The organism is Streptomyces sp. LBL (assembly GCF_029893585.1).
GTDB lineage: Bacteria > Actinomycetota > Actinomycetes > Streptomycetales > Streptomycetaceae > Streptomyces.
On sequence record NZ_JARXYX010000052.1, the window covers coordinates 1 to 44350 of the forward strand.

Consider the following 44350-nt stretch of genomic DNA (forward strand, 5'->3'; position numbering starts at 1 on the left):
CCCTGTGGGCGGGCCGCCGCCCCCGGCGCGTCCCCCGCCGCGTCCCGCCCCCCCCCCCCCCCCCCCGCCGGCGGGCCCGCCCCCGCGCGGCGGCGCCCCCCCCCGCGCCTGTTGCCCGGCTGCCTGCAACCGTTGCCGCTGTCCGCGGCACAGCGGCGGACGGGGTCCGGAGGACCTCGGTGTGCTCTCCGGTCCCGTCCGCCGCTGCGGCCTGGAGGAAACCCCGAAGGCCAGGCCTCAAAGGCCGCCGGTTCAGCTCCTCTTGGCGGGAACGAAGTGCGAACCGCTCTGCGCGAAGGCGTCCTTGCGGCCGGTGACGAACTCCTCGACGGTCAGGGGGGTGCGGTTGCCGATGACCTCGATGAAGTTGTTCGTGCCCTGGAAGATCCCGTTGCGGTAGTCGATCGCGATGCTGCTCAGGTGCTGGATCAAGTGAGCCGGCTTGCCCAGGGAGGCCAGTCCCTCCGCGAACTCCTCCACCTCGGTGGGCTCGTAGGTGACCGGAATGCCCAGAGCGCGGGACATCGCCTCGGCGATCTCGTGGTGGTCCATCTCCACCGGCCCGTGCAGGGGATAGGCCTGACGATCGTGCGGCGCGGGGTTCTCGAGGACGGCGGCGATGACGTGCGCCTGGTCCACGCCGGCGACGGGGGCGTGCCGACCCGCGCCGAGCGGAAGCCGCAGCACGCCCCCGTTGTCCTGCCGCCCCCACCACCAGCTGATCCACTCGGCGAAGAGGGTCGGCCGCAGGTGTGTGGTGAGCAGCGGGGTGCGGTCGAGCAGGCGCTCTGCGAGCCAGTGCTGGCGTGCCGCGTTGCTGGCGGCTTCGCGGCGGGCGGAGATCTGGGACATGTTGACCACGGACGTGACGCCGGCCTCGGTGGCGGCCTGGGCGAAGACGACGGTGGCGTCCAGGAGGCCGGCGTGGATCGGGTAGCAGAAGTACGCACCGCTGACCCCACGCATCGCTGCGCTCACATCGTGGAAGTCGAGCAGGTCACCTACGACGATCTCGGCGCCCGCGGCTGCGAGCACGCGGGAGCGGTCGTCCTCCCGGTGTACGAGGGCACGCACCCGGTGCCCCCGCTCCAGCAGCAGCCGCACGGTCTCGGCTCCGGTCGTACCGGTGGCTCCGGTGATGAGGAAGAGTCGGTCGTCCTGGATGGTCATTGCGATGTCCCTTCTGAGCGCCATTGGCTCTCGCGATCGTGGGCGGGGATGCGGAAACGGGGGAGCCGGGAGCCTGATGCGAGAGCTCGGGCATCAGCGGGCGGACGCGAGGGGCACGGCCGCGGCTTCTGTGTGGGTGCGGTGCTGTCGCACGTGAAGAGTTCCCTGCGTTCCGGCACCCCTGGCTAACTTTTGTTTTCCGCAGTCAGCAATGTACATGCCTGGCCTGACTGTGCAAAACAAAAGTCAGATCGGTTAGGGTGTCGGAGTGTGACGGTGGCAGGCGTAGTGGCCCGGCCCATCCGCAGACGTCGCACCCCGTCGGTGCAGGCGGCTCCTCCGAAAGGGCAAAACGATCATGGTATCCGCAGATTCGCGCCCCGCTGACGCCGCGGGGATCCTCCGACTGGGAGGGGACCTCCCTGTCAACCGGCTCGGCTTCGGCGCCATGCAGCTGACCGGCCCCGGCGTGTGGGGGGAACCCTCAGACCCGCAGGAAGCCGTCCGTGTGCTGCGTCGAGCCGTTGACCTGGGTGTCAACTTCATCGACACCGCGGACTCCTACGGTCCGTTCGTCAGTGAGCAGTTGATCCGCAAGGCACTTCACCCCTACCCCGATGGGCTGGTCATCGCGACCAAGAGCGGCCTGAGCCGATCGGGCCCGGACGGCTGGAAGCCGCTGGGACGTCCCGAGTACCTGCGGCAGCAGGCCGAACTGAGCCTGCGTCACCTCGGCGTCGAACGCATCGACCTCTACCAACTGCACCGCGTCGACCCGCAGGTGCCGTTGGCCGATCAGGTCGGGGAGCTCGCACGGCTTCGGGAGGAGGGAAAGATCCGGCACATCGGCCTGTCGGAGGTGAGTGTCGAACAGCTCGAGCAGGCCCGGCGCATCGCGCCTGTCGTCTCCGTGCAGAACCACTACAACCTCGCCAACCGCTCGGCCGAGGGCGTGGTGCAGTACGCCGAGCGGGAGAACCTCGCGTTCATCCCGTGGTTTCCGATCGCCACCGGGAGGCTCGCGCGTCCGGGCGGACCGCTGGACGGGATGGCGAAGGAGCACGGGGTCAGCCCGTCCCAGCTGGCGCTGGCCTGGCTGCTGAGGGCATCGCCCGCCATGGTGCCGATCCCCGGCACCTCGAAGGTCGCTCACGTGGAGGAGAACACCGCCGCGGCTCTGGTGACGTTGACCGATGCCGAGTTCGAGGCCCTGAGCCGCGCCGTATGAGGCGTCACGGGCGAGCCCCCGGCCGACCGCTGCGTCTCGGCCGGCCGCGGACACCCACCGGCATGACCAACCCCCCATCGATGGAAGCGAGTGAGAAGCGATGCCCGCCAGCAGACACGAAGCCAACAAGGCGATGGTCCTGGAAGCGCTCGACGTACTGTTCAACCAACGTGACTTCGCGGCCGCCGAGGCGTTCTGGGCCCCGGACTACATCCAGCACAGTGCGATCATCGCGCCCGGCCGGGACGGACTGTTCAACCTGGTCAAGGCACTTCCGCGGCTGAGGCACGAAGCGGGATTCATCTGCGCCGACGGCGACCTGGTCATGCTGCACAGCCGCTACTCCGGGAATGAGCAGCCCACGGCCTCGGTGGCTGTCGACATCTTCCGCATCGGGAACGGACGCCTCCAGGAGCACTGGGACGTGCTGCAGGACGAAGCCACCCGTGGGACATCCCTGAGCGGGATGCCCATGTTCGGCGATGCCTTCCCCGGCGAACGCTGACGTCGGGTCCCGGCGGGCGGATCGGTGCACCCGGCGCAGGAGCGCCGCGCCATGGACCCGCACGCACGGTCGAGTGCAGCAGACCGCAAATCCGGCGAGAGGCGCTGTGTGCGTCTCAGGCGCGAGGAGATGGGAATTGGCCAGTCACAGTCAGCGCACGGTCATCGTGACCGCCGCGGTGGACCGGTTCCACGCCAAGGGCTACCACGGGACCAGCGTCAATGACATCACTGTCGCCGCCGGTGTCCCCAGAGGCTCTTTCTACAACCACTTCGCGAGCAAGGAGGAGCTGGCGGCCATCGTGCTGCAGCAGTACGGCCAGACGCGCCGGCTGGAGGAGCTGAGCGATCCGGCCGTGGCGCCCCTGGAGCGGCTGCATCGCTACTTCGAGTTCCTGCGTGACGAACAGACGGAGCATCACCTCACCCGTGGCTGTCTCTTCGGCAACTTCGGGAGCGAGATGGCAGACCACAGTGAGGTGCTGCGCGGCGGCGTTGAACACTGCCTGGGGCTATGGCGGGCGGCGCTGACCGAGGTCCTTGCCCAAGCGGTGCGCAGCGGAGCGGTGCGTGCGGGGCTCGATCCCGAGTCGGCCGCTCTCTTCATCCTGTGCGCCGGGGAGGGCGCTCTCGTCGCCGCGCGGTGCGGTCGCTCGGACGAGGCGTTCAGCACGTTCTTCCGCGTGGTCTTCGACAGTTTGCTCCAGCCCGGCCAGGACAACGCTCCGCTCTGAGCCGTCGCGAGCCGAGCAGCCGGTCCCGCTGCGCGGCGTCCTCGGCGGCCCGTGTGCAATCGACTTCTGCGACAGCGGCGGGGCTGCCTCAGTGCCGGAGGCCCGACTGCTCAGGGGTGCGCTGGCGGGCGCGGTAGGCGCGAAGGTTGGCGGGGTGACCGCACTTGCGTACGTCGTGCCAGACACCGCTGTTGTTCCGTGACCGGTCGAAGAACGTCACTCGGCACCGCTCGTTGCGGCAGACCTTCAGCCGCCGCCAGGTGTCGGCCCGCTGGGCATGGAGCATCTCGATCAGGATCAGTGAGACCACCGCCCGCCAGCCGCTGCCGGCCGGCTCCACCTGGACGGTGCCGTCCGGGTCGAGCCGCAGGGCTGCGTCGAACGGAACCTGCGGGAGCGGGCTGTGCTCGCCGGCCGGCTCTTCCCCGGCCCTGGTGAGCCAGTCGCGCAGCCCGTCACGGAAGGCGCGCAGGCGCTGCACATCGTCGCCGTCGAGCCGGATCGACTGGTCCTGCGCCGGGTTGCGGTCGCGCCAGACCGTGTTCAGCCAGGCCTGGGCGTCGTCGCGGTCCAGCAGGAGATCTGTCTCCCGGGGTTTGCCGGCCGACAAGGTGTTGAGCAGGTCCTGGACCAGGGCCAGCCCGTCGGGGGCGGACTCGATGTCGTATCGGTCGGTGGCGGGCCATGTCATGAGGAATACGACTCCAGCAGCGACTGAACGTGAGGCGGAAATAGGCGTAGCTGTATCGCATATTACCTCATTGTCCTGCCCTTCGGGGGCTGGGAGGGCTGCGCGGCGTCCGGGGCGGGGTGCGGCCGCCGGGGTGGTGGCCGGCCTTGCGTGAAGACGTGCGCACCAGTACAAAGTAATAGGCAAAAGCAGTTTGCGTATAACACTCTTGCTTGATCACCTGGCGCTCTTCGCTGCCCGGCCTCCTTCCCAGCCTCCGACCGAACAAGGGAGCTCTCATGCCGCACGGCCAACTGACGTACGAGGTCTTCGTCGCCCCGGGGATCCCCACGACGGTCACGGATCTGCCGCCCGACCTGGACCGTCGGATGTGGTCGCCGATCTCCTCGACCCTCATCCAGGGGGAACGGGACGCCGTGCTCGTCGACCCGCTCATGACGATCGCGCAGGCCGACGCGCTGAGCGAGTGGGTGGCGGCCCGGGGCAAGCGGCTCACGGCGGTGTACATCACTCACGCACACGGCGACCACTGGTTCGGACTCGCGAGGATTCTCCAGGAGTTCCCGCAGGCCCGTGCACTGGCCCTGCCGCATGTGGTCGAACGCATGCGGGCGCAAGCGGACCCGGACTTCGTGAAGTCCTTCTGGAACGCCCGCTTCCCCGGCCAGATCCCCGAGAACCTTGTGCCGGCCCAGCCCATGGACGAGCCGTTCATCGAGCTCGAGGGACACCGGCTCGAAGCCGTCCCGCTCGGGCACACGGACACCGACGACACCACGTGTCTGCACGTACCCTCCCTGCGGCTGGTGGTGGCGGGGGACGCTGTGTACAACAACGTCCACCTCTACCTCGCCGAGTCTGCCCGGGAGGGCAGGAAGGAATGGCTCGCGGCGCTCGACCGTATCGAAGCCCTTGACCCGCGGCTGGTCGTGGCCGGCCACAAGGACCCCCAGGCGCCGGACACGGCGGGCGCCATCGAGCAAACGCGGGCCTACATCCACGACTTCGCGCGCCTGGAGCAGGAGGCGGAGTCCGTCCTGGACCTCTACGAGGCGATGCTCAAGATCCACCCCGACCGGATCAACCGCGGGGCGTTGTGGGGGTCGGCGCGGTTCGCTCTCGGGTGACCGGCGGGTGCGTGAGGAGCACTGAGCGCCTAGCACTCCTCCGGCAGTGCTGAACGGGGCCCTGAAGGCCCGGCCCGCCGCGGGCCGGGCCTTCACCGTGTCCGCGACGTGCACACCGGTGGGTACAAGCGCCGCACCGCGGCGAGGCACGAGCGGCCGGGGCCGCGGCAGGCGATGCCGTGAGGGTCGCGTGCCACGGCGTGGCCGGAGCGAACCGCCGGGCGGTGTTCCGGCCGCGTCGTGGTCCTGGGACTGCCAGCCGGGATGGTGCCGGATGCCGGCCGGGGCAGAGAGCGCCGCCGGCCGGCGGTACCCGTCAGTCCAGGGCGGCGGCTCGGACCTCTTCATGGCTGACCGCGACGACCGCTTCCTGCGCCGTCGCGCGACGCGCGGACAGGGCCATGAATCCGAGAGCGAGGACGCAGGCGATCGTGCTCGCGACGGTTCCCAGCGTCGCGGAACTGCGGACACCGGCGGCGTTGACCGCGAAGCCGCTCAGCAGCGAGCCGCTCGCAACGGCCACCTGCACCACGGCCGTGAAGGTCGCGTTGACGGCCTCGGTGGAGAACCTGTCCTGTCCGTCGGTGTAGAGCCAGTGCTGCAGAGCCACCGGCGCGTTGCCCCACGCCAGCCCCCACAGGGCGAGCCCCACGCAGACGGATGCCGTCACCGTGCCGCCCGCGCTCAGCGCCAGGAGCCCGCCGGCACCGAAGACGAGGGTGGCGATCACGGTGCCGCGGATGCTGCGCCCCAGGAGCGCGCCGCCGCCGAAGTTGCCGACGATGGTCAGCGCGCCGTACCCCAGCAGCAGAGCGCTGGCCAGTCCGGCGCCGAGGCCGGTGACGTCGTGCAGGTAGGGCACGACGAAGGTGTAGGCGCTGAACTGGGCGAACACGACGAGGAAGACGACGGCGAGGACGATGTTCGCGGGCACCGAGCGCAGGAGCGGACGGAAGTGCGCCATCGTCACGCGGTCCGCGGCGGGTATCTTCGGGATCGCCAGCGCCTGGACGAGGGCGGCGATGACCGCGACCGCGGCGGCCGCGACGAATGTCGCCCGCCAGCTGGTGTGGGTGGCGATGAGGCTGCTGCTGGGCACACTGACCACGGATCCCACCGCGATGGCACCGAAGACGACCGACGACGCGGTGTGCACGATCCGTGCGGGGACGAGCCGGGCCGCGGCGGAGACGGAAGTGGCCCAGACACCGCCGATGCTGATGCCGAGGATCAGCCGGGAGACCAGCATCATCGCGAAACCGGTCGTCGCGGCGGACAGGATGCACGAGACGGCGATCAGTGCCGTGAGTCCGATGATGGCCAGGCGCCGGTCCAGGCGTCGCATGAGGACGGTCGCGGCGGGTGCGGCGACCGCGCCGGAGAGGGCGGGCAGGGTCACGAGCAGGCCGGCGGTGCCTTCGGTGACGCCCAGCCCGTCGCTGATCTGAGGCAGCGCGCCGACCGGCACGAACTCCGAGACGACCACGGCGAAGGAGCCCAGAGCGATGGCCATCACCGGTACCAGCGGATGCCTGGGGCGCGGACGGGCGTGTGAGACGGAAGGGGGTGAGGACATGACAGGTGCCTTTCTCGGGAAACGATCTTTTGAGACCGATCGGTGCGGAATGAGGGTGTACGAAAGACGCGGCGGACAGGAGCGGGGGAGAGGGCCGGTTGAAGGCGGTGGGTCAGCGCAGAGACGACAGCAGATCGTCCGCGGCCGCGTCGAGCTCCGGGTCCGTCGACCCCAGGCGCGCCTGCACGCGCAGACCGAGCCAGCCGTTGTGGACCGCCTGCGCGGCGCGGTCGAGTTGCTGCGGCCGGGCGGCAGCCCACCGCTCCTCCTGGCCCAGGAGCCAGGCGATCCGCTCGGTGGAACGAGCGAAGTATCCGCAGACGGCGCTGTGCACGGCCGGGTCGTCCGGGCGCTCCGTCGCCGCGTTCACGGCGAAGCACCCCGCCGGGCAGCCGGGCAGGCTCACGCGTGACCGAAGCAGCGCGCGTGCGCCGGCGAGTCCTTTGCCCGGTGCGGACTCGACCGCTTGTGTGTGGGACTCCTCCGCGTGCTCGATGTAGGTCGTGAGCGAGCGCAGGTAGAGGTCGTGCTTGCTGCCGAAAGTGTCGTACAGGCTGCGCTTGCCGATACCCATGGCGGCCGCGAGGGCATCGGTGGAGGTGCGCTCGTAACCGTTCTGCCAGAACTCGAACAGTGCCTTCCGCAGCGCGTAAGCCGGTTCGAAGCTCTTGGTTCGTGCCATGAGGGCCCTCCTGACGAGAACAGTAGGTAATGAGACCGATCGGTGCAATATGCGGGCGGGGAGACGGACGCCACACTTCGCCGCTGCTCCGGCCGGCATGGGGCCGCTCCCCGCCGCACCGGGGCTCACATCTCGATGGCGACCTTGCCCAGGTGTGCGCCGGAGGCGAAGTAGCGCAGCGCTTCGCTCAGCTCCGCCAAGGGGAAGGCCCGGTCGATCACGGGCCGCAGTCCGGAGTCCTCGACCGCGCGGACCAGGTCGCGCTGCTGCTCGTGGTTGCCGACGAGGACGCCGTTCAGCCGGATCTGCTTCATGTTGATGGCGCCGGTCGGGATGTCCCCGGACAGCCCGGTCAGGACGCCGATCACGGAGACGCGTCCACCGACGCGGACGGCCTGGATGGACTGCGGCAGGGTGGACGGACCGCCCACGTCCAGGACGAGATCCGCACCGTGGCCGTCCGTCAGTTCGCGGACCCGCTCCCCCCACTGGGGCTGGGAGCGGTAGTTGACGACGTGGTCGGCTCCGAGCGCCGTCGCGCGTTCGATTTTCTCGTCGGAGGAGGAGGTGACGATCGCGGTGGCGCCGGAGAGCTTCGCGAGCTGCAGGGCGAAGACCGAGACGCCGCCGGTGCCCTGGAGCACGACGGTGTCACCGGGCCTGAGGCCGCCGTTCTCGTGCAGGGCCACCCATGCCGTGAGCCCGGCCACGGTCAGGGTGGCGGCTTCGGCGTGGGAGTAGCCGCGCGGGGCCCGCTCGAACTGGGCGGCGGGCGCGACGACGACCTCGCGTGCGTAGCCCGGCACACCTATGCCGGGAGTGGTGCCGAAGTGGTCGATCACGGCCCTGCCGGCCCGCCATCCGGGGAAGAAGCGCGCGAAGACCGCGTCGCCGACGGCCAGTTCGGTGACTGACTCGCCCACGGCCTCGACCACTCCCGCACCGTCTGCCAGGGGTACGTGACCGACCGGGGTGTCCGTGCTGCCCATGACGATGGTGTCGTGATAGTTCAGGGCGCCCGCGTGGACGCGAACCCGCACCTCACCTGGTCCGGGCTGGCCCGGATCCGGGAGGTCGGTGACCTCCAGGACGTCCTTTTCACCGGGATGCCTGACGATGACGGCCTTCATGGTGTTTCTCCTTCACACGACGACGGGTGGGCCGCCGGGACGCGTGGCGCTGGCACGTTCCGGCGGGGAAAAATAGATTACATACAACATCTATTTTGCCGCGCCGGGGGTCGGGAGATCGATCTGCTGTGCGGCCGGCGGGAAGTGTCAGCGGTTCGACGCCGCGACCGCGGTGCGGGCCGTGTCCAAAAGCTGCTCCGACAGGGGGGATCCGGCCGTCGCGCGGGCCAGCACCAGCGCTCCGACCATGGTGCAGAGCATCGCGAGGGCCTCGTCGGGCACCGCCGAGCCGTCGGCCTCAGCCTCGCGTGGGGGCGCCGCCGTGTCCGCCGTGTCCGGCGCCCCCTCTGCCAGCCAGCCGGCCAGCTCGCGGACTCCGTGGACGTAGCGCTCCTTGGCCGGCGAACCCGGCGGCTGCCGGGCGACGTCCGCGCCGAGGGCGGAGGCGGGGCACCCGGTCGCCGCGCTGTCGCGGTGCTCGGGCGAGAGGTAGTAGTCGATCAGCGCCTCACGGGCCGCGGCGCGATCGCCGTCGCCCGCCGCCTCGAACCCGGCCAGAAGTGCCCGCAGCTCCTCGAAGGCGCGCTCCGTGGCCTCGCCCTGGAGGGCCTCCTTGGAGCGGAACTGCCGGTAGAAACCGCCGGTCGTCAGCCCTGCCGCGCCGGTCAGCTCCGCGAGGCCGACCTGGAATCCCTGTTCCCGGAACATCCTCGAAGCGGCGGCGACGATCTGCTCCCGGTGCTCGGCCGCCTGTGCGCGTGATGCCCGGCCCATGGTGCCGCCCCTTCCTGTCACGTCGGCCTCTGATCCTACGGCCGGCGCATCCGCGCCCAGCCTTGCGTGAAATAGTCATAGCCAATACAGTTATTTCACTCTGTGGGTGGCGGCGCAGTTCCCCGTCGGCCCCCTGTGGCAGCGGTCGGCAGACGGTACGGCCGCCGTACCGCGCAGGCTGAGCACGCGGACCACGTGCACCCCGGAGATTCCGCGCGGCAGTCAGGATCGTGCGGAAATCAGCGTGAAAGGTGCACAGATGTTCGTCGATGCCGCAGATCTGGACGCCAAGTCGGCCTACAAACTCCTCATCGGGGGGATCATTCCTCGCGCGATCGCCTGGGTGAGTACCGAGTCCGCCGACGGCGTGGGAAACCTCGCACCGGTGTCCTTCTTCACGGCCGTGGGCCGTAAGCCGCCCATGCTGTCGATCTCCCTGCAGCCCCGGGCGGACGGCGTCACGCTCAAGGACACGTTCATCAACATCCGCGACACGGGTGAGTTCGTGGTCAACACGGCGACGCTTCCCCTCGCCGGCCACCTGCACCGTTCGGCCTTCGAGTTCGAGAGCGACGTCGACGAGTTCAGCGCGTTGGAGCTGGAGACCGAGGCCTCGCAGGTGGTACGTCCGCGCCGGGTGAAGGACACGCCCATCGCCTTCGAATGCCGGCTGCGGCGCATCCTGCCCATCGAGGGCAGCCTCGACCACGTGGTGTGGGGCGAAGTGGTGCGCTTCTACGTCCGGGACGACCTCTACCTGCCGGGCGGGCGCATCGACACGGCCGCCATTCCGTCCGTCGGCCGCCTGGCGGCGGAGTACACGCTGGTCAACACCGTCTTCACCACACCACTGGACGACGACCTCGTCGCCAGGCATGCGCAGACACGCATGCACCGCCTCGACGAACACGCCTCCGACTGGTCGCCCATCGACACCGACGCGTGGTCTGCGTCCGGCTCCACCATCACCGAAGGGCCCAAGGCATGACCCAGACAGCGGGTTTGACGAGAACGCAGCGGGTGGCGGACACCGACATCCGCTTCAGGCGCCGGGGCACCGGCGACACAGCCCTCGTGTTCGTTCACGGCTTCCTGGATGACCAGTACGTCTGGGACGGGGTGATCGACGCGCTGGCCGCACCCGGCTTCGAGTACGTCCAACTCGATCTCGCCGGCAGCGGGGACCGCACCGCCTCCGGCGGGCCGTTCGACCTGACCCGCTTCTCGCACGACGTCGGAGCGGTCGTGGAGGCGCTGGACAAGCCGTTCGTCCTCGTGGGCCAGAGCATGGGGACCCTCGTCGCCGAACTGGTCGCAGCGGGCCACTCCTTCCCCGCGCTCGGCCTGGTACTGCTCTCGCCCGTGCCACTGGCCGGTGTCGGCCTCCCCGCAGAGGCGGCCGAGCAGTTCCGCTCGCTGGGCGGCGACGCCGACGGCCAGCGCACAGTACGCCGGCAGCTGTCCGTCGCTCTGCCGGAGGCGGAACTCGACCGGCTGGTCGTGACCGGCACCCGGATCCCGGACCTCGTCGTCCGTGATCTGGTCGACTGCTGGAACGACGGAGACCCGCGCGGGCAGACGCCGAGCGAGTACCAGGGGCCGGTCCTGGTGGGCCGCGGCGCCGCCGACGGCTTCGTCACCGACGAACTGGTGAAGGCCCACGTGCTGCCCCGCTTCCGGGCACCGGAGTCCTTCACCGTCCAGGGCGCGGGCCACTGGGCCCACGTGGAGGCGCCCGCGGAGGTCGCCGCCCGGATCGAGGCATTCGTCACCGGCCTTCCCGCGGCGGCCGGCGGCACGCCGCAGGCGCCCGGCCTGGGCTGGCGGGAGGCCTTCGCCAGCAAGACCGACGCCGCCTTCGCCGCCGCGTTCGCCGAGGACATCGTCCTGGAGGCGAGCGTGCTGGCCCTCCCCGTCCAAGGACGCGACCAGGTCAAGGCCACGATGAGCGCGGCGAGCCGGATCTACGAGTCCCTTCAGTTCGTACGGGAGACCGAGGCCGGCCCGCGCACCTACCTGGAGTGGGAGGCGACCGCCTTCGGCGGCCACGAAATCTTCGGCGTCACGGTCCTCACCAAGGACGACGAGGACCGCATCAGCCACGTGGCCATCCATCACCGGCCCCTGGAGGCGGCTTTGAGATTCTCCGCCGAGCTGGGCGAGCGCCTCGCCGGAGACGTCGACCCCGGCCACTTCTACAACGCCCACTGACGACCCTCGGAACGGAAAGTACGCCCATGGCCACACGCGAAGACGTGGAGTTCGAGGCCGAGCCGGGACTGACCCTGCGCGGATGGTTCTACCTGCCCGACAAACCGGGCCCTCATCCGGCGATCACGATGGCGCACGGCTTCGCCGGGGTCAAGGAACAGCGTCTGGCGCAGTTCGCCGAGGTGTTCGCGCAGGCCGGGTTCGCCGTCCTGGTCCACGACCACCGCAACTTCGGCGCCAGCGACGGCACACCGCGCCACGACATCGACCCCTGGCAGCAGATCAAGGACTGGCGCCGGGCCGTCTCCTACCTGGAGAGCCGCCCGGAGGTCGACGCGCAGCGCATCGGCGTGTGGGGGACCAGTTACTCCGGCGGCCACGCACTGGTCCTGGGCGCCACCGACCGGCGCCTGCGCTGCGTGGTCGCGCAGGTGCCCACCATCAGCGGATACGAGCAGGGGCTGCGCCGGGTGGCTCCGGACGCCGTCGCCCAGCTGAACGAGATCTTCGCCGCCGACGAACGCGCGCAGTTTCGTGGCGAGGAGCCCCGCACTCAGGCGATCGTCAGCTCCGACCCGTCGGTGCCTGCCTCCTACCGGGCTCCCGACGCCGTCGACTTCTATCTGAGCACGGCCCCCGACGGCTGGGAGAACAAGATCACTCTCCGGTCCAACGCGGCGGCCCGCATGTACGAGCCCGGCGCGTGGATCTCCCGGATCTCGCCGACGCCCCTGCTGCTGATCGTCGCGAAGAACGACCCGATCACTCTCACGGACCTGATGCTCTCCGCCTACGAGCGCGCCCTCGAACCCAAGCGACTGCAGCTCGTCGACGGCGGCCACTTCGCGTCCTACCTCTCCGCATTCCCCACGACGAGCGCCGCCGCCCGCGACTGGTTCACCCTCCACCTGGGCTGACCCGCCGGCTGGTTCCGCTTCCGCATTCCCTCCGCACGCCCGGCCGCCGACAGCCTGGCTCATTCCCCTGGAAGGACCTCATGCCCCGTCTCACGTACACGATCGACGACCGCCTGGCGACCGTGGTGCTGCAAAACCCGCCCCAGAACCGCCTGGACAAGCCCCTTGTGGAGGAACTCGCCGAAGCGCTGGCGGCCATAGCGTCCAGTGACGCCCGAGCCGTCCTCCTGCGCGCCGACGGGCCGGACTTCAGCTTCGGCGGCGACATCATGGACTGGCCCGACATGAACGTACGCGAGCTGCGCACCCTGTTCGAGCGGTACATGAACGTCTTCAACGAGTTCGAACGGCTGCCCATCCCGGTCGTCGCCGCCGTGCAGGGCCTGTGCGCCGGCGGCGGATTCGAACTCGCGCTGCGTGCCGACGTCATCTTCGCCGCCCAGAGCGCGCGGTTCGGCCACCCCGAGCAGTCGCTCGGACTCGTCACCCTGCTCGGCGGCATCTACCGGGCCGCCGAGCGGGCCGGGCGGGCCCGCGCCTCCGAGTGGGCCCTGACATCGGAGCAGATCTCGGCCACGTCGATGGCCGAGGCGGGCGTGGTGAACCGGGTCCTTGACGACTCCGCTCTGCAAACGGAGGCGACGGCGTTCGCACGCCGGCTCACCAGCGGCCCCACCCGGGCCTACGCCGCGCACAAGGCACTGCTGCGGGCCTGGCGCGTGGGCGGAACCGCGGCAGCCGACGAGGCGATGTTCGACATCGCCCTGCCCCTGTTCGAGACCGAGGACGCCCAGGCCGGTCTGACGTCGGCCGTGAACGCCCTCAGGGCCGGGCAGCCGCGCCCGGTGCTGGACTTCAGCGGGCGCTGACCTCGGCCACCGGGAGGATGAAGCGGCGGATGGCCGGGCGGCGGACAGCAGGTGCCACCACTGCCCGCCGCCGCGGGGCCGATCGTCCGGCGCCGCGGCTGTCAGGCCTGGGCCCCACCCGCCGCGGCGAGATCCGACTGGTGCACATCGCGGTCCGCGGTGATGACGGACGAGGGCCCCAGAACCTCACCGCACGCGCCGCAGTGGGTCTCCGGGTGCAGCACGGCACCGCAGCTGTGGCGGAAGGTGACGATGTTCTCGGGGTCCGTCCGGGCGTACCGGTCACCCCAGTCACGGATGGTGTGCAGGATCGTGATCAGCTGCTCGCCCGCCTCGGACAGGCGGTACTCGTAGCGGGCGGGGTTCGTCTCGTACTGCTCTCTGGTGATGACCCCGGCGGCCTCGAGGGACTTGAGCCGACTGGCGAGGATGTTCCTGGCGGCACCGGTGTTGAAGACGATGTCGTCGAAACGGCGGACGCCGAACACGATCTCGCGCAAGGCCAGCAGAGCCCACTTCTCGCCCAGGATGCGCATCGCCGCGTCGATGGAGCACACGCGGGGGTCTGGTGTCCTGGCTCTTCTCACGCGACGAGGGTAGCCACACCCCCATGGGTTGTCAAATACTACTCAGCAGGTCACCGGCTTGACGAAAGAGCACAGCCCGTCTTAACTGGCGTGGATAGCAAAACGAAACCCACTAGGAGGGCCCTCATGGCCTACATCTCCGACACCGCGGACACCCTCCACGTCGAGGGCCGTCTGGCCCGGTACGCCTACCGGGACTTCGGCAAGGACGCGCCGGTACCCCCGCTGGTCCTGCTGCAGCGCTTCCGCGGCACCCTCGACCACTGGGACCCCGCCTTCCTCGAAGTCCTCGCCCAGGACCGGCGGGTCATCATCTTCGACAACGCCGGCGTCAGCGAGAGCACCGGCGAGGTACCGACGACCATGGAGGGCATGGCCGAGTCGGCGTTCGACTTCCTGACGGCCCTGGGCCTCGACGAGGTCGACCTGCTCGGCTGGTCGGTCGGCGGCTTCGTGGCGCAGCTCGTGGCGCTCGACCACCCCGAGCTGGTCCGCAAGCTGATCGTGGCCGGCAGCGGTCCCGGCGGCGTACCCGGCACGCCGGAGCTGGAGCAGCGCGTCGTGGAGTACATGACCTCACCGGTGCCCTCCCAGGAGGCGTTCCTGTACCTCTTCTTCGGGCTCACCGACGAGGGCGTGCGGCTCGGCAAGGAGTCGCTCGCCCGGCTCGAAACCCGTCTTCAGCACTCCAAGGCGGACGTCCCGCCCGAGCAGTGGACCCACCAGCTCCAGGCCATCCAGCGCTGGAGCAGCGGTACGGGCTCGGCCTGGTCCCGGCTCGAGGAGCTGAAACTGCCGGTCCTGGTGGCCAACGGCTCGCATGACGTCATGGTCGACTCCGGCAACTCCTTCGCCATGGCCCAGAAGCTGCCGACCGCCAGGACGGTGTTCTACAGCGGCGCCGGCCATGCCTTCCTCTTCCAGTACCCCGAGGAGTTCGGCGCTGTGGTGCTGGACTTCCTCAACCGACAGGAGAAGTGAACATGCCCTCATACGGATTCTTCGTGGAGTTCGAAGCCAAGCCGGGCAAGGAGGACGACGTGGCCCAGTTCCTCGTCGACGCCAAGACACTGGTCGACGCGGAGCCAGGCACCCTGGCCTGGTTCTCCTTCCGGCTCGGCCCCAGCTCCTTCCGGATCTTCGACGCCTTCCAGACCGAGGAGGACCGCGAGGCGCACCTGCAGGGCAAGGTGCGGGAGCAGATCGAAGCCCGCGCCGACGAGCTGTTCAGCGCCTTCCCCACGATCACGCCGGTGAACCTGCTCGCCGCCAAGCTCCCTGGCCAGGTGACCGAGTAGGGGATCGGGGCGTCGGCCGGACCCGCCGGGCGCAACGACAGGCGGACTGGCCATTCGGCCCACCGGCCCGCGGCTGTCCGTCCAGCCGGACCGTCGCACGGCTTCATCCGGGACATGGACGGCGCAGCGGTCTGCGGCCACCGACAGGCGGCAGAGCGCTGCGCACGCCTTCTCCTTCGGCCGTCAGCGCCTGACTCGAGCAGACGGCCGGGCGGCCGAGCCGGCGATCAGAGCGCAGACGCCCGGCCGTCACCGTCGGTCGCAAAGCCGCCACGTCGGCCTGCCGCCATCACAGCACAGTCGCGCACACGCTGAGCGGCGGCAGGGGTTCTCCTCGCCACTCCCGCAGGACGGCTGCGCCTGGAACTGGCGCTGATCCTGCGGCACTTGTGATTCGGCAGGGGGACGGCGAGTGCGGCGTGAGCACCCCGCGCACGCCGCACTCAACGGGCCCCGGTTCAGGCGGTCGGGTAGGGCAGGTACTTCCCGCTGAGGACGAGTTCGACCCGGTCACCCCTGGGGTCCGCGCGGCGGTCGAGCCTCAGCCGGAAGTCGATGGCGCTCATGATGCCGTCACCGAACTCCTCGTGGATCAGCTCCTTGATCGCGGGACCGTAGACCGCGACGATCTCACGGAGCCGGTGGATCACCGGATCCCCGGCCACGGCCGTGGCGTCCAGCCCGCGGGTGGGAGGGGTCTGCAGGACGGTGACGGCTTCGACGGGCAGCTCGAAGATCGACACGATCCTTTCCGCCTGGTCTTTCGAGAAGGTCATCTGGTCGAGACAGGCGGCGGTCACCCACTCCTTGCTCGCCCCCAGCTCACGGGCGACGTCAGCCCATGTGATCCCCTTCCTGATCCTCGTCTCAACGATCTGTTCGGTCAGGGTCGTCCTGTTCATGAAGCGGCGTCCTTGACAGGGGACGAGGATGCCAGTGACCCCGCCAGTGCCTCGACGGCCTCGGCCGTCGTCCACGTCGCGGCGGCCAGGTAGCGGAAGTTGATGAGAGCGGACAGGTAGCCGTCACCTTCGGGAAGCCGGGGGCCGGCCGTGGCGTCCCGGACGACGACCACCTCGAAGCCCTGCTCGACGAGTTCACGCAGGTGGCCCTCGACGCACAGGTTGGCGGCCATCCCGGCCAGAAGCACCTGTGAGACGCCCCGCTTGCGCAGCTGGAGGACGAGGTCGTTGGACTCGGGTCCCACGATCTTGTGCGGTGAGGCGACGGCGGTGCGCCCGTCGAGGATGTGTTCGCGGTAGGCGGGCAGGAAATCTGCCCCGGAGCCCTCGAATCCGTCGAGAGTGAGAGGCCCCCGACGGCTGAACATGCTGACGTCGTGCATGTACTGCTCCAGCGGACCGCCGAACCGCCAGGCGTCGTCCGAGGGGTAGTAGTAGTGGGGCGAGATCGCCACGGCGACGTCGGCGGCCTTGGCGGCCTCCAGGAGTTGGCCGATGTGGAGGACGGTCTCATTGTCGGTGATGCTGGCACCGAAAATCTCCCACGTGGCGCCGTCCGGGCTGAGGAAGTCGATCTGAGGGTCGGTGACCACGAGCGCCGTACGCGCCGGTTCGAGCCGGAAGCCGCTTCCCGGAAGCGCGGGCCGGGACGGCTCCGCGTATACGTCGGTCCTGGATGAGGTCATGGTGGACTCCGAGCAGAAGGTGAGTTTGGGATGCAGAGAACCCCCTCACTATAAATGACCAGTCATCTATGAATGAAGGGGGAGTGCTGCAACCGCACGAGGTACGCGGGCCAACTCCGTCCACCGAGAGAGGCTTTACAGGTACGGGGGGGGCGGCGCCTCAGACCTGAGCGTGCGCGACGCCGATGAGCCGCGGCAGGGACACGGTGAGAAAGCGGTCGTAGGGGGCCCGGCTCCGGTCGACGCGACCGCGCATGGCCGCGCCCTCCCACGCCTCGATGACCATGGACGCCAACTCGCCGGCCTCGGGCGTTTCGACCGCCCCGCCCTCGTCCCTGGCTTCCGCGAGGCAGCCCGCGACGAGGGCCGACCACCGAGCCATGATGGAGGCCAACTCCTCGCGCGCCTCTTCGTTCTGGTCGGACAGTTCGAGGGCGAGGTTGCCGATCAGGCAGCCCAGCGCGAACCCCTGCTCGGCGTGGTCCTGAGTCAGGGCCTCGAAGAAGCGGACGACGCGTTGCGCCGGGGGTAGCGACGCGTCGCTCAGTATGGCGCTGTGAGTTTGGACGATGCCCGTCCAGTAGCGGCCGAGGACGGCGGCGGCGAAGGCGTTCTTGCTGCCGTAGTAGCTGTAGAACGAGCCCTTGGGCACGCCCGCCGTGTCGGTGATCTCCTTGATGCCCACCGCGTTGTACCCCTGGGCATGGAAGAGGGCCAGTCCCGCGTTGAGGAGATTCTCGCGGACCAGGGGGTTGGCGGGTCGGGGCACGGCCACAGCTTACAGAACGCCGTGCGGCGCAGGCCTGGCGCGCACGCGGCGAGCGCAACGGCACGCGAGCGTTCCCCGATGCTCGCGCTCGGTGCTGGGACCTATGCTGACCAGGTCAGTTGCGCCTGCCGCCTACGCTGGGTCAAAGGGGAACCAGGTGGTGTGTTGCGCAGCGGCGGGTGGGGTCATGTTCCCGAAAGGGGCGAGCCGCCGCCGCGACGTGATGGATGAGAGGTCAAGTGGACGTGTCTGATGTCGCCGTTCAGGCTGACGGCTTGGTGTCGCAGTACATCGCCCGGGTGGAACAGGACCTGACGCACAATGCCGAGGAACAGGAACGCATCGGACAGGAGATGGAGGGGCTGCAGCAGCGGCTGGATGCCCTGCAACGGGAGCGCGGCGTGCTGCTGGGTGTGAGGCAGGCGCTGGGCGGCCAGGGTGCGGACCAGGCGGCACCCTCCACGCCGGCCGCGGCGTCAGAGGAAACGGCGCCCAGGGGGCAGACTGATGCTCCGGGCGAGCCGGGAACCCCAGAGGCGCACCAGGCACGCAAGGCCTCCGAGCTCACCTTGGTGGACCTGGTCTGCGGTCACCTGGCCGGTCAGTCCGAACCCCGCTCGGCCGCGGAGGTCTCCGCGGACATCGCCCGGGCTCATCCGGGCCGGCGAATCAAGGCCACCGTGGTGCGTGCCACCCTGGAGGCGCTCGTGGCGCAGGGCCGGGCCAGGCGGACGAAGCGGGGCCGGTCGGTCTTCTACAGCTCCTCCGCCCCGGCCAGGGCGACCCGCTCCTCCGACTGAACCCATCGGCCATGCCGGCGGGTGACACTCAGCCCTTCGAGGCGTGGACGCGCGGCAGAACGGTCGAGTGTCCCCCCGGGTGGAGCCGGCGTACGGCTCGGCGCCCCGGTGTGCTCAGGCCCTTTCCCGCAGGACGACCACACCGACGGCCGCGAGCACGGCGAGTGCCGCCGAGACGATCACGGCGATGTCCGCTCCGTGTGCCGCCGATCCCGCGGAGGTCACGATCGCGATGGTCATCGCCACTCCGGCGCACGAGCCGATGTAGCGGAAGGTCTGCTGGGCCCCGGACCCCATGGCCGCCCGCTCGGCCGGGACCGCCTCGACGGACAGCAGCGGGAGGGCGGCGTTGAGCAGGCCGCTGCCGATACCGGCCACCACCAGGCCCGGCAGCAGCCGCGGCCAGGAGTCCGCGGCGATCGAGCCCAGCAGGGCCAGCGCGCCGCCGGCGTGCAGGACGAATCCCAGCGCAAGCTGGTGGCGCGGTGAGATCCGCCCGGCCAGTCGCCGGGCCTGCAGCGCCACCGCGAAAGAGATGCCGGACCACAGCATGAGGAGCCACGCGGTGACGATCGCCGACATCCCGAGGCTCTTCTGCAGCAGCGAGGGCAGGTAGCTGAACAGGCCGATGACGGCCAGCCCGGTGAACAGACCGGCCACGGAGGAGGCCAAGAATCGGGGGCGCCGCAGCAGGCCGAGGTCGATCATCGGCGTGCGGTTACGGCGTTCGACGACCGCGAAAGCGGCAGTGAGCAGCACTGCCACGGCGAGCAGGACACCGACCGGCGCACGCAGCCATCCGTCACGGCCGAGCGTCAGCGCGGCCACCAGCGCTACCAGCGCCAGGCTGAACACCAGGGCGCCGGCGATGTCGGGGCGACCGCGGTCGGGTGCGCGCGATTCCGTCAGCGGACGGACGCCGGACGCCGCGACGATCAGCGCCGCCGCGCCCAGGACCGCATAGGCGATACGCCAACTGGGCATCGCTCCGGCGACCAGCGGGCCCACCGCGATGCCTGCGCTGACGCACGCGCCCCACACGCCCGTCGCGTGCAGGCGGCCCCTGGGCGTCGGAAACGCCTGGACGATCAGCCCCAGGCTGCTGGCCAGGATGGCCGCGCTCGCCGCGCCCTGCGCGATCCTGGCCGCCGTGAACAGCCAGGTCGACGTGGTCAGCGCGCCCAGTGCCGTGGTGAGGCCGAGAGCGGCTGTGCCGGCCAGGAACAGCCGGCGTCGGCCGTAGTCGTCGGCGAGGCTGCCGGCCACCAGGAGCAGAGCGGCGAGCCCCAGGGGGGTGCCGTTCAGCAGCCAGGCCTGCGCGGAAAGGGGCGTGTGCAGGTCGGCGGCGGTCTCGGGGAGCGTCACCATCGGCGCCGTGTAGGTCATGAGCGCCACCGCGGTGGCCGCGCTGGTCACGGCAAGGGTGGACCGGGCGTTGCGCGACGGCTGTGCCCCCGGTGGCACGGACGTGCCGGACGGGGTCGTTGGCCGGGCCGGGGCCGCGTTGGGGTTCTGGTCGAGCCGGGTCATGGGCCACCCTTTCGGCGACTTGTCAGTTCGGTCACTGAACCTTGGTGCTCTGTGTTTCGTGCCGGCGCAGGCCGATGACGTCGTTGAGCCGTTTCTTGCCGGCAGGGAGTTGCAGTGCGCCATCCGACGTCCTTCCGTGAGCGCAGGCGAGCTCGGTGACCGGTCCGCGAAGGGCCCCGGAGCGGGCGGGCGCCTCGGATCGATCGGAGTCAACCACGGCTCAGTACGGCTTTCAAACCGCTCTCAAGGCCGGCTCCCCTTGCCGACGGTAGGCGTCCGCCTCTCCCTGCGATATAACCTAATGGCTTACAGTTATTTCTATCACGGGCAGGCAGGGGATGCGGCGATGGCAACACAGGCGGTCGGCACCGGACACGGCAGCGCGGCGGGGAAGAGGCGGCCGGCATCCGGCCCCACGCGGACCACGGACCCGGTCTTTGCCCTGCACCGTGGCGGAAAGATGCAGGTGACCCCCACCGTTACGGTGCGCGACGCCTCCGATCTGTCACTGGCGTACACGCCGGGGGTGGCCGAGGTCTGCAGGGCCATCGCGGACCGGCCCGAGCTGGTGCACGACTACACCTGGAAGTCGCAGGTGGTCGCGGTCGTCACCGACGGGACGGCGGTGCTGGGCCTCGGTGACATCGGCCCGGAGGCGTCCCTGCCGGTCATGGAGGGCAAGGCCATCCTGTTCAAGCAGTTCGGCGGGGTGAATGCGGTGCCGATCGCACTCTCCTGCACCGGCGTGGACGAGATCGTCGAGACCGTCGTGCGGCTTGCGCCGTCCTTCGGCGGAGTCAATCTGGAGGACATCTCGGCGCCGCGCTGCTTCGAGATCGAGGACGCGCTCAAAGCCCGGCTCGACATCCCGGTCTTCCATGACGACCAGCACGGCACCGCCATCGTCACCCTGGCGGCACTGCGCAACGCCTGCACCCTGACGGGCCGGCCGCTCGGTGACCTGCGGGTGGTGATCTCGGGGGCCGGCGCGGCCGGTGTCGCCATCGCCAGAATCCTCGTCGAGGCCGGGGCCGGGGACGTGGCGGTCACCGACCGCAGGGGAGTGGTGCACCCGGACCGCGACGACCTCAATCCGGTCAAGCGCGACCTGGCGGCGTACACCAACAAGGCAGGGCTGACCGGCTCACTGGAGTCGGCCCTGGCCGGAGCCGACGTCTTCATCGGAGTCTCCGGCGGCACGGTCCCGGAGCAGGTGGTGGCCACGATGGCCCCGGGCTCCTTCATCTTCGCGATGGCCAACCCGACCCCGGAGGTCCACCCGGACGTGGCCCGCAAGTACGCCGCCGTGGTGGCGACCGGGCGCTCCGACTTTCCCAATCAGATCAACAACGTGCTGGCCTTCCCCGGCGTCTTCGCCGGCGCCCTCCAGGTCCGGGCGTCCGCGATCACCGAGGGAATGAAGCTCGCCGCCGCCGAGGCGCTGGCCGCGGTCCTCGCCGGCGAACTCGCCGCCGACCGGGTCGTCCCCTCCCCGTTCGACCCCCGGGTCGCCCCCGCCGTCACCGCCGCCGTGGCCGCTGCCGCGCGGGCGGACGGTGTGGCGCGCCTGTGACATGACTGCGGGCGCGAGGCCGGTGAGCCGCCGGTCCGGTCGCTCGAGCCTTGCGTGTAATAGCTGTAGTGGTTACGGTTATATCGATTTTGGTTGTCATCGACGAAGGAAACGACAGTGGCGCTGCAACTGGGAGACACCGCCCCCGACTTCACGGCCCCTACCGCGAGTGGTGAGATCCGCTTCTACGACTGGCTGGGGGACAGCTGGGGGGTTCTCTTCTCGCACCCCGCCGACTTCACCCCCGTGTGCACGACGGAACTCGGCGCCGTCGCCTCGCTCAGCGACGAGTTCGCCCGGCGCAACACACGGGTGGCGGCGGTTTCCGTCGACAGCGCCGAAGACCACAGGGCCTGGTCCGCGGACATCGCCGAGACCCAGGGCCACAGCGTCGGCTTCCCGATGATCGCGGACGTGGACCGCACGGTCTCCGACCTGTACGGCATGATCCACCCCAACGCCTCCGACACCGCCACCGTCCGGTCCGTGTTCGTCATCGGTCCGAACAAGCGGATCAAGCTGACGCTCACTTACCCGGCCAGCACGGGCCGGAACTTCGCCGAGATCCTCCGCGTCATCGACTCCCTCCAGCTCACCGCGGAGCACCAGGTCGCCACGCCCGCGGACTGGCAGGACGGCGAGGACGTCATCATCACGCCGGCGGTCAGCGACACCGACGCCGCCGAACGCTTCCCCGGATACCGCACGGTCAAGCCCTACCTGCGCTACACCGCACAGCCGGACCGCACCTGACCGACAGCTACGGCCCGGGCCACCGGCCCCGCGATCACGGCGAGCGTTCACGGGGGCAGCCCCGGCCAGGAGAGGACGCCGCTGTGACACACGCCGAACACGACCGGAGAAGCGATGCCGAGCAAGCCGTGCGCGCCTACGCGGCCCGGGCCGCCGCAGGCGCTGCCGCTGTCGTGGACGCACCTGACAAGGACATCGACGCCGCACTGCGCCGCATGGCGAAGCGTCTGGAAGAAGCCCGCAGCGCCCTGCTGGCGGCGAACGACCAGGACGTCGAAGCAGCGGTGGCCATCGGCATGTCGGAGGGCGTCCAGGACCGTTTGCGGCTGACCGATGCCCGACTCGACTCCATGCAGGCCCAGTTGCATGCGCTGGCCGCCGTACCGCACGAACCGGGGGACACGGTCATCGAGGTGCGTCCGGACGGCCTGACGCTGTCTGAGCGCCGACGGCCGGTCGGCGTCATCGGCGCGAATTTCGAAGCACGTCCCAACGTGACCCTCGACATAGCGTCCCAGCTCCTCAAGTCACGCAAACGCGGGCGTGCTGCGCACAGGGTCCGCCGCCCTGCGTTCGTCCCGGGCCTTGATGTGCCAAGTCATCCGGCCCGCCCTGAGCGGGGCCGGCCTGGATCCCGACGTGCTCCAGCTCCTGCCCGGCGCGGACCACACCGCAGCCCATGCACTGGTTTCCCTCCCCGAACTGATCCCGCTGGTCATTCTGCGCGGGAGCGGCAAGAGCACCCGGGACCTCAGCCGTGCGGCGGCGCGGCACGGCGTCCGAACCCTGGCCCACGCCGACGGCGGCGGGGTGCTCTACGCGGGCCCCGCGGCGGACGAGGAGACCGTGCACCGCCTCATCGTCGAAAGCCTCGACCGGCTGGGCGTCTGCAACCGGCTCAACCTCCTCCTCATCGACCGGTCCTGCTACGACCGGCTGCTGCCCGGCGTCCTGGCCACCCTGGACCGCGTCGGCGTGGCCGCCTCACTGCACCCGCACCCGCACCCGCTCGGCTACGAATGGTCCCTGGACCCCACACGCGCCGCGACCGTCACCGTCGCTCCCGCGAACGGACCGCTGCACGCCGCACGCATCGCCCACCAGGAAACCTCCGGACTCGCGGCCGCCATCGCCACCCAGGATCCGGCCACCGCCGCGCAGTTCATCGACGCCTACACCGGCACCGGGGTGTTCTGGAACTCCACCACACGCCTCCTCGACGGCTACAAGCTGCTACGGCTGCCCGAAACCGGGATCAGCATCGACCGGATTCCCGGGCCCCGCGGTCCGGTGACCTTCCGCGACCTGCATCTGCGGCAGTTCGTCGTCGTGCCCAGCGACACGACCACCGGCCGGCCGCAGGCTCACACCTCCACACACCGACGGGAAACTGAGTGCGGATGACTTCAACAACGCCGGAGCACGCCGGCCGCCGAACTGCCGCGGGTGCCGTAAGCGAGCTGAGCGCAAGGAGCACGACGAAGCGCGTCCTCGTCGTGGGCGCCGGGGCGACGGGCGGATACTTCGGCGCCCGGCTGGCCCAGGCGGGGCGCGACGTGACCTTCCTGGTTAGGCCGGGACGCGCCGCCGCCCTGCGGACCACGGGCCTGCGTCTGTCGGGCCCTGACGGTGACGAGGCCGTGATCCCCCGGTTGGTGACGGCGCAGGAGCTCGCAGACCCGTACGACGTGATCCTGTTGGCGGTGAAGGCGGAGGCCCTGGACACGGCCCTGACCGACGTGACGCCCGCGGTCGGCGAGAGCAGTGTCATCATTCCCTTTCTCAACGGGATCGACCATCTCAAGGCCCTCACCGAGCGCTTCCCGGGATCGGTACTCGGCGGAGTGGTCAGGGCCGTTGCCCATCTCGCGGCCGACGGCGCTGTCATCTTCGGCGGTCCGACAGCTGTCATGGAGATCGGGGAGCTGACCGGGGAGGTGTCCGACCGCGTGCGTGCCGCCGCCGGTGTGCTGGCCTCGGCCGGATTCGCCTTCAGCGTGTCCGGCCGAGGCCAGCACAGCCATGTGGCACAAGTGGGTGTTCATCAGCACCGTGTCCGTCATCACCTGCCTCATGACCGGCACGATCGGGGAGGTGGCGGCGGTGCCGGGCGGCCCGGATTTCGCCGCCGCCGTCCTGGAGGAGACCACAGCGGTCGCGGCGGGCGCCAAGCACCCCTTGTCCGCAGCCCAGGTGCAGGGGCTGCGGACCATGGTGACCCAGGAAGGCTCGCCGTTCGCTCCGTCGATGTACCGGGACATGACCGACCAGCGCCCGACCGAAGTGGAGCACGTCCTGGCCTCGTTGTCCTCCGCGGCAACAGATCTGGACATCCCCACCCCGCTCGTCGACCTTGCCGTCCTGCGCCTGCGCGTGCACAACCGGAAGCCGGTCACACCGTCGTGAGCTCGGCTCGAACCGCCCCACTTCCCGCGGCCTGTTACATAGAGTTACGGAATCCTGAGAGCAAGGTTCATCGCTCCAGGCCGACCGAAACGGCGGAGACGAAAATCCCCCGCTTGCAAAATTGCGATTCAGTCGTCCGCACTGCGACCGAACGTCGTCCTCGCCGCCCCGTCCCGGACGATGGAGGAGGCCGCACAGGCCATGTCCCACGAAGGCTTCTGCCATCTGACCGTCTGGACCACGGGTAGCCGGTCGGCATCGTCTCGGTGCGTGACATCATCCTCTGCTGGGCGCCGAAGGCAGTTCGCGAGCTGATACGCGAGAGGGCCGGACCCCGTACGAGACGTACGGAAATCCGGCCCTCCGCTCACCGTAAGCGGTCCGATCCCGGGTCAGCCACGCAGGGCTTGGACGGCGACTTCCAGGCGCTTGCCGAAGTCGCCGTCCGCCTGGCGGAAGTTGTCGATGGCGCGCTCGGTGATGTCGTCGCGGGAGACCTTGGCGATGAAGCCGGCGAGGTTGTCGACCAGGCGGCTCTTCTCGTCCTCCGACATCAGGCGGTAGAGGTTGCCCGCCTGCACGAAGTCGTTGTCCTCGGCGTGCGAGGGGGCCTCGTGGCTGCCGGTGTCACCGGTGACGGCGGTGGACACCCACAGCGGCCTGTCCGTCTGGAACGGGCCGCCGAAGGAGTTCGGTTCGTAGTTCTTGGCGCCCTTGTGGCGGCCGTCGTACAGGTGGCCGTCGCGCGAGTTGGTGCGCGCCTCGGTGGCGTGCGGGCGGTTCACCGGCAGGTGGTCGGCGTTGACGCCGACGCGGTAGCGGTGGGCGTCGCCGTACGCGAAGAGGCGGCCCTGGAGCATCTTGTCCGGGGAGGGACCGATGCCCGGCACGAAGTGGGCGGGCGAGAAGATGCTCTGCTCGACCTCGGCGAAGATGTTCTCCGGGTTGCGGTTGAGCTCCAGCTTGCCGATCTCGATGGGCGGGTAGTCCTCGTGCGGCCACACCTTGGTGAGGTCGAACGGGTTGAAGCGGTAGGTGGCCGCGTCGGCCGCCGGCATGATCTGCACCTGCACGGTCCAGCTCGGGAACTCGCCGCGCTCGATCGACTCGCGCAGGTCGCGCTGGTGCGAGTCGGGGTCGACGCCGGAGAGGCGGACGGCCTCCTCGGTGGTCAGGTTCTTGATCCCCTGGTCCGTCTTGAAGTGGTACTTGACCCAGAAGACCTCGCCGGCCTCGTTGTTCCACTGGTAGGTGTGCGAGCCGTAGCCGTTCATGTGGCGGTACGACGCGGGAATGCCGCGGTCGCCGAACAGCCAGGTCACCTGGTGCGTGGACTCGGGGGACAGACCCCAGAAGTCCCAGACGTTGTCCGCCTCCTGGCTGCCCGTGTACGGGTCGCGCTTCTGGGTGTGGATGAAGTCGGGGAACTTGATGGCGTCCTTGATGAAGAACACCGGGGTGTTGTTGCCGACGAGGTCGTAGTTGCCCTCTTCGGTGTAGAACTTCAGCGCCCAGCCGCGCGGGTCACGCACGGCGTCCGCGGCACCGAGGTTGCCGGCCACGGTCGAGAACCGCAGGAACGTCTCGGTCTGCTTGCCCACCTCGGAGAGGAAGGCGGCACGCGTGTACGGCGTGACGTCGGCGGTCACCGTGAAGGTCCCGTAGGCGCCCGCGCCACGTGCGTGGACGACGCGCTCCGGGATGCGCTCGCGGTTGAAGTGGGCGAGCTTCTCCAGCAGGAGCTGGTCCTGGACCAGGACGGGTCCGCCGACGCCCGCGGTCTCGCTGTTCTGGTTGTCGGCGACCGGCGCTCCGGCCTCCGTCGTAAGCGGTCCCTGCGTCACGTGCGCCTCCTGCGTCATTGCTTCCAACCCTGCCCCTCGGACAGTTCCAACCTCATCCTACAATAGACAATGTCTAGATCAAGGACTGCTCTAAAATTCTACCTGTTCGACTGATGGCTGTGCATCGCAGCCAGTGGGCTCGGCCGAATACCGAACGGCCGGGACCCGCTGGCTGTATCGCGGATGGAGGGCCCCTGGGATCGTGAGTAGGAGCCCGATGGCTGATCAGGGTCCGCACGAAGAAGGACGTCGGCCAACTCTCTGTGAAGCGGGATCAGTTGATGGCCGTGATCCTCCAAGAAGATGGACGGCACCTTTTGGAACGACTGTGCGGGCGAGGCTGGCGCATGACCGCGCAGCGGCGCGTCGTGGCCGAGGTCCTCGACGGTGGCCATGTGCACCTGACGGCCGATGAGGTACACGCTCGCGCCGTGGCGAGCTTTCCGAGATCTCCCGGGCGGCCGTCTGTAAAATCCTGCTTGTCTCGCTCGGCGAGGTGCTGGAGATCGCCACGGACAAGCGAGCCCCCGTCTGCACCCGCATCAGTCGGCGGAGCGGTGGTGCCGGCCGGAAGTGCGGCTGGAGATGGTGTCCGGTCGCCGGGTACGGCACGCATGTCCGCACAACCGGGCGGACCGGGGCGGCTGTTCTTGGCCTGCGTGAGGAAGAGCTTGCCGTCGGTGACGCCGAGGATGTCGGGTGCGGTGCCGTTGCGGCGGGGCTTCGGTCTCGATGAGGTGGGCGAGGACGGCGGCGAGTTTTTGGCCGTGAGGCTGGACAGGGCGCGGGCCAGGCCGGGCTTGAGCCGCAACTGGACGACCGCGTCCATCTTCTGGGGGACGCCGGGGCCGTGATGAGGTCGACCAGGTAACGGGTGGTGGGCGCCGTCGGGGAGGTCCGTGGGGGACAGTCAGTAGACCCTGTTGCGGGAGGGGGAGCGGTGCCGGTGCGGTCTCCGGCGGGAAGGCGCTGCGCCGTGCGGACGAGGACGGTGCGGGGGTTCGAACGGTACGGCGTGCGCGCCGTCTGGAGCCGGGACCGTGGGCAGGGCGGACGCGAACCCGCGCATGAGGGCCTGCATGGCCATGCCCGCATTCGTCGACGTAATTGGGGGCCTGGAGCGGCGATTTCGGGGTCTGACCTGCGGGGACAGGGGTGGAACCATCTGGAGGGCGTTTCTCTGGGCAAAGTGCATGTGCAGGGGCCCGGGCTGGTCGTGCTCGACGTCGCGGCTGCCGACGCTGCAACCGCGTTCACCCTTCAGGCCGTATTCGCCGAGCGGTGGGCGACGGTGACGGCAGAGGACCTGACACGGGAGCCGGGCCAGCCTGGTGTACGGCTGCGCTGCTATCTGGATCTGCGCCAGCCGTTCCGCTCAGACCCGGCGAGCCGCGGCCGGCTCGGTCGCCGCCCAACCGGCGCGCCGTCTGGGGGATGGGCAGTTTGCAGCCCGGAATTGTCGCGCCGAGCCAGTGCGAACCGGACCACCCCGGCAAGGCGTAGTGCTGAACTCACCGAAAAGTCGAACGCTTTATCGAATTCCTGGAGCATGGAAGGCCCATCCTCAAGGGCCACGCTTATAGCCTGGGCTTCATCCATCAACATGGCTGAATACCTTCCTGTGGCTCTCGTAGGTGAAGGCTGCGATTCCCCTCGCCTGTGAACCGATTCTGCAGGTGATCCCCTTCTCGCCGCAGCAGCCATCGATGCAGCTCAAGCACTCCAGTGGCAGTGTGGCGTAGGGGAGTTGACCGGGAGCGGTTCTTGATCGCCTCTGTCTGAGGAGGATGTGATGCATTTACGTCACACACGGCATGACAGGGGATCCTTGAATTCATGCCTTTCCGAGGGCGTTGTCAGTGGGGGCGTCTACTTTTCAAAGGAGGCTTGGGACAAGCGGCCGTTGGCGTCGTCGATGGGGGAGTGGTGTCACCAGCAGAAGAGAAGCCCGCCGCAACCGACGGCGTGACCGACGCACGTAAGGTCGTGGGATATCTGGTGCGGCCTGAGTCCAGCGAATACATCGCGATCATGGATGTGCTGGAGGGGTCGGTGACCGACCTGACGGTTGCCGAGGTCGCGGCAGCACTGTCGACTTCCGGAGTGCGCTTGGACACACGCCTGGTGGAGAAGCGCTTGGACGCGCTGAAAGACATGGGCGCGGTTTCGTTCCGGTCGGACACCAGCCACGCACGCCGGTACGCCGAGATCCTGGCCCGGAACTGGCGTTACACCGCCAGTCCTGCGGGCCGGCACGTCCAGCGTTTCTACCGCCAGGTCCTGGCGGGAACGGTCACCGCGCGGGAAATCCCGATCGTGTCACTCAGCCGCATCGTGTCCCACCTCGAGCAGCTCGCCACGGCCCTGGGCATAGGCGAGCCCGATGCCGGCCGCCTCGACGCCGCCGTGTTGGACGCCGTGAGCACCGTGTTCACGAGCCACGATGACCTCGATGCCGCCCTGGTCGGGGCCGAGGACGCGCTGATAGGTCTCGCGGACCGGTTCGACCTGGATGAGGAACGCACCAACGACCTCAAGGGCCTGCTGGTCGACTATGCCACCCGCGTGGCAGCCGAACTCGACTCCGGTTCCGCACGGGCCGCAGCGGCACTCGTGGTGCTGCGGCCGTGGTTCGGCCTGCTGGCACAGGCGGCTGTGGATGCCTCCCAGGCGCGCGACCTCATCGCCGCCGGAACCCGTCCTGGCGGGGCGGGCCCCAGGTACCGGTGCCGACACTGCTGCGCACCGCCGGCCGTTCCGGTCCGCGCGGCAGAGGCGCCGCACCACGTGACGACACCGCGGCCAAGGCCCAGGTCGCCGAGGCCCGGGCACGCCGCCAGGCCGGACACCAAAGGGCACTCGCCGCGGTCCTGGCCTCGGTCCCGGGCCAGCCGCTGGACGAGGCGGCAGCCCGAGCCGCTCTCGCCGCCCTGACGGCCGCCGCCCGGACCGCCGCAAACGGACCCCGCCGCACCGGCACCAGTGGCGGCCTTGCCTGCACGCTCGTCCACACCGGCTCCGGCACCGGCATCCTGAACGCCCCTACCTGGCGGGTGCTCTTGCCCGGACGCATCCCGCTCTTCCACCAGCCCGGCCAGCGCCCTTCCACCGCGGCCCTGGCCGCCCTGGCGGGCACCACGACAACAGACGACCCCTCGGCACACACACCCCTGCGCATCACCCCGCAGACCAGCCCGAACACGCCCGAAGTCGACCCCTCCGACCTCATCCCCCGGCAGGAGGGCGCAGCATGAGCGAGGCCACGGACACCCCCGCACACGAGCCGGCGCCCGCACCAGACACGGCATCTGCTCACCCTGCGCAGCGGAGGCGCAGAGCATGGCACCCCGAGGCCGCCGCACTCCTGCGCGGCCTGGCGGCCACCTGCTGGCTCATCGGCGGCCGCCACGACGAACTCATCGCTGCGATACGCCGCAACGAGCACGCGCTGCGCTCCGCCGTCGCCCGGCTGGGCTGGGTGCTGATCATCGAACGCGACCTGGTGCGCCTGCGGAAAAGCCCGCCACCACGCCCCCAGGCGTGGGCCGCCCAGGGACCGAGCCCCGCCGCCTGCTCCTGGTTCTTCCTGCTGCTGGCAGCCGCCGAGTCGATGCCGCCGCGCACCGCCCTGGGACACCTGGTCACCCAGGCCCACGCCGCCGCTGCCGAGGCCGGACTGCCCACCCACCACGACATCGCAGAACGCCGCGCCATCCTGGCCGCCCTGCACATGCTCGATGACCGCGGCGTGGTCGAGCGTCTCGACGGTGACCTCGACCGCTACCTGCACGACGAACAGGCGCCCGTACTGCTGGCCGTCCACCACATCCGGCTGGCCTATGTCATCGCCAACCCCGGCACCCTCGACCCGGCCGCGGATCCGCACGCATGGCTGGAACAGGCCCACCGCGAACCGGACGCCGCCCGCCGGATGCGCCGCGCGCTCGTGGACGACACCTGCGTCCACGCCGCGCTGCTGGACGATGCCGAGGCGCAGTGGCTGAGCCAGCGCGTGCGCGGCGACGACGGCGGCCCGCTGGCCGACGCCTTCGGGCTCGTGCTGGAACGCCGAGCGGAGGGCGCCGCATTCGTTGTGCCCGACGAGGCCTTCCGCCACTTCCACGAACTCGGCCCGATGCCCTTCCCCGCACCCGGCACCATCGCCCATGCCGCGCTGCTGCTGCTCGACCACGCCGCCCTGAACGGCACCACCGACAACGCTCCCGGACCAGGATGGCGCGGTCTGACCGAGGAGGCGGTGATAGAAGCGCTGACGGCATTCGGCGCCAACAACGCCTCCGGACGCGGCGGCTGGAGCACCGAGTACATCCAAGACCCCCTCCTGCTGGTGGGCAAAGTGGGTGACCTGCTGACCGGCACCCACCTGGCCCGACTGACCCACACCGCCCCGCAGGCCGACGAGAAGACGATCTCCATGTGGTGGCTCGCCCCCACCACCGGCCGCTGGGCGGAGGAAGGCACCGCCCTCCCCAAGACCGCCCGAACCCGCGTTCCCCGCGGCACACCGACCCCCAAACACCCCCACATCCCCTTGCAGCAGGGCCTGTTCAGCGAGATCGAGGCCGAAGAGAACACGGAGGAACGTACCGCATGAGTGACATCCTCGACCTGGACTTCGCCCAACCCCCGGCGCCCGCACCGTCCGGCGACACCGGCCGCTTCGGCGGCCGCTGGCGCCTGGTCGGCGCCGGACTGTCGAACGTGTGGCGCTACGGCGACCTGGACTTGCCCGCCGCATCGGGCCGGCTCCTGCTGCGCGGACCCAACGGGACCGGCAAGACCACCGCGCTGGAAGCCCTGTGGCCCTACCTGCTCGATCTGAACGGAGCCAAGCTGGCCGCAGGCAAGGCACGCCCCACCACACTGAAACTCCTGATGAGCGAAGGCGCCCCGGCCAAGGGCCGCCGTTACGGCTATCTGTGGCTGACGTTCGCCGCCCCGGCCGGCGAACCGGCACCGAACGCACCGGACGGGACGGCAGCAAACGGCAATGTCGTCAGTTTCGGTGTCCGGCTGCAGTACTCGCCCAGCTCCACCCCCGCCGTCAGCGTCGTCCCCTTCACCGTGCCCGGCCGCCCGCTGAAAGACCTGGCGCTGCGCGGTGCCAACGGGAGCGCGCTGGAGCATGAAGAGTTCTCCGCCCACATCGAGGCCGCCGGCGGACGGGTCTTCGCCGAACCCGAGGAGTACGTCGAAGACCTGGCCACCCGTATCTGGTCCACCACCTCCGCCGAACTGCGCCTGCTCGCCGCCCGGCTGCGGGAAGTGCGCAACCCGACCCTCCTGGGCGACGTCTCCCCGGCCGCAGCCGCAGCCGCAGCCGCAGCCGCCGACGCGCTGCGCCAGTCCCTGCCGGGTGTGGCCGAGGACGTTCTCACCGCCACCGCCGAGGCCCTCGCCGAGTCCGACACCACCCGTGAAGCGTTCGAACGCGACGAGCACGCCGCCACCCTCCTGGAGGAGTTCGCCCGCGTGTGGACCGGGCACGTCGTCGACGTCACCCGCGCTGCCCACGCGGCCGCACGCCACGCCCACGACGACGCCAGCACACGCCGCCGCCGCGTCCAGCAGTGCATCGGCCTGCTGGAGACCGCAAAGGCCGATGCCGACCAGGCCGGGGGCGACGTCCAACGGTTCGAGGAAGCCCACCAGGAGGCCCAGGCCGCCGCCCGCGCCATCGAGACCAGCGACGCCTACCGCTCCCACGGGCGCGTCATGGACCTGCGTAAACGGCTGCGCGCCGAACAACACGCCGCGGTCAGCAGTTACGACAGCCTGCATGCTGCCGCCCAGCAGGCCCGCACACAGACCAAGACCGGCCGGGACGCCCTCGACGACATCATCGGCGACCTCGAGGAGAGGGTGGCCGGCGCGGAAGCTGCCGGTGCCCAGCCCGTTGCGCTGGAAACCCTGCTCGCCCACCACCCCCGGGCCCGCGTCACCCGCCCGGTCGCCGACCGCGTTGCCGATCCAGGCCCGGGCATGACACTCACCCACGACCGCGAGGGTCTCGAACAGCTTGCCGCCGAGTGGACAGCCCGAGCCCGCAATCACTGCTCCGCGGCCGACAAGGCCGCGCTGATTCTGCGTGACCACGACCCCGTCGCCGCGGCCCAGGAGACAGCCGCCACCGCACACCACACGGCAGCCAGGGCCGAAAGCGCCTACGACGAAACCAGCCAGGCCCATGACCGCGCCACCGCAGCAGCCCGCACGGCCGCCCGCCAGGTCCTCGCCGAGGTTGCCCAGTGGGCACCAGGGCATTCCGCTCTGCGTGGCCTGCACGACGAAGCGGCCCTGGACGGGGACGAGCTGACGGTGTGGGACACCAACGACGTCGATGCCCTCACCCACGCGGAACCCGCCGCGGTCCGTGACCAGCTCGACGCCTGGGCCGACCAAGCCCTGCGCATCGGCGAAACCCTCGCCGCCGGTCACGAGAGCACAGCCCATCAGCACCTCGCCACCGCAGCAAGCCTCGATGCCACCGCTGCGCAGCACCGCTTGGAAGCCCGCCACCTGCGTTCCGGACGGCTCCTGCCGCTGCCGCGTCCTGCCTGGGCGGGGCCGGGCGAGGACGACACCGCGCTGGGCGCCCTCCTCGAATGGCACTCCGCCCTGCACGGCGCGGACGACCGCAAAGCCCTGCTGGAGCTGGCCCTGGCCAGCGCCGGAATCCTCGGCGCCCACCTGCACGAGGGCGGCGCCACCCCCACGCCTGGCACATCAGCCCTGCGGGACCTGTCCACGAGCACAACCTGACCGCCGTTCTCGACATCGCGTCCGGCCATCCGCACGCCAGCCTCGCCCGCGCAGTCCTGCAGCGCATCGCCGTGGCCGACACCGCCACCGACCACCGGCACACCTTGGCGCTCGTCATCGGACGCGACGGCACCTTCACCGCCGGCCCTCTCACCGCAGACCCCGTCACCGCCCTGCGTACCACCGGCCATCAGATCCCGGCCGCCTCGCACATCGGCGCACGTACCCGCCTGGCCCGGGCCCTTGCCAGGGCCGACGAACTCGACACCGCCGCGCTGGAACTCGAGTCCAGCGCCGGCCACGAGCGCCGGCTCGCAGCCGAACGCCGCACGCAACGCGACACCCTCCGCGACCAGGGACGGGGCTTCCCTCCGCGGGACGCGCTGACCACCGCCGAGGCCGAACGCGCCCGCACCGCGAAGACGGCGCATGCACGCCACAGCACCGCACGGACCCTGCGTCAGCGGGCCGAGGACGCCGCGGTCGAACACACCCGCCTGCGCACCGCCTGGGAGACCCGCGCCCGAAGCCTGGGCATGCCCGCCGACCCCGCCGATCTGGCCCAGCTGATCGAAACAAGCCGGGAATCCGCCGAGAAGCTAACCGGCTGCGCCACCCAGCTGGCCACCCGGCTGCTGCCCCGACTACAGCGCATCGTGGACAGTCTGCCCGATGAAGCCGCCCTCACCGAGCGGCTCGCCGACCTCCAGCACACCGCCCAGGGCATGCACACCACCGTGCTGGAGACCCAGGCAGAACTCACCGAGGTCCAGTCGTCCCACGGCGACGCCGACGACGCGGCACGCCGCTACGAGCAGGCCACCGCACAGGCCAAAGAGCTTCACAAGCAGCTCACACTCGCCCGCGAACAGGCCCTTGCCGCCGAGAAGCACCTCAGCACCCGCGAAGGAGAGCTCACCGCCGCCCAGAGCCGCCTCAACGACGTCCTCCCCCTCCAGAAGACCACCCGGGCACATCTGACCGCCCTGCTCGCCTGGCCTCCCCTCGCCCAGGCCCTGGGAACCGACCCCCACCTCGCTTCCCAGAACGCCGACACCGCCGATCTCGCCGCCGTCGGAGACCTGCTCGCCCGCCGCCCCACCGCCTCCAAGAAAACCCTCGGCGAGCGCTACGACACCGTCCGCGCCGAACTCGCCCAGACCTGGACCATCGCCCGGGACGACCCGCCCGCCGGCATGGAACAGCTCGACACCTTCGTCCTGACCCACGCGGAAACCCACTACGACCCCCTCAGCGCAGCCCAACGCGCCCGAACCCTTGCCGACCGGGCCAAGGCCGCCCTCGACGCCGCGGAAGCGGCAGCGCTGCGCGACTTCGTCATCGGCCGGCTGCCCACCGCGATCGGTACGGCATGGGCTGCCCTGACGGGATGGAAGAAGACGGTCAACCGCAAGATGCGGGCAGCCCAGGCATCCTCCGGCGTCGGCGTGCAAGTCCATATCGACCTGCGCAGCGACCTCGACGCCGCCACCCGCACCGTGTACGAACTGTCCTGCAAAGTCGGCGACGCCCTGCGCACCGACGCGCAGAAGGAAGAAGTCGGCCAGGCCCTGCAGTCCCTGCTGGCCGCCGCGGACGGTTCCACCATGAAAGAACGCCTCGCCGCCGCCGTCGACATCCGTAACTGGGTCGAGGTCCGCTACCTCGTCGAACGCCCCGGCCCCGGCGGAAAGCCCGTCACCGGCCACTGGGGTTCACGCACCGGCCTGTCCGGCGGCGAACGGCGCCTGGTGGTCCTGGCACCCATGCTCGCCGCCATCGCCGCCATCGCCGCCATCGCCGCCATCGCCGCCAGCTACGACCGCTTTCCCAGCACCGGCCTGCGCCTGGTCCCGCTCGACGAAGTCCCCGCCGAAGTCGACGAACGCGGCCGCGAAGGACTGGCCCGCTACCTCGCCGAACTCGACCTGGACGTCCTGTGCACCTCCTACCTGTGGGACGGCGCACCCGGCGCCTGGGACGGCATCGACGCCCACGACCTCGAAGCCGGCGCCGACGGCACCGTCGTCGCCTTCCCCATGCTGATCCGGACCGGCCAAACCCTGCCGGAGGACACCGATCCCGCACTGCCCGCCGGGGGGCCCGTATGAGCTGCCCGCTGTGCGGCGACGCCTGCACGGACGCCGATCTGACTCCGCTGCTCACCCCCGAACTCACCTGGCTGTGGCTGGCCCTGGCGGCGGCGGCCGACCGGCGCGGGGACGAGACCCTCACCGCAGGCCCCGCGGTCACCGTGACGGTGCCGGCCGCGCCGGCCGAGCGCGCGGCAGCAGCCGGCCTCATCGGCGGACGCCCGCTGGAGCCCGGCCAGCGGCGCCGCGTCAGCCTGGAGGAACTGACCGCGGCGTTGGCCACACGCGGCCCCTCACTCACCCCCGGCGCCGTCGCCGCCCACGCCAGCACCCGCCGCCTGGCAGCAAAAGCCCGCAGCCGCGCCGAGCACACGGCCGCATCCGACCGGCTCCGTACTCAACTCGAAAGCGCCGTCGCCGGCCTGCCCCACCACGTGCGGGAACGCGTGGGACCGGACACCGTCTTCAGCCGACTGCACAGCGCCGGATGGATCACCCGACTGCTCAACACACCGGATCCCGCTGCACTGCTCGCCCAGGCGCTGCAGGTCGCCGGCAGCCTGCCTCCACCCGGCCGGCGCATCGACCGCCGCACGCTGGTGCCGGGCAACCCCCACGCACTGGACAGCGGAGCCCTGCCCGCGCTCGTCCTCGCCCTGACCGGATCCTCCGCGACCACGGTGCGCTCCAGCTGGGCCCGACTCGGAGTGGACTGCGACGACCTGCTCGGCGGACTCATCATCACCGGAATCACGCCCCGAGGATGGCGGATACCGCCCGGCGCGACCTTCACCCTGCCGCCCAGAGAACTCGCCAAGATCGCATGGGAGCGTCCCCAGATCCCCGGCACGTGGGTCTTCGTCACGGAGAACCCGTCCGTGCTCGCCGCGGCGAGCACCCACGCCCTGGCCCAGGACACGGCCACCACACCACGGGTGATCTGTACGGCCGGCACACCCTCACAGCTGGAATGCGAAGCCGTCGGCGCGCTGTCGGACGCCGGCTGGCACATCGCCGTCCGCGCCGACTTCGATCAGGCCGGACTGGCGCACATGCGCGCTCTCCTCGCTGCCGCACCGGCCGCGGTCGCGTGGCGGATGAGCGCAGCCGACTACCTCACGGCTGTCCCCGGGGGCACCGAAACCCTGCACCTGCAGGCATCGGATGCTCCCTGGGATGCGAGCCTGGTGTCCGTGATGCGGGAGCATTCCGTGCCCGTGTACGAGGAGGACCTCCTGCCCGCATTGCTCGCCGACATCACCGCCGGCACGCCGGGCTCATCCCAGCCCTAAAGGTTCCGGCAGTCCTGCCGCGGCCCTCGCCATGGTGTTCAAGCTCGTCGAGTCCGCCCAGGCCGTTGGCGCGCGATCACCGCATCCACCTCGTCGCGCTGGTCGAGCCGGGCCCGCTTCCAGGCGGTCACCTCGTCGAACGGCCAGAGACCGGCGCAGCATGACACGGGTTTGCTGCGCACCGTGAACGAGTAGACGTGCACTGCGTCCCCAGCAGGCAGGGAGGTGACACTGCGCGCCGGTGACGGAGAGTGTCGGCCTTGGGCCTGCACATGGTGCTGCTCAAGGATCTGCGACATGCCCGTAGCAGCGGACGGCGGCGTATTTTGACGCAAGGTTCACTTATTAGGGAATTGCGGTAGTCGGGATCGCACCGAATCGCGCACCCCTCACCACCAGCGCAAGCGAGCCCACCTGACGGCACCGCAGCTCCGATCGCACCTTGCGCATCCTGCGGATGTTCCTCAACCGCCGCGCGTCGGGCGCCTATGAAGGAATCACCGTGGAAGGCGGCAACGTCGTCGTGATCAGCCTGGCCGTCTGCGCGCGAGCCGAGAGGCCGGCTGACTCCTACCGCCCTCGCTGAGCGCGCCTGGCCGTGCACGGGCCCTGCGGGCGGCTTCTGCCCACTCTGGCGCAGGACCTCGGTGCCACCACGCCACAGCCTCGCATAGGGTCACACACGAAAAGACCGAATACGAATCGGTTAACCGGAACTCTGCATCGAATCTCGGAACAATTCTTATTCTGAGTAAAAGAATTCCTCCTCTGTTGTTCTCGGCGGAATTCTTCTGTCGAAAGGGGTGTGATCCGCAGCCGCGTGACCGAGGCAACTGGTAGATCACGAACTGCCGCGGGTCAGCCCGGACGGAGGCCTGGTTGGCCCCGGATGTCAGAAAAACGGTCTCCATCGCTACTCCTTATCGGAGCGAGGGCACCGGCCCTTGCCGGAGGAGGAACACAGCGTCGTGGACAGCACAGTTGTCAGCGCGGCAATGACCGTGGCCGCGTGCTCGGTCGGAGGCATCGCTCGGGTGCTCGTGGCCCGGATCACCGCCCGGGCCCTGTTGAGGAGGGCTCGCATCGAAGAGCAAGGCCGCACGGCCCGCGTCAACGCGCTATGGGAGGGCGGTACCTTGCAGGAGCGGGACGAGACGGGCCGTCACCTGGCAGTGCGTCAGGGAGCACGGGGGAGGGAAGACAGCCGTGGATCGTATGGAGGATGACACCGCATCCGTGCCCGTTCCCGGCGCGCGGCACCAGGCAGCGACGCCGGCAGACATCGGCACTTCCTACCAGGAGGACCGGCCCTACCTCATCCGGTTCCTTCTGCGCCATGGAGCGGAATACCCGGAAGCCGAAGACGCCGTGCACAGCGCCTTCGTGGAACTGATGCGCTCAAAGCAGCCGGTGCGCAGCCCGCGTGCGTGGCTGCGCACGGTCGCCCTGCGGGCCTTCCTGCGGCAATCGGTCCCTGAGCAGCCTGAAGACGATCTTGCTGAGCGTCTGGCGGAGACGAGCGCGGACTGGCGCACCCCTCTGCAGGCGGCAGAACTGAACGAGCAGCAACGTTACGTCTTGTACACACTTCTTCAACTGCCCTTCAAACAGCGCAGTGTGATGGCCTGGCATCTCGACGGATTCTCCACCGCCGAGATCGCCGAATCGATGGGCCTGGAACAAGCGGCGGTTCTGCAGAACCTCTTGCGGGCCCGCCGCAGCCTCAAGCAGCAGCTCGGCATCACCGACCGAAGGAGGCCGCAGCGAGCAACGTCGAACGCACTCCCGATGACGAACTGGACCTGCTCCTCGGACAGATGGACGCCTCGCTCCTGCAGGCTGTCCGGACCCGCATCATCCCGCAGGGCTCGGACGCCGACCACGGCCATGGCACAGTGCCCCGAAACGGGACCCACCCACGCCGATGTGGACCAGGACACCGACGAAGCACTCGACCATGTACTGGGCACGGCCGACGACGCATTGCTGACGGCTGTCGAGAATCGCGCCCGCCGCCCCGCCAACCTGCCCGCTGAGCCCGCCGACGTACACGAATCAGATGGAGCCGCTGAAAGGATTGAGGGGCAGGGACACCCGTACAGGACCGGAACAGTCAAATGGTTCAACGCGGAAAAGGGGTACGGCTTCATCTCGGTCGATGCCGCCGACGGTAGCCCGTCCGTCGACGTCTTCGTCCACTACAGCGCTATCCAAATGGACGGACACCGAACCCTTGAGGAAGGACAGCGTGTCCAGTTCACCATCTCGCACGGCCAGAAAGGACCCCAAGCGGACGGCGTGAGGTATGTGAACGGATAAACAGTCCCGCGTCCACACACCGATTTCTGCCAGATAGGGACTTGCAGACTGTCACCGGACGCAGAGACGCGATGTTCGGCGGGGCGCCAAATTCTGGAAGGAAGGACACCACAGGCTCGTACACGGGGCAGGTGAGACGGGCCGGCCACGAGCACGCGGCCTCGATCCCCTGGTCCAGCGAACATGCAGCGTCCTCCCGGAACGGTACCGGCGCACCGGTCTGCCGTCTTTGCCGTAATCCCGAGACGTCCGTCAGCTCCCGTAGGCGTCATCGATGGCTCCGGCGTTGATCAGGGCCACACGCAATGCCGCACGCTCGGGGGTGTTCTCGGCGGGTGCCGCGGCATAGAGGTCGGCAGCGCGGCGGACGGTCCTGGCCCGATAACCGTTGGCCGGCCCGTGGCCGAGGGCAGCGGCAGCGATGAACTGGGCACCAGGAGAAGCGGGAGTGCGGGCGGCGCGTTTGACCAGGTAGTCGGCTTCTTCCAGGTCGGGCTGCTGGGTGAGAGTGGCGACAGTGAGCTCCAGCCACAGGTCCTGGTCAAGACAAGCGGCGAACACGAAATGCCCGACCCCGCGCAAGGCGGCAGCCGGCAGACCGGCACCCAGGGCAGTACGCCACAGACCAGCGGCCCGCTCGGTCACCTCGCCGCTCTCTGACCGGGCGGTGTAGGTGGCGAGCTGGGACAGCATCGCGGATACGGCCACGGCCCCGCCGGCGCAGCCGGCGAGTCCGGCGAGGAACTCCGCGGCAGGGCCGAGGGGTTCGGCATTGTCCAACAGCGGAAGGAAGACCCGGCAGAGGGAGCCTTCGGCGTCCGGCGCGCACAGGACACGCCACAGACCGGTGTGGTCCAGCCGGGGCAGCAATGCTGCGTCGGGCTTGCCGTGAGTCAGCCAGACACGCGCAGGGCGCCATGCCGGCTCCAAGGGCAGGAGTGTGTCGATGTGGTCGGCCGTCCAGGTGGGGTCGCAGCGGTGGAGCAGGGTGAGGCAGAACCCGATGACCGCGAGAGCCTGATCGTCGGCCGGCTCGGCACCCAGCAACGCCTCCAGCGTCACCGTCAGCTCCTGGGGCAGACCGCCCGCGGTGCGCTCCGCAGACTGGACGCCCCAGGCGGTCAGGGAGAGCGGGGCGCTGCCGCCGGGCGCCGTCGTGGCCGCGCCCAGTGGGGAGGAGGTGCCCAGACGCGGGGTGCTCCAGCCGGTGACCAGATCACGCAGCCACGCCACGGCATCCGCTTCCACGGCCTCCAGGGACGCGCCAGTATCCCAGGCGGACCCGTGGTCGAGGCCGGCGGTGGCGATGAGCTGGGCGGCGGGGGTGCGGGCGGCACGTTCGGCGACGTGGTCAGCGTCTTCCAGGTCGGGCTGTTGGGTGAGGGCGGCGGCGGTGAGTTCCAGCCAGGTGTCCTGGGCGAGGCTGTCGGCGAAGGCGAAGTGCCCCACTCCGTGCAGTGCGGCAGTCGGCAGGCCGGCATCGAGTGCGGCGCCCCAGACGACGGAGACCCCCTCGGCCACCTCGTCGCTTTCGGCGCGGGCGGTGTAGGTGGCGAGCCGGGACAGCATCACCGAGACGGCCTTGTCTCCGCCCATGCAACCGGCGAGCCCGGCGATGAATGCACCAGCAGGGCCAAGGAGTTCGGCCTCGTCCAGAAGGGCCAGGAAGACCCGGTCGAGAGCGCTCTCGGCATGCGGCGCGCATAACGCCTGCCACAGACCGGCACGGTCCAGCCGGGCCAGCAGGGCAGGGTCGGGTCTGCCATGGGTGAGCCAGCTGCGCGCGGGACGCCACGCCGGATCCAAGGGCAGCAGCGCGTCGGCGTGGTCGGTGACCCAGACAGGGTCGCAGTGGTGAAGCTGGCCGAAGCCGATGATGGCAAGGGCCTGATCGTCCGGCTCAGCGCCCAGCACCTCCTCCAGTACCGCCGTCAGCTGCCCGGGCAGTCCCACCGGCGAGGGACTGCCCGGGCAGTCCCTCGCCGGTGCGCGCCGCGTGCTGGATGCCCCAGGCGGTCAAGGACAGCAGGGCGCTGCCGCCAGGCGCCGTCGTGGCCGCGCCCAGCGGGGAGGAGGTGCCCAGGCGCGGCGTGGACCAGTCGGTGATGAGGGCACGCAGCCAGGCCACGGCGTCCGCCTCCACTGCCCCCCAGGGATGCGCCGCTGTTCCAGAGCCGGTGCAGGAGGTTGGAGATGACCAGCTGCAGCCGCGCCTCGTGCGGCACGCCGGCCTCCTGCGGACGTACGGCGAAGGCGGCCTCGGCGAGAGGGCCCAGCAGACCGGGGCCGAGGCGGCCGCCCGCAGCGGCGTGGTGGAGAGCATTGAAGTAAGCGGTCTGCAGGGCCGGGCGCGCGGCGGCCGTGGCCACCGTGGTCGGGTCGGCGGCCCAGGCATCCGGGTCCTGGGTGGCGAGCTCGCCGAGAAGCGCGGCGCGCGCACCATCCCCGTCCTCGTCTTCGTCGTCGAGGGGCACCGGAGTAGCGGCGAGCTCGGCGACGGCTGCCGCCACTCCATCGGCCTGCACGCGCGCGGTGAAGGCTTCCAGGGGCAGCCCGCCATAGGACTCCACCCAGCTAGTGATCTTCACAACGGGCCCGGGCAGCTCGGCCGGCGGCCCGTACTTCTCCTCCAGCAGGGCCAGGACCGGCTGCCAGGGCGCGCGCACGGCCTCGGGCAACACGGGGGACAGGCCCCGCACAATTCGCCACCGGCGCGGCACCGGCCCAGGGAAGGCGTCGGCCCAGGCCCCATCTCCTGCGCGGCGGGCGGTGCGCCCAGGCCCTCGGCGAGCGCCGCCTCGAGCTCAGCCCGCAGCTCTTGGGGGTAGTGGGCGTCCAGCAGGGCGAGGAAGCTGGCGAGGTCTGCGCTGGGCCACTTCCCGCACGGCATCGATCGCCACCTGCCACCATCCGGCCGCAGCCTCGGGATGTTCTCCGTCGAGGGGCCAGGACTCGGCCAGGTGCACGGCCACCAGCCGCGTCCGGTGCTCGGTGGCGGGCAGCTTGCCGTGCACGCCCCGCAGCCGCTGCGCGACCGGCACGCCCAGCCACGCCTCGGCCAAGGCAAGATCGAGCACGGCCCGCATCAGCGTCACGACGATGGCATGCGGCGGGTCGGCCAACGTAACCTCGCCGAGGTCGTTGACGATCTCGGCCCGAAAACGCGCATCCTCGTCGCTGAGATGATCGGCCAGCACGCTGGCGAGCGCAGAACGGGTGATCACGCCCAGCCGGTCCACCCCGGTGCGCAGCCGCCCACCGAGTGGGCGGTATCCACGAGCGCCCGCAGCAGCAGCCCGCTCTCACTCGAGCGTCGTGAACTCCCCTACCTGCAGGATGCTTTCGAGCACGGCGACCCACGGCCCAGTACGCGACACGCATCAGGACGAACCGGTCCGGCTGCGCCCGCACCATACTCGTCAGCAGCGCACACGCCGCCATGCCCGCCGCGCTCACCACGGCGACCGCCTGCGACAGCGCACCCAGCCCCTGCGCACGGATCCGCGTCCAGACGTTCCTCCACCCAGGCACACACCAGCTCCGGCTCCTGGGCCAGCAGCCGCCGCAGATACGGCGCGGTCAGCCAGCGGCCTTCCTCGGGCAACAGCCGGTACAGCGGCAGCAGCCCAAGGCAGCGCCCACTGACCGCAGCACTGAAGAAGTACACCCCCGCCCGCGGCTCGGTCATCCGCGCAACCTCGTCCGCGTCCTGCTGCACCGACACCTCCAGCCGGGCCAGCTCCCGCAACCGGTCCGCCCGCTCGGGCAGCCCCAAAAACAGCTGCTCCATGGCGGCCGTGACGTCGTGGAACTGGCGGCGCGCCTCATCGGCACCACCGCTGGAGCCGTGCAGCACACTGGAAGCGCTGCTGTAGAGCGCTCCAACTGCGGGCCGCCTCCGTCTCGACCAGCCCCATCTCCTGCCGGGTCTGTTCGGGCCACCAGGTGCCCGATCTGCCGGGTGCGGAACCCGACGCGCTCAGCTTGCTCGGCACGCAGCTCCTCGACCGCACCCACGAGGACATCAAGATCTCCGGCACCCACCCCGCCCTGCTGCCGCCAGGCAGCAGCCACGGTCCCAGCCGCCTCGGTCACCGCCTTGGTGGCACTACGCAGTCCAGGAAAATCCTCACCGGCGATGCTGAGAACACCGTCCAGCGCACCCCGCAAACACGACTGCGCCACCTCATAAGGAGCCCGGAACTCCGCAGGACGGTTCAGGACATGGGCGGCATCCAGCAACAGACTCAACGCCCGCTGCCCGTTGCCGCCTTGAGCCTGCAGCGCCGAGACGAGCTCCGCACACAGCCGACGACGGCTCGGCCTGTTCACCGCCAGAAAAGAGGATTGGACACCAGCCCGTCGTAGCCGCCCATTCCTCCCACAACGCCCCAGCCTCGACAGCGGCAGACACGGCCGCCGACACCACACCCATGCGCCGCCCACCCACCCCGCGACTCCTCGACGGCAAGACCGCGGCCACCTCAACCCATGACATCCCGCATCCCAAGAATGACCGATCCGCACAGCCCTCAAGTCAAGGAAAAGCAAGCCAAGTTCGACAACTCGAACCCACCCAGCGCCGCCAGGCGCCAGCAACCCACACCTACACCCAGGGCACACACGACACCACCCAGGCACAGAGCCAACCAACCCCCACAACACCCCGCGGGCCACCAGGCCCGCGACACCCGCACCTCAACTTCCAGTCACGCCAGCCAACATGACACCACGTCACATCCAACAGTCAGTCAACAACCGGAGCGCACCAGCGCTCCGACAAAACCACACAACACCAAACCCAAGAAAGGGCCGCGCCAGCGGCCCAACAAAACCAAAACAAGAATTTTGCCGCCAGGCAAAATACAGAAACCCAAACTCCAACCCACAACCCAGAATTTGCCGCCAGGCAAATTCACACGCAAAACCAAGGGCCGCGCCAGCGGCCCGGCATAAACCACAGAGAATTTCGCCGCCAGGCGAATTCCGGGGCGAGGAATTCCGCCAGGAATTCCCAAAGGGGCTTTATGCCCCTCCGCCCC

The 44350-nt window shown here is 69.9% G+C and carries 42 protein-coding genes and 5 pseudogenes; 29 read left to right on the forward strand and 18 right to left on the reverse strand.

Annotated features, from left to right (window positions below; translation table 11 throughout):
* Window positions 1-252: 252 nt before the first annotated feature.
* Window positions 253-1170 (reverse strand): NAD(P)H-binding protein, encoded by a 918-nt coding sequence (locus M2271_RS39750; protein ID WP_280892343.1) that lies wholly within the window; start codon window positions 1168-1170, stop codon window positions 253-255.
* Window positions 1171-1528: 358 nt separating this feature from the next.
* Here M2271_RS39750 and M2271_RS39755 point away from each other — a divergent pair, with 358 nt between their 5' ends.
* From M2271_RS39755 to M2271_RS39765, 3 genes are all read left to right on the forward strand, one after another.
* Window positions 1529-2398 (forward strand): aldo/keto reductase, encoded by an 870-nt coding sequence (locus M2271_RS39755; RefSeq protein ID WP_280892344.1) that lies wholly within the window; start codon window positions 1529-1531, stop codon window positions 2396-2398.
* Between the two features lie 100 nt (window positions 2399-2498).
* Window positions 2499-2903 (forward strand): nuclear transport factor 2 family protein, encoded by a 405-nt coding sequence (locus M2271_RS39760; RefSeq protein ID WP_280892345.1) that lies wholly within the window; start codon window positions 2499-2501, stop codon window positions 2901-2903.
* Between the two features lie 136 nt (window positions 2904-3039).
* Entirely contained in the window at window positions 3040-3636 is a 597-nt protein-coding gene (locus M2271_RS39765; RefSeq protein ID WP_280892346.1) for a TetR/AcrR family transcriptional regulator, read from the forward strand.
* 88 nt (window positions 3637-3724) lie between these two features.
* Here the strand turns inward: M2271_RS39765 and M2271_RS39770 are convergent, their stop codons facing one another.
* Window positions 3725-4327 carry a CGNR zinc finger domain-containing protein gene (locus M2271_RS39770; RefSeq protein ID WP_280892347.1) on the reverse strand — a complete coding sequence of 201 codons (603 nt, stop codon included), beginning with the start codon at window positions 4325-4327 and terminating at the stop codon, window positions 3725-3727.
* Between the two features lie 278 nt (window positions 4328-4605).
* Here M2271_RS39770 and M2271_RS39775 point away from each other — a divergent pair, with 278 nt between their 5' ends.
* Window positions 4606-5454 carry an MBL fold metallo-hydrolase gene (locus M2271_RS39775; RefSeq protein WP_280892348.1) on the forward strand — a complete coding sequence of 283 codons (849 nt, stop codon included), beginning with the start codon at window positions 4606-4608 and terminating at the stop codon, window positions 5452-5454.
* A gap of 316 nt (window positions 5455-5770) precedes the next feature.
* Here the strand turns inward: M2271_RS39775 and M2271_RS39780 are convergent, their stop codons facing one another.
* The 4 genes from M2271_RS39780 to M2271_RS39795 form a co-directional block, all read right to left on the reverse strand.
* Window positions 5771-6967: an MFS transporter gene (locus M2271_RS39780; RefSeq protein ID WP_280892349.1), complete on the reverse strand. Its 1197-nt coding sequence runs from the start codon at window positions 6965-6967 to the stop codon at window positions 5771-5773.
* 175 nt (window positions 6968-7142) lie between these two features.
* Window positions 7143-7712, reverse strand: a complete 570-nt coding sequence (locus M2271_RS39785; protein ID WP_280892350.1) for a TetR/AcrR family transcriptional regulator — start codon at window positions 7710-7712, stop codon at window positions 7143-7145.
* A gap of 125 nt (window positions 7713-7837) precedes the next feature.
* Window positions 7838-8842, reverse strand: a complete 1005-nt coding sequence (locus M2271_RS39790) for an NAD(P)-dependent alcohol dehydrogenase (protein WP_280892351.1) — start codon at window positions 8840-8842, stop codon at window positions 7838-7840.
* 147 nt (window positions 8843-8989) lie between these two features.
* Window positions 8990-9616 (reverse strand): TetR family transcriptional regulator, encoded by a 627-nt coding sequence (locus M2271_RS39795; RefSeq protein ID WP_280892352.1) that lies wholly within the window; start codon window positions 9614-9616, stop codon window positions 8990-8992.
* Between the two features lie 259 nt (window positions 9617-9875).
* Here M2271_RS39795 and M2271_RS39800 point away from each other — a divergent pair, with 259 nt between their 5' ends.
* From M2271_RS39800 to M2271_RS39815, 4 genes are all read left to right on the forward strand, one after another.
* Window positions 9876-10604, forward strand: coding sequence for a flavin reductase family protein (locus M2271_RS39800; RefSeq protein ID WP_280892353.1), 729 nt, complete (start codon window positions 9876-9878; stop codon window positions 10602-10604).
* A complete protein-coding gene (locus M2271_RS39805; protein ID WP_280892354.1) occupies window positions 10601-11827 on the forward strand; it encodes an alpha/beta hydrolase in 1227 nt (408 codons plus the stop codon). Before M2271_RS39800 ends, M2271_RS39805 begins: the two co-directional genes overlap by 4 nt.
* Window positions 11828-11853: 26 nt before the next feature.
* Window positions 11854-12744 carry an alpha/beta hydrolase gene (locus tag M2271_RS39810; RefSeq protein WP_280892355.1) on the forward strand — a complete coding sequence of 297 codons (891 nt, stop codon included), beginning with the start codon at window positions 11854-11856 and terminating at the stop codon, window positions 12742-12744.
* A gap of 80 nt (window positions 12745-12824) precedes the next feature.
* Window positions 12825-13613 (forward strand): enoyl-CoA hydratase/isomerase family protein, encoded by a 789-nt coding sequence (locus tag M2271_RS39815; RefSeq protein ID WP_280892356.1) that lies wholly within the window; start codon window positions 12825-12827, stop codon window positions 13611-13613.
* Between the two features lie 101 nt (window positions 13614-13714).
* Here M2271_RS39815 and M2271_RS39820 read toward each other — a convergent pair whose 3' ends face one another.
* Window positions 13715-14200 (reverse strand): helix-turn-helix domain-containing protein, encoded by a 486-nt coding sequence (locus tag M2271_RS39820; RefSeq protein WP_280892357.1) that lies wholly within the window; start codon window positions 14198-14200, stop codon window positions 13715-13717.
* A 126-nt stretch (window positions 14201-14326) separates the two neighbouring features.
* Here M2271_RS39820 and M2271_RS39825 point away from each other — a divergent pair, with 126 nt between their 5' ends.
* On the forward strand, window positions 14327-15181 hold the full coding sequence (locus M2271_RS39825; protein ID WP_280892358.1) for an alpha/beta hydrolase: 855 nt from the start codon (window positions 14327-14329) through the stop codon (window positions 15179-15181).
* Window positions 15182-15183: 2 nt separating this feature from the next.
* Window positions 15184-15498 carry an antibiotic biosynthesis monooxygenase gene (locus tag M2271_RS39830; protein ID WP_280892359.1) on the forward strand — a complete coding sequence of 105 codons (315 nt, stop codon included), beginning with the start codon at window positions 15184-15186 and terminating at the stop codon, window positions 15496-15498.
* Between the two features lie 458 nt (window positions 15499-15956).
* Here M2271_RS39830 and cynS read toward each other — a convergent pair whose 3' ends face one another.
* From cynS to M2271_RS39845, 3 genes are all read right to left on the reverse strand, one after another.
* Complete coding sequence (gene cynS, locus M2271_RS39835) at window positions 15957-16400, reverse strand: cyanase (RefSeq protein ID WP_280892360.1); 444 nt, start codon at window positions 16398-16400, stop codon at window positions 15957-15959.
* Window positions 16397-17146, reverse strand: coding sequence for an isochorismatase family protein (locus tag M2271_RS39840; RefSeq protein ID WP_280892361.1), 750 nt, complete (start codon window positions 17144-17146; stop codon window positions 16397-16399). Before M2271_RS39840 ends, cynS begins: the two co-directional genes overlap by 4 nt.
* A gap of 160 nt (window positions 17147-17306) precedes the next feature.
* A complete protein-coding gene (locus M2271_RS39845; protein ID WP_280892362.1) occupies window positions 17307-17915 on the reverse strand; it encodes a TetR/AcrR family transcriptional regulator in 609 nt (202 codons plus the stop codon).
* Between the two features lie 239 nt (window positions 17916-18154).
* Here M2271_RS39845 and M2271_RS39850 point away from each other — a divergent pair, with 239 nt between their 5' ends.
* Complete coding sequence (locus tag M2271_RS39850; RefSeq protein ID WP_280892363.1) at window positions 18155-18715, forward strand: hypothetical protein; 561 nt, start codon at window positions 18155-18157, stop codon at window positions 18713-18715.
* Between the two features lie 114 nt (window positions 18716-18829).
* On the opposite strand, the gene M2271_RS39855 is transcribed toward M2271_RS39850, so the two are convergent.
* Window positions 18830-20245, reverse strand: a complete 1416-nt coding sequence (locus M2271_RS39855; RefSeq protein ID WP_280892364.1) for an MFS transporter — start codon at window positions 20243-20245, stop codon at window positions 18830-18832.
* Window positions 20246-20666: 421 nt separating this feature from the next.
* Here M2271_RS39855 and M2271_RS39860 point away from each other — a divergent pair.
* Both M2271_RS39860 and M2271_RS39865 read left to right on the forward strand, forming a co-directional pair.
* A pseudogene (locus M2271_RS39860) lies at window positions 20667-21818 on the forward strand (NADP-dependent malic enzyme); the annotation flags it as partial.
* Between the two features lie 117 nt (window positions 21819-21935).
* Window positions 21936-22571 (forward strand): peroxiredoxin, encoded by a 636-nt coding sequence (locus tag M2271_RS39865; protein ID WP_280892365.1) that lies wholly within the window; start codon window positions 21936-21938, stop codon window positions 22569-22571.
* 47 nt (window positions 22572-22618) lie between these two features.
* Here the strand turns inward: M2271_RS39865 and M2271_RS39870 are convergent, their stop codons facing one another.
* A complete protein-coding gene (locus tag M2271_RS39870) occupies window positions 22619-22939 on the reverse strand; it encodes a hypothetical protein (protein WP_280892366.1) in 321 nt (106 codons plus the stop codon).
* Between the two features lie 175 nt (window positions 22940-23114).
* Between M2271_RS39870 and M2271_RS39875 the strand changes: the two genes are divergently transcribed.
* From M2271_RS39875 to M2271_RS39890, 4 genes and pseudogenes are all read left to right on the forward strand, one after another.
* Window positions 23115-23975, forward strand: a complete 861-nt coding sequence (locus M2271_RS39875; protein WP_280892367.1) for an aldehyde dehydrogenase family protein — start codon at window positions 23115-23117, stop codon at window positions 23973-23975.
* A pseudogene (locus tag M2271_RS39880) lies at window positions 23972-24439 on the forward strand (2-dehydropantoate 2-reductase N-terminal domain-containing protein); the annotation flags it as partial. The gene M2271_RS39875 and the pseudogene M2271_RS39880, both read left to right, overlap by 4 nt.
* 205 nt (window positions 24440-24644) lie before the next feature.
* The gene (locus M2271_RS39885) at window positions 24645-24977 is read left to right on the forward strand and encodes a ketopantoate reductase C-terminal domain-containing protein (protein WP_280892368.1); all 333 of its coding nucleotides are present in this window, start codon (window positions 24645-24647) and stop codon (window positions 24975-24977) included.
* A 150-nt stretch (window positions 24978-25127) separates the two neighbouring features.
* Window positions 25128-25222: pseudogene (locus tag M2271_RS39890) on the forward strand (histidine kinase); the annotation flags it as partial.
* Window positions 25223-25369: 147 nt separating this feature from the next.
* Here the strand turns inward: M2271_RS39890 and M2271_RS39895 are convergent.
* A complete protein-coding gene (locus M2271_RS39895; RefSeq protein ID WP_280892369.1) occupies window positions 25370-26839 on the reverse strand; it encodes a catalase in 1470 nt (489 codons plus the stop codon).
* A 329-nt stretch (window positions 26840-27168) separates the two neighbouring features.
* Between M2271_RS39895 and M2271_RS39900 the strand changes: the two are divergent.
* The 11 genes and pseudogenes from M2271_RS39900 to M2271_RS39950 all read left to right on the forward strand — a co-directional run.
* Window positions 27169-27347, forward strand: a pseudogene (locus M2271_RS39900) (transcriptional repressor); the annotation flags it as partial.
* A gap of 669 nt (window positions 27348-28016) precedes the next feature.
* Entirely contained in the window at window positions 28017-28484 is a 468-nt protein-coding gene (locus M2271_RS39905) for a DUF6207 family protein (RefSeq protein WP_280892385.1), read from the forward strand.
* A 302-nt stretch (window positions 28485-28786) separates the two neighbouring features.
* The gene (locus tag M2271_RS39910; protein ID WP_280892370.1) at window positions 28787-29755 is read left to right on the forward strand and encodes a DUF2397 family protein; all 969 of its coding nucleotides are present in this window, start codon (window positions 28787-28789) and stop codon (window positions 29753-29755) included.
* Between the two features lie 125 nt (window positions 29756-29880).
* Entirely contained in the window at window positions 29881-30075 is a 195-nt protein-coding gene (locus tag M2271_RS39915) for a hypothetical protein (RefSeq protein WP_280892371.1), read from the forward strand.
* Window positions 30072-31436 carry a DUF2398 family protein gene (locus tag M2271_RS39920; RefSeq protein WP_280892372.1) on the forward strand — a complete coding sequence of 455 codons (1365 nt, stop codon included), beginning with the start codon at window positions 30072-30074 and terminating at the stop codon, window positions 31434-31436. The genes M2271_RS39915 and M2271_RS39920 overlap by 4 nt, the downstream gene beginning before the upstream one ends.
* Complete coding sequence (locus M2271_RS39925; protein WP_280892373.1) at window positions 31433-33604, forward strand: hypothetical protein; 2172 nt, start codon at window positions 31433-31435, stop codon at window positions 33602-33604. Before M2271_RS39920 ends, M2271_RS39925 begins: the two co-directional genes overlap by 4 nt.
* A gap of 71 nt (window positions 33605-33675) precedes the next feature.
* The gene (locus tag M2271_RS39930) at window positions 33676-35715 is read left to right on the forward strand and encodes an SbcC/MukB-like Walker B domain-containing protein (RefSeq protein ID WP_280892374.1); all 2040 of its coding nucleotides are present in this window, start codon (window positions 33676-33678) and stop codon (window positions 35713-35715) included.
* Window positions 35712-36989, forward strand: coding sequence for a DUF2399 domain-containing protein (locus tag M2271_RS39935; protein ID WP_280892375.1), 1278 nt, complete (start codon window positions 35712-35714; stop codon window positions 36987-36989). Before M2271_RS39930 ends, M2271_RS39935 begins: the two co-directional genes overlap by 4 nt.
* Before the next feature lie 442 nt (window positions 36990-37431).
* Entirely contained in the window at window positions 37432-37575 is a 144-nt protein-coding gene (locus tag M2271_RS39940) for a hypothetical protein (RefSeq protein ID WP_280892376.1), read from the forward strand.
* Between the two features lie 629 nt (window positions 37576-38204).
* Window positions 38205-38714: pseudogene (locus M2271_RS39945) on the forward strand (sigma-70 family RNA polymerase sigma factor); the annotation flags it as partial.
* Window positions 38715-39065: 351 nt separating this feature from the next.
* Window positions 39066-39308 carry a cold shock domain-containing protein gene (locus M2271_RS39950; RefSeq protein WP_280892386.1) on the forward strand — a complete coding sequence of 81 codons (243 nt, stop codon included), beginning with the start codon at window positions 39066-39068 and terminating at the stop codon, window positions 39306-39308.
* 252 nt (window positions 39309-39560) lie between these two features.
* Here M2271_RS39950 and M2271_RS39955 read toward each other — a convergent pair whose 3' ends face one another.
* From M2271_RS39955 to M2271_RS39970, 4 genes are all read right to left on the reverse strand, one after another.
* Entirely contained in the window at window positions 39561-41261 is a 1701-nt protein-coding gene (locus M2271_RS39955) for a hypothetical protein (protein ID WP_280892378.1), read from the reverse strand.
* A complete protein-coding gene (locus M2271_RS39960) occupies window positions 41240-41989 on the reverse strand; it encodes a hypothetical protein (RefSeq protein ID WP_280892380.1) in 750 nt (249 codons plus the stop codon). The genes M2271_RS39955 and M2271_RS39960 overlap by 22 nt, the downstream gene beginning before the upstream one ends.
* Before the next feature lie 123 nt (window positions 41990-42112).
* Window positions 42113-42532 carry a hypothetical protein gene (locus M2271_RS39965; RefSeq protein WP_280892381.1) on the reverse strand — a complete coding sequence of 140 codons (420 nt, stop codon included), beginning with the start codon at window positions 42530-42532 and terminating at the stop codon, window positions 42113-42115.
* 101 nt (window positions 42533-42633) lie between these two features.
* Complete coding sequence (locus M2271_RS39970) at window positions 42634-43164, reverse strand: hypothetical protein (protein ID WP_280892382.1); 531 nt, start codon at window positions 43162-43164, stop codon at window positions 42634-42636.
* Between the two features lie 89 nt (window positions 43165-43253).
* On the opposite strand from M2271_RS39970, the gene M2271_RS39975 reads away from it, so the two are divergent.
* Window positions 43254-43676 (forward strand): hypothetical protein, encoded by a 423-nt coding sequence (locus M2271_RS39975; protein ID WP_280892383.1) that lies wholly within the window; start codon window positions 43254-43256, stop codon window positions 43674-43676.
* A 383-nt stretch (window positions 43677-44059) separates the two neighbouring features.
* On the opposite strand, the gene M2271_RS39980 is transcribed toward M2271_RS39975, so the two are convergent.
* The coding region (locus tag M2271_RS39980) for a hypothetical protein (RefSeq protein ID WP_280892384.1) at window positions 44060-44350 on the reverse strand (291 nt) is incomplete at its 5' end.

Excerpts from the sequence above, each read along its gene's own strand:
- M2271_RS39750 (WP_280892343.1), bottom strand. The coding sequence starts at position 1,170 with ATGACCATCCAGGACGACCGACTCTTCCTCATCACCGGAGCCACCGGT.
- M2271_RS39755 (WP_280892344.1), top strand. The coding sequence starts at position 1,529 with ATGGTATCCGCAGATTCGCGCCCCGCTGACGCCGCGGGGATCCTCCGA.
- M2271_RS39760 (WP_280892345.1), top strand. The coding sequence starts at position 2,499 with ATGCCCGCCAGCAGACACGAAGCCAACAAGGCGATGGTCCTGGAAGCG.
- M2271_RS39770 (WP_280892347.1), bottom strand. The coding sequence starts at position 4,327 with ATGACATGGCCCGCCACCGACCGATACGACATCGAGTCCGCCCCCGAC.
- M2271_RS39775 (WP_280892348.1), top strand. The coding sequence starts at position 4,606 with ATGCCGCACGGCCAACTGACGTACGAGGTCTTCGTCGCCCCGGGGATC.
- M2271_RS39780 (WP_280892349.1), bottom strand. The coding sequence starts at position 6,967 with ATGGCCATCGCTCTGGGCTCCTTCGCCGTGGTCGTCTCGGAGTTCGTG.
- M2271_RS39785 (WP_280892350.1), bottom strand. The coding sequence starts at position 7,712 with ATGGCACGAACCAAGAGCTTCGAACCGGCTTACGCGCTGCGGAAGGCA.
- M2271_RS39790 (WP_280892351.1), bottom strand. The coding sequence starts at position 8,842 with ATGAAGGCCGTCATCGTCAGGCATCCCGGTGAAAAGGACGTCCTGGAG.
- M2271_RS39795 (WP_280892352.1), bottom strand. The coding sequence starts at position 9,616 with ATGGGCCGGGCATCACGCGCACAGGCGGCCGAGCACCGGGAGCAGATC.
- M2271_RS39800 (WP_280892353.1), top strand. The coding sequence starts at position 9,876 with ATGTTCGTCGATGCCGCAGATCTGGACGCCAAGTCGGCCTACAAACTC.
- M2271_RS39805 (WP_280892354.1), top strand. The coding sequence starts at position 10,601 with ATGACCCAGACAGCGGGTTTGACGAGAACGCAGCGGGTGGCGGACACC.
- M2271_RS39810 (WP_280892355.1), top strand. The coding sequence starts at position 11,854 with ATGGCCACACGCGAAGACGTGGAGTTCGAGGCCGAGCCGGGACTGACC.
- M2271_RS39815 (WP_280892356.1), top strand. The coding sequence starts at position 12,825 with ATGCCCCGTCTCACGTACACGATCGACGACCGCCTGGCGACCGTGGTG.
- M2271_RS39825 (WP_280892358.1), top strand. The coding sequence starts at position 14,327 with ATGGCCTACATCTCCGACACCGCGGACACCCTCCACGTCGAGGGCCGT.
- M2271_RS39830 (WP_280892359.1), top strand. The coding sequence starts at position 15,184 with ATGCCCTCATACGGATTCTTCGTGGAGTTCGAAGCCAAGCCGGGCAAG.
- cynS (WP_280892360.1), bottom strand. The coding sequence starts at position 16,400 with ATGAACAGGACGACCCTGACCGAACAGATCGTTGAGACGAGGATCAGG.
- M2271_RS39840 (WP_280892361.1), bottom strand. The coding sequence starts at position 17,146 with ATGACCTCATCCAGGACCGACGTATACGCGGAGCCGTCCCGGCCCGCG.
- M2271_RS39855 (WP_280892364.1), bottom strand. The coding sequence starts at position 20,245 with ATGACCCGGCTCGACCAGAACCCCAACGCGGCCCCGGCCCGGCCAACG.
- M2271_RS39870 (WP_280892366.1), bottom strand. The coding sequence starts at position 22,939 with ATGCAACTGGGCCTGCATGGAGTCGAGTCGGGCATCGGTCAGCCGCAA.
- M2271_RS39885 (WP_280892368.1), top strand. The coding sequence starts at position 24,645 with ATGACCGGCACGATCGGGGAGGTGGCGGCGGTGCCGGGCGGCCCGGAT.
- M2271_RS39895 (WP_280892369.1), bottom strand. The coding sequence starts at position 26,839 with ATGACGCAGGAGGCGCACGTGACGCAGGGACCGCTTACGACGGAGGCC.
- M2271_RS39920 (WP_280892372.1), top strand. The coding sequence starts at position 30,072 with ATGAGCGAGGCCACGGACACCCCCGCACACGAGCCGGCGCCCGCACCA.
- M2271_RS39925 (WP_280892373.1), top strand. The coding sequence starts at position 31,433 with ATGAGTGACATCCTCGACCTGGACTTCGCCCAACCCCCGGCGCCCGCA.
- M2271_RS39935 (WP_280892375.1), top strand. The coding sequence starts at position 35,712 with ATGAGCTGCCCGCTGTGCGGCGACGCCTGCACGGACGCCGATCTGACT.